Source organism: Bradyrhizobium sp. Ai1a-2, from assembly GCF_000426245.1.
Lineage (GTDB): Bacteria > Pseudomonadota > Alphaproteobacteria > Rhizobiales > Xanthobacteraceae > Bradyrhizobium.
The window spans coordinates 1-50,232 of sequence record NZ_AUEZ01000063.1 but is presented as its reverse complement, the minus strand read 5'-3'; the positions used below and the strand labels follow the sequence as shown (position 1 = coordinate 50,232).

Annotated in this window: 41 protein-coding genes and 4 pseudogenes; 18 read left to right on the top strand and 27 right to left on the bottom strand. The window is 62.9% G+C overall.

Features of this window, described 5'->3' with window-relative positions; all coding sequences use genetic code 11:
• Positions 1 to 163, bottom strand: a pseudogene (locus K288_RS54975) (IS5/IS1182 family transposase); the annotation flags it as partial.
• A 170-nt stretch (positions 164 to 333) separates the two neighbouring features.
• Here K288_RS54975 and K288_RS54970 point away from each other — a divergent pair.
• The 4 genes and pseudogenes from K288_RS54970 to K288_RS0131290 all read left to right on the top strand — a co-directional run.
• Positions 334 to 492: pseudogene (locus K288_RS54970) on the top strand (DNA helicase); the annotation flags it as partial.
• 678 nt (positions 493 to 1,170) lie between these two features.
• On the top strand, positions 1,171 to 1,407 hold the full coding sequence (locus K288_RS0131315; protein WP_152535760.1) for a hypothetical protein: 237 nt from the start codon (positions 1,171 to 1,173) through the stop codon (positions 1,405 to 1,407).
• 325 nt (positions 1,408 to 1,732) lie between these two features.
• Positions 1,733 to 1,936, top strand: a complete 204-nt coding sequence (locus K288_RS0131305; RefSeq protein ID WP_027583097.1) for a CsbD family protein — start codon at positions 1,733 to 1,735, stop codon at positions 1,934 to 1,936.
• Positions 1,937 to 3,409: 1,473 nt separating this feature from the next.
• Entirely contained in the window at positions 3,410 to 3,703 is a 294-nt protein-coding gene (locus tag K288_RS0131290; RefSeq protein ID WP_027583094.1) for a hypothetical protein, read from the top strand.
• 66 nt (positions 3,704 to 3,769) lie between these two features.
• Here the strand turns inward: K288_RS0131290 and K288_RS47110 are convergent, their stop codons facing one another.
• A complete protein-coding gene (locus tag K288_RS47110) occupies positions 3,770 to 4,729 on the bottom strand; it encodes a LysR family transcriptional regulator (RefSeq protein ID WP_051334842.1) in 960 nt (319 codons plus the stop codon).
• 18 nt (positions 4,730 to 4,747) lie between these two features.
• Complete coding sequence (locus tag K288_RS0131280) at positions 4,748 to 5,212, bottom strand: MarR family transcriptional regulator (RefSeq protein WP_160169028.1); 465 nt, start codon at positions 5,210 to 5,212, stop codon at positions 4,748 to 4,750.
• A 277-nt stretch (positions 5,213 to 5,489) separates the two neighbouring features.
• On the opposite strand from K288_RS0131280, the gene K288_RS0131275 reads away from it, so the two are divergent.
• Together K288_RS0131275 and K288_RS47105 are read left to right on the top strand one after the other, a co-directional pair.
• Entirely contained in the window at positions 5,490 to 7,073 is a 1,584-nt protein-coding gene (locus tag K288_RS0131275; protein WP_027583092.1) for a porin, read from the top strand.
• Between the two features lie 446 nt (positions 7,074 to 7,519).
• Positions 7,520 to 8,032, top strand: a complete 513-nt coding sequence (locus K288_RS47105; RefSeq protein ID WP_084799839.1) for a MarR family transcriptional regulator — start codon at positions 7,520 to 7,522, stop codon at positions 8,030 to 8,032.
• A gap of 35 nt (positions 8,033 to 8,067) precedes the next feature.
• Here K288_RS47105 and K288_RS0131265 read toward each other — a convergent pair whose 3' ends face one another.
• The 4 genes from K288_RS0131265 to K288_RS0131250 form a co-directional block, all read right to left on the bottom strand.
• Positions 8,068 to 9,159, bottom strand: a complete 1,092-nt coding sequence (locus K288_RS0131265) for an amidohydrolase family protein (protein ID WP_027583091.1) — start codon at positions 9,157 to 9,159, stop codon at positions 8,068 to 8,070.
• A gap of 108 nt (positions 9,160 to 9,267) precedes the next feature.
• On the bottom strand, positions 9,268 to 10,143 hold the full coding sequence (locus K288_RS0131260) for a helix-turn-helix domain-containing GNAT family N-acetyltransferase (RefSeq protein ID WP_027583090.1): 876 nt from the start codon (positions 10,141 to 10,143) through the stop codon (positions 9,268 to 9,270).
• Positions 10,144 to 10,251: 108 nt separating this feature from the next.
• Complete coding sequence (locus K288_RS0131255; RefSeq protein ID WP_027583089.1) at positions 10,252 to 11,262, bottom strand: tripartite tricarboxylate transporter substrate binding protein; 1,011 nt, start codon at positions 11,260 to 11,262, stop codon at positions 10,252 to 10,254.
• Between the two features lie 51 nt (positions 11,263 to 11,313).
• The gene (locus tag K288_RS0131250) at positions 11,314 to 12,000 is read right to left on the bottom strand and encodes a cyclase family protein (RefSeq protein WP_043161216.1); all 687 of its coding nucleotides are present in this window, start codon (positions 11,998 to 12,000) and stop codon (positions 11,314 to 11,316) included.
• Between the two features lie 259 nt (positions 12,001 to 12,259).
• Between K288_RS0131250 and K288_RS53755 the strand changes: the two genes are divergently transcribed.
• Positions 12,260 to 12,427 (top strand): hypothetical protein, encoded by a 168-nt coding sequence (locus K288_RS53755; RefSeq protein ID WP_160169027.1) that lies wholly within the window; start codon positions 12,260 to 12,262, stop codon positions 12,425 to 12,427.
• 209 nt (positions 12,428 to 12,636) lie between these two features.
• Positions 12,637 to 13,029, top strand: coding sequence for a c-type cytochrome (locus K288_RS0131240; RefSeq protein WP_244443323.1), 393 nt, complete (start codon positions 12,637 to 12,639; stop codon positions 13,027 to 13,029).
• A gap of 6 nt (positions 13,030 to 13,035) precedes the next feature.
• On the opposite strand, the gene K288_RS0131235 is transcribed toward K288_RS0131240, so the two are convergent.
• The 3 genes from K288_RS0131235 to K288_RS0131225 form a co-directional block, all read right to left on the bottom strand.
• Positions 13,036 to 14,217, bottom strand: a complete 1,182-nt coding sequence (locus K288_RS0131235; RefSeq protein WP_244443322.1) for a LysM peptidoglycan-binding domain-containing protein — start codon at positions 14,215 to 14,217, stop codon at positions 13,036 to 13,038.
• Between the two features lie 159 nt (positions 14,218 to 14,376).
• Positions 14,377 to 14,970 (bottom strand): hypothetical protein, encoded by a 594-nt coding sequence (locus tag K288_RS0131230; protein WP_244443324.1) that lies wholly within the window; start codon positions 14,968 to 14,970, stop codon positions 14,377 to 14,379.
• Positions 14,971 to 15,047: 77 nt separating this feature from the next.
• Positions 15,048 to 16,454: a selenium-binding protein SBP56-related protein gene (locus K288_RS0131225; protein WP_027583084.1), complete on the bottom strand. Its 1,407-nt coding sequence runs from the start codon at positions 16,452 to 16,454 to the stop codon at positions 15,048 to 15,050.
• Between the two features lie 517 nt (positions 16,455 to 16,971).
• Here K288_RS0131225 and K288_RS55545 point away from each other — a divergent pair.
• Together K288_RS55545 and K288_RS47100 are read left to right on the top strand one after the other, a co-directional pair.
• Positions 16,972 to 17,106 (top strand): hypothetical protein, encoded by a 135-nt coding sequence (locus K288_RS55545; RefSeq protein WP_256378858.1) that lies wholly within the window; start codon positions 16,972 to 16,974, stop codon positions 17,104 to 17,106.
• 50 nt (positions 17,107 to 17,156) lie between these two features.
• Positions 17,157 to 18,707, top strand: a complete 1,551-nt coding sequence (locus K288_RS47100; protein ID WP_152535759.1) for a serine hydrolase — start codon at positions 17,157 to 17,159, stop codon at positions 18,705 to 18,707.
• A 194-nt stretch (positions 18,708 to 18,901) separates the two neighbouring features.
• On the opposite strand, the gene K288_RS47095 is transcribed toward K288_RS47100, so the two are convergent.
• The 5 genes from K288_RS47095 to K288_RS0131190 all read right to left on the bottom strand — a co-directional run bounded on the left by K288_RS47095 (position 18,902) and on the right by K288_RS0131190 (position 24,083).
• Positions 18,902 to 19,135 carry a hypothetical protein gene (locus K288_RS47095; RefSeq protein ID WP_043161208.1) on the bottom strand — a complete coding sequence of 78 codons (234 nt, stop codon included), beginning with the start codon at positions 19,133 to 19,135 and terminating at the stop codon, positions 18,902 to 18,904.
• Positions 19,136 to 19,328: 193 nt separating this feature from the next.
• A complete protein-coding gene (locus tag K288_RS0131205) occupies positions 19,329 to 20,123 on the bottom strand; it encodes a thioredoxin family protein (protein ID WP_043161205.1) in 795 nt (264 codons plus the stop codon).
• 304 nt (positions 20,124 to 20,427) lie between these two features.
• Positions 20,428 to 22,611: a PQQ-dependent dehydrogenase, methanol/ethanol family gene (locus K288_RS0131200; RefSeq protein WP_027583082.1), complete on the bottom strand. Its 2,184-nt coding sequence runs from the start codon at positions 22,609 to 22,611 to the stop codon at positions 20,428 to 20,430.
• A 336-nt stretch (positions 22,612 to 22,947) separates the two neighbouring features.
• Entirely contained in the window at positions 22,948 to 23,508 is a 561-nt protein-coding gene (locus K288_RS0131195) for a carboxymuconolactone decarboxylase family protein (protein ID WP_027583081.1), read from the bottom strand.
• A 110-nt stretch (positions 23,509 to 23,618) separates the two neighbouring features.
• Complete coding sequence (locus K288_RS0131190; RefSeq protein WP_027583080.1) at positions 23,619 to 24,083, bottom strand: Lrp/AsnC ligand binding domain-containing protein; 465 nt, start codon at positions 24,081 to 24,083, stop codon at positions 23,619 to 23,621.
• A gap of 161 nt (positions 24,084 to 24,244) precedes the next feature.
• Here K288_RS0131190 and K288_RS0131185 point away from each other — a divergent pair, with 161 nt between their 5' ends.
• On the top strand, positions 24,245 to 25,258 hold the full coding sequence (locus K288_RS0131185) for a 1-aminocyclopropane-1-carboxylate deaminase (protein WP_027583079.1): 1,014 nt from the start codon (positions 24,245 to 24,247) through the stop codon (positions 25,256 to 25,258).
• Between the two features lie 241 nt (positions 25,259 to 25,499).
• Positions 25,500 to 26,777 (top strand): trypsin-like peptidase domain-containing protein, encoded by a 1,278-nt coding sequence (locus K288_RS0131180; protein ID WP_027583078.1) that lies wholly within the window; start codon positions 25,500 to 25,502, stop codon positions 26,775 to 26,777.
• A gap of 25 nt (positions 26,778 to 26,802) precedes the next feature.
• Here K288_RS0131180 and K288_RS0131175 read toward each other — a convergent pair whose 3' ends face one another.
• Both K288_RS0131175 and recQ read right to left on the bottom strand, forming a co-directional pair.
• A complete protein-coding gene (locus K288_RS0131175) occupies positions 26,803 to 27,744 on the bottom strand; it encodes a metallophosphoesterase (RefSeq protein ID WP_027583077.1) in 942 nt (313 codons plus the stop codon).
• A 179-nt stretch (positions 27,745 to 27,923) separates the two neighbouring features.
• Positions 27,924 to 29,786, bottom strand: coding sequence for a DNA helicase RecQ (gene recQ, locus K288_RS0131170; protein WP_027583076.1), 1,863 nt, complete (start codon positions 29,784 to 29,786; stop codon positions 27,924 to 27,926).
• A gap of 107 nt (positions 29,787 to 29,893) precedes the next feature.
• Between recQ and K288_RS0131165 the strand changes: the two genes are divergently transcribed.
• The 3 genes from K288_RS0131165 to K288_RS0131155 are packed head-to-tail and all read left to right on the top strand — an operon-like array spanning position 29,894 to position 33,956.
• On the top strand, positions 29,894 to 31,243 hold the full coding sequence (locus tag K288_RS0131165) for a cytochrome c (protein WP_027583075.1): 1,350 nt from the start codon (positions 29,894 to 29,896) through the stop codon (positions 31,241 to 31,243).
• Positions 31,240 to 31,734, top strand: a complete 495-nt coding sequence (locus tag K288_RS0131160) for a (2Fe-2S)-binding protein (protein WP_027583074.1) — start codon at positions 31,240 to 31,242, stop codon at positions 31,732 to 31,734. The genes K288_RS0131165 and K288_RS0131160 overlap by 4 nt, the downstream gene beginning before the upstream one ends.
• Positions 31,731 to 33,956, top strand: a complete 2,226-nt coding sequence (locus K288_RS0131155) for a molybdopterin cofactor-binding domain-containing protein (RefSeq protein WP_027583073.1) — start codon at positions 31,731 to 31,733, stop codon at positions 33,954 to 33,956. Before K288_RS0131160 ends, K288_RS0131155 begins: the two co-directional genes overlap by 4 nt.
• Before the next feature lie 147 nt (positions 33,957 to 34,103).
• Here K288_RS0131155 and K288_RS0131145 read toward each other — a convergent pair whose 3' ends face one another.
• The 3 genes from K288_RS0131145 to K288_RS0131135 form a co-directional block, all read right to left on the bottom strand.
• Positions 34,104 to 35,483 (bottom strand): VWA domain-containing protein, encoded by a 1,380-nt coding sequence (locus tag K288_RS0131145; RefSeq protein ID WP_027583072.1) that lies wholly within the window; start codon positions 35,481 to 35,483, stop codon positions 34,104 to 34,106.
• A gap of 5 nt (positions 35,484 to 35,488) precedes the next feature.
• Complete coding sequence (locus K288_RS0131140) at positions 35,489 to 36,436, bottom strand: MoxR family ATPase (RefSeq protein ID WP_027583071.1); 948 nt, start codon at positions 36,434 to 36,436, stop codon at positions 35,489 to 35,491.
• Positions 36,437 to 36,545: 109 nt separating this feature from the next.
• Complete coding sequence (locus K288_RS0131135; protein ID WP_027583070.1) at positions 36,546 to 37,178, bottom strand: HAD-IA family hydrolase; 633 nt, start codon at positions 37,176 to 37,178, stop codon at positions 36,546 to 36,548.
• A 115-nt stretch (positions 37,179 to 37,293) separates the two neighbouring features.
• Between K288_RS0131135 and K288_RS0131130 the strand changes: the two genes are divergently transcribed.
• The gene (locus K288_RS0131130; protein WP_027583069.1) at positions 37,294 to 38,055 is read left to right on the top strand and encodes a S1 family peptidase; all 762 of its coding nucleotides are present in this window, start codon (positions 37,294 to 37,296) and stop codon (positions 38,053 to 38,055) included.
• A 132-nt stretch (positions 38,056 to 38,187) separates the two neighbouring features.
• On the opposite strand, the gene K288_RS0131125 is transcribed toward K288_RS0131130, so the two are convergent.
• From K288_RS0131125 to K288_RS47090, 3 genes and pseudogenes are all read right to left on the bottom strand, one after another.
• Positions 38,188 to 40,410 (bottom strand): acetate--CoA ligase family protein, encoded by a 2,223-nt coding sequence (locus K288_RS0131125; RefSeq protein ID WP_027583068.1) that lies wholly within the window; start codon positions 40,408 to 40,410, stop codon positions 38,188 to 38,190.
• Positions 40,411 to 40,569: 159 nt separating this feature from the next.
• A complete protein-coding gene (locus tag K288_RS0131120) occupies positions 40,570 to 41,145 on the bottom strand; it encodes a class GN sortase (RefSeq protein WP_027583067.1) in 576 nt (191 codons plus the stop codon).
• 189 nt (positions 41,146 to 41,334) lie between these two features.
• Positions 41,335 to 43,601 (bottom strand): annotated as a pseudogene (locus K288_RS47090) (marine proteobacterial sortase target protein).
• Between the two features lie 186 nt (positions 43,602 to 43,787).
• On the opposite strand from K288_RS47090, the gene K288_RS0131110 reads away from it, so the two are divergent.
• Positions 43,788 to 44,549, top strand: coding sequence for a helix-turn-helix transcriptional regulator (locus tag K288_RS0131110; RefSeq protein WP_027583066.1), 762 nt, complete (start codon positions 43,788 to 43,790; stop codon positions 44,547 to 44,549).
• A gap of 126 nt (positions 44,550 to 44,675) precedes the next feature.
• On the opposite strand, the gene K288_RS0131105 is transcribed toward K288_RS0131110, so the two are convergent.
• The 3 genes from K288_RS0131105 to K288_RS0131095 form a co-directional block, all read right to left on the bottom strand.
• Positions 44,676 to 45,386: a DUF1614 domain-containing protein gene (locus K288_RS0131105; RefSeq protein ID WP_027583065.1), complete on the bottom strand. Its 711-nt coding sequence runs from the start codon at positions 45,384 to 45,386 to the stop codon at positions 44,676 to 44,678.
• A gap of 261 nt (positions 45,387 to 45,647) precedes the next feature.
• Positions 45,648 to 46,871: an ABC transporter substrate-binding protein gene (locus K288_RS0131100; protein WP_027583064.1), complete on the bottom strand. Its 1,224-nt coding sequence runs from the start codon at positions 46,869 to 46,871 to the stop codon at positions 45,648 to 45,650.
• Between the two features lie 97 nt (positions 46,872 to 46,968).
• Positions 46,969 to 48,516, bottom strand: coding sequence for a long-chain fatty acid--CoA ligase (locus K288_RS0131095; protein ID WP_027583063.1), 1,548 nt, complete (start codon positions 48,514 to 48,516; stop codon positions 46,969 to 46,971).
• Positions 48,517 to 48,739: 223 nt separating this feature from the next.
• Between K288_RS0131095 and K288_RS0131090 the strand changes: the two genes are divergently transcribed.
• Positions 48,740 to 49,876: an acyl-CoA dehydrogenase family protein gene (locus K288_RS0131090; protein WP_027583062.1), complete on the top strand. Its 1,137-nt coding sequence runs from the start codon at positions 48,740 to 48,742 to the stop codon at positions 49,874 to 49,876.
• Between the two features lie 32 nt (positions 49,877 to 49,908).
• Here the strand turns inward: K288_RS0131090 and K288_RS47085 are convergent.
• Positions 49,909 to 50,232: pseudogene (locus K288_RS47085) on the bottom strand (transposase); the annotation flags it as partial.

Here is a 50,232-nt window from a genome sequence, read left to right as displayed (position 1 = left end):
GGCCCGCCTTGTCCTCATACACCGCACCGAACCGCTGTTCCAGGACCGACCAGTCGATCGTCCGCGAAAGCTTCACCAGTGCATGATCCATGTCGAGGATCGCGTCCAGCCGGGAGCGCAGAAGATCGGCCTGTCCGCTGTCGCGTCGTTCCTTTGGCTTCATCGTCCCCTCCGGTCAGACCGAGGGAATCACGACGCGCGATTCGGCGGTATCCTCAAATGCAGATTTGCAAGCTTTTGCGGCGTCAAACCCCGAAAGCTTGCAATCTCAAACCCCCTCACGACCGAAAAATCGACTCCACATCAATGGCTTGGGCGATTCTTCACGGACGACTCGTCTTTATCTCCCGGATCGATCGATCATACGATCCGTTGAAGAAGAGATGTCCTGACATTCGAGACGTCCGGCTGCCTAATCCGCTGGACTTGCGGCTGTTCAACAAGACCTGCTTCCTGAACAAAGGTGAAGTCCAGTTCCAGACCGTGAGCTAGCGCGGATCTATCCGGTCTTGCTGCTGTCGTGAGCCAAATCGATCGCGCGCGACAGGGGCTGCAACGTCCTGTTCCCCCCGTTTTGGACATCGCAAATGCTGCACTTGGCGCGTGTTAGCGCCTTTGCCGAGCTCGGCGGCAACTAATCGTTAGGATTATATCGGGACTGATTCTCGCGACTTCGATTCGTTCTTTGAGAACGAAATGAAGTCAGATGCAGAACGGCTTTGGCTTGAACGGTATCGAGAACAATTTCGGAGTCGCTGCGCGCTCAGTCTTGGTCGCCATCCTTCATCACGGCGGCGTCGAAGACCTCCGGCATCTCGGGCCGTGTCGCGTCGTCGCCGGAATTGCAGACCGGGCAGGGCGTGCCGGCACCACCGCAGTTGCAGCCCAACCGGCCGAGCCACGGCTTGGCCGCGTGGTTCTCGCAGACCCAGCGGCAATTGAGGCAGCGGGCGCATCATCTCATCTCAGAGGTTCTCCGGCAGGCCCATGAAGGGGTGTCGGACCAAAGCGCCACTTGCAGAACGCCAACGCGAAGAGCTGACTCAAGCTGGCACAAACCAATTCGTTCCGCCTCGCGACCGAGCCGTGTCCTGGTCCCGGAACCTATCACCCCAACTGAGGATTGAACTGGTGGTGGCAGGGGTGTCCCCATACACCGGAGCACGCCAAATGCAGCTCGACAGCAGAGTCTCGAAGCGCTCAAGACGCCGCATGGACGAGGGAAAATCACAGCGGCCGACACTCGGGGATCGGATTGCCCGTCTGGCCGTTGAGTTAGAGGACCAGGCTAGCAGCCTGCAACCCGGGCCTGAGAGGAATCGTCTTTTGATCAGAGCTCACCAGATGAAAGTCAACAACGACATCAACGAATGGCTGACGGCGCCTGCGATTCAGCCGCCGAAATAGCAAACAACAGCAGAGCAGACGGAGCGTGCAAGTGATTTACGCCCTCTCCATAGTTTTGGTCTTAATGGGCGGGGCAGCCGGCGCTGCCGTGCTGATCGTTGCCGGCTTGGATCCGGAGATGGCGGCGCGCCGAAACGACGATTAGCGTTTCGGTCTACCCGGTTTCTTTTTCGTCTCTCTGTGCACTTTTGAACAAACTCGCGGTCGCGACAGAGCACATCTTCCTCGATGGTCCAGACAAAAGCCGCGCGCGGGCTCGCAGCCCTTGTTGGAACAAAAGCATGCAATGTCGGGTTGGCTGAATAGTTGACCAAGGAGGAGAGCAATGGATTGGAATCGCGTTGAGGGCAACTGGAAGCAAATGAAGGGCAAGGTCAAGGAGCAGTGGGGAAAGCTCACCGATGATGATCTCGACGTCATCGCGGGAAAGCAGGACCAACTCGAAGGACGTTTGCAGCAACGCTACGGTTATGCAAAGGACCAGGCCAGAAAAGAGATCGATGACTGGTACGGTCGTCAGAAGTGGTAACTTGAGAAGCCCCGCTTTTGCGGGGCTTACTTTTTGATTGAAGGGTCCAGCTTTCGACCTCCTTCACAACAGGAACAAAATGTCGCACCGGCACGTTCTTCGCCCACAATCAGAATGGAGGAATGAGATGAGGAACTACCTTTTTGCCGCGGCCTTGATCGTGTCGTTTGCTGCCCCCGCTCTGGCTGAAGACGTTGGCGTTGGAGTTCGGGCCGGACCGGTTGGCGGAGGAGTCACTGTCGGTGAGCCTCGCGATCATCGCGACCGCGATCGGACCACCGTCATCAAAGAACGCGAGCCTCGCGAGACCGATCGAACGACGGTCATCAGGAAGGAAAACGAGGATGGATCTCGCGAGAAAACCGTCATCCATCACGACAACGACTGACTGGAGAGCTGGTGAAGACGTCGGCAACAGCCGGAGAAGCTGGAAAGGCGGCCGCGCCGTCGAGCGGGCATTCTATTGATCCGCAAGATACTGCGCGGTCGCCGAAGTCCTAGGGGCCTGCGCTGCTGCCTTTCTCATATGGGCGCGTTTTGTCGGAGATCGGAAACAGGAGCGCTCGCTCGTATTTCGCGGGCATGACCTGCGCGCAATGCTCCAAGCCAATGACCTTGAATGCCGAAGGCGTTCGTCTGCGCGTCGAGGGATCATCCTCGTCTTCAAGGGCTGCTTCGCGAGGCTCGGCCGAAACCAATCGTTAGGATTCTGTCGGAGCTGATTCTTGCGATTTCGATTCGTTCTTTGAGAACGAAATGAAGTCAGATGCAGAACGGCCCGCTCTAGTCGCCTCTCTTGCTACTCGCGGGAGGCTCTTGCCTGGGTGGTGGCGGGCTGCCCACGCTGCCGGGTGTACCACCGCTCCGTGCTCCAGGTTTGAGTGGCGGCGCGCTTCCGCCGACGGCGCCTGTGGCAGCCGCCGGGTCTCCGGGCCTGGGCGGCGGTGGGCTGCCAACGCCTTGCGCAAAAACCTGAACTGGTGCGAGCGCGAGAACCGCGGCGATCAGCATGGAGAGCTTGCTTTTTGACATTCGTTTCTCCCACTGGTGTCTTACGATAACCTTCGGGCCCGGCGCGAAGTTCCTTATCGAGCCCGGTTAGCGAAGCAGGGATGGCGCGTCTTGGCCGCCAGGCCCAAGAGCGTCGGCAACAGCCGCAGATCAAGACGTCCGGTCGATCCAGGTCGCTGCGAGTTCGATATGCAGATCGATCTCCGCCATCGGCGCCGTTGCCCGGTGACGACGGTAACGCGGGCCGTTCTGCAAGGGGCAGACTTGTGCGATTTGCGCACAAGTCTTTCAAGCGCGGCGCGCTTTTTCCGAATCGGTGTTCCGCGATAGCTCTGCCGTCAGATCAGTTGCAGCCATTGCGAGTCCAAAGGGCATGTCTCCCAAACGAATACCAGAACCACGCTGTTGCGTGGGCAATGATTGCTGCCGTGATCCTCACCAAGGCATTTACGGAGAAACAAGATGACCAGCCTCAAGACATTTGTCGCCTCGGCCATGCTGCTCTCGGCGCTGGCGGCGCCGCCGGTGTTGGCGCAGCAGGCGATTCAGGAGCCGGGCCTGCAGGCATTCTATCACCCCAACTCGGATGTGCTGAATTCGGGTGCGAGCGGCGGAAACAGGCTTGTGAACGATGCCAGCGCCTACGCGGCAATGGAAGGCGGCCGCGCGTCGCAATGCGCACAGCGGGTGCGGTCGCAGAAATCCGGATCGCGTGCCGTTGCTGCTGCGGACAATCGGCAGATTCGCTGCGACTGACGCATCGTCTATCCTGAAGCACATTCGGTTCTGATTGAATCAGAACCGAAGCTTCAGATCCGCGCTTCAGACGCTGAGAGCCGGCGCGCTTCGGTCGTTTCCCTTGTCGCGGACCTCGCCTGGATCCGCTGAAAGCAAGGCTCGAATTTCTCGCAGTCCTTCGAGGATGAAGTTCAGCACCACGCGTGTGCGTGGCGCAAGATGCCGGCGTGAGGAGTACACCACGCTGAGCGGAATGTTCGGAGACGGAAAGTTGTTCAAGACCCGCACGAGCTGGCCGCTGTGCAGGTCATCGAACACATCGACCAGCGCGAGATAGGCGATCCCGTATCCGCTTCGGGCGGCCAGATGCACCGCGCTCGCATCATTGGCGAGGAATCCGCCCGATACGCGAAATTGCTGGGTGCCTTCGTTGGTCACGAAGGTCCACATATCCGAATGCGGGCTGGTGGCATGGACGATGCAAGTATGTTCGGCGAGTTCGGCGGGCAATGAAGGTTCGCCGTGCTTTTCGATATAGCCCGGCGCCGCCACGGCGACGCGCGAAATCGTGCCGGCTTGACGAACGACCAGCGATGCATCTGATATCTCGCCGGCGCGCATCGCAAGATCGAGACGATCCTCGATCATGTCACCGATCCGATCGCTCACCACCAGCTCGACCTTCAGCCCCGGGTGATCCGCCAGCAACTCCGGCAGACGCCGTGCGAGGAAGCGACCTGCGGTACCCGTCACGCCGACGCGGACCAGCCCGATGGGAGAGGCGCTCTGTCGTCCCACGGCCGTCAGCATGCCCTCGACGCCGTCCAATATCGGTCGGGCGAGGAGGACAAGCATCTGCCCGTCATCGGTCAGACTGATCTTTCGCGTGGTGCGATGGAATAAGCGAACGCCGAAGTGCTCTTCGAGCTGCGCAATCTGGCGGGCGACCGCGGCCTGGCTGACGTCGCGCTCGCGTGCGACGGCGGAAAACGAGCGAACTTCCGCTACACGTACGAGAATGCCGAGGCTGCCGAGAAGGTCCATCGCCGGTGCCCCTGTTCCCTAAGGCCCCGCCACCTGCAGGCGCGCTTTCTCCAGCCTTTCCTTGAGAGAGAATAATTTCCCACTGAGCTCATCGAGTTCGCCGGGCGCGAACTCCGCGAAGATAAATTCGTTCAAGGAATCTCGTCGCGGCGCCAACACTTCCAGGTGCGCCAGCGCCCGGTGCGTCAGCGACATGTTGACGATTCTTCCGTCTCGACGCGATGTTCTTCTGTGAATCAAACCCTGTTTTTCGAGGATTTTTGACTGCGTTGTGACAAACGATGCTTCGACGTTCAAAATTTTCGAGACGTTGCCGACCGACAACTCGTTGTCGTCGCCGGCGTCGGCAAGAACCAGCATGATCTTCCATTGCGGGCCGGTGATTCCGAGCGTTTTCGCCCAAGAATGATAGAGTTCATCAAGCGATGCGTGGAGCGACGCTATTTCCCGACCAAACTGCCGAATAGAGTCTCGCTTCCTCATTGCGAATACATCCGCTCCGCTCTTTGGTACCATGTCGACGAGTGTATCTTGGCTGCAACAAGATCGATTTTGTTGTCATTTGATAAGGGTGTTATCTAGATCGCGACACATAAGTTCGATACTTATGGTCGGGCAAGGGGGCTGGTCGGCTCGGCGCGATAAATTTTCCGTCAGCTTGAGACACTTGTAATTGGGCATTACGCGAGGGCGATGGGTCTCAGGCCGTTCGTTCCGCTTCGACTGACACCAGCCCGTCAGATCAGGAGGTTGCTATAAAATGACTGTCGTTAGGACATTCGTACTTGGTGGGGCGGCGAGCCTCATCACTCTGGCGGGCGCGCAAGCGGCCGATCTTCCGGTGAAGGCGAAAGCCGTCGAATACGTGAAGGTCTGCTCGCTCTATGGCGCCGGCTTCTGGTACATCCCGGGCACCGACACCTGCATGAAGATCGGTGGCTATCTGCGCGTGGACGCGACCTTCAACGGCGGCATCCACGGTACGCCGGCGTGGAACGGCGATATCGGTCAGGGGAATCGTTACCGCGACTACTTCGCCGCTCGTTCCCGTATGGCGCTGACGGTCGATACCCGCACGGCGACCGAATATGGCGTGGTCCGCACCTTCGGCCAGGCCGACTTCCAGTTCTCGACGCTCGGCGGCAGCACCTTCAGCCCGAACTCGATCAACGGTTCGCTGCCGGTCGCAGGTTCTCAGCTGCTCGACACTCCCGGCGGCGGCTATGTCGCTGTCGAATACGTCTTCATTCAGTTTGCCGGTTTTACGTTTGGTAAGTCAGCCTCCGCTTATGCCACGCCGTGGCAGGGCTTCCCCGGCAACATCAACTCCAACCTGCTGGGCGGCCAGAACACCGACACCGGCGTGAACAACATCCAGTACACCGCCCAATTCGGCAACGGCGTGTCGGCCAGCATCGGCCTGGACGATCCGACGGTCTGGGACCGCACCGCGGTCTACAACCTGTCGCTGCCGCTGAACGCGACGCTGAACTCGGGTAACGCTTACGCAGGCGTTCACGCGCCAGACGTGGTCGGCAACATCCGCATCGACCAGGCCTGGGGTCTGTTCCAGATTTCGGCTGCGGCGCATGAAGTGAGCGGCTCCTTCAACACGCTCAACGCGCTCGGTGCACCGGCCGGCGGCGTGGCTCTGCCGGGTGCGGCACCGACCGGGGCGTCCGAGCTTTCCGGTCACCCCGACACCAAGTGGGGTGGTGCGGCGATGATCGGCGTAAACATCAAGAACATCCCGACCGGCCCCGGCGACGACATCAAGTTCGACGCCAGCTACGCCAAGGGTGCGACCAAGTACGTGATCTCCACCTCGTCGGCTTCGCCGAGCTTTGCGATGTTCGGCAGCAGCGGCGCCTTCGGCGCCTATCAGAGCGTCGGCTTCGGCGCCACCACCGACGGCGTCTACCTGCCGGTCGCGGCTGGCGGCGATGGCTCGCTGCATCTGACGGAAGCCTTCGGCATCCGCGGTGCCTTCAACCACAACTGGGATCCATACTGGTCGAGCAGCTTCTTCGGCAGCTATTCGGCAGTCCGGTATGACGGTGCGGCGAAGGCCTTCATGTGCCTCAACTACACCACGCCGGCCAAGGCGGTCAGCGCGGACTTCGTCTGCAACCCGAACTTCAACGTCTCGCAGCTCGGTGCGGTCACCCGCTGGACCCCGGTCAAGAACCTGACCTTCTCGGCCGAATTCCAGTGGTTCCACCTCGACCAGAGCTTCCAGGGCACCGCGCTCCTGGGTCCGTCGGCGCCCAAGCCGGCAGCCCGCTACGAGTTCAAGGATCAGGATACCTACCTGCTCCAGCTCCGTGCGCAGCGTAACTTCTGACGACAAGGCGCCGCAGCACACGTCTGCGGCTCCAGATCATGATCCGATTAGATCAATCGGATCATGATCTCTTTGTTTGAGCATGATCTCCGCGCAAACGCTTCGCGTTTTTCGCGAGGAAAAGCCGGTTTCTACTTTTCCGGATCATGCTCTAGCCAACGTCAACAGAGACCTGCCGCAAACAGATCTTCATGTTGACCTCCAGGGACCTCCGGCGATGCCCCGCCGGAGGTCTTTACTTTTCACATGACATATTGTTCACGTGACATGGTGTCCGCGCGAAATATTGTTGTTGCGCGCGGTTCCGCAATTGCTCATATCTTGTGCAGAACCAGCCGGTGAATTTCGATCTTCGCCCTAGCGTTTCCTGTGGCAGCCGATACAGCATCCTGCGCCTTGTCGGTGCCCTAGGGCCGCTTCCTTAAGAGCAGTCGGGAGCGCCGTCGATGATACCCCATCAGTCCCGCGAGCATATTGAACCAGCAGAAATGTCTTACCTTGACGGTTCCCTTGGCTATGCCCTCCACCGGGCACAATTGGCGGTATTTGAGGGAATCCTTCAGTGTTTTGCTGAATCCGAGGTAACGGCTGCCGAATTCCTGGTGCTGGTGGTGGTGGCGGAGAACCCCGGCATCAACCAGGCCGATCTCGCCAAGAGCCTCGAAGTGGAGCGACCGAGGATCGTTCCGACCCTCAACAGCCTGGAAAAGCGCGGATTAGCCAAGCGGACCCAGGTCGCGGAAGACGGACGCGTCAGACAGATCCATCTCACCAAGAGCGGCCATCAGCTTGTGAAGGTCCTGCAACGACGCGCCCGGGACCATCAGAAAAGGGTCATGGCGCGGCTCGACGAAACCGAGGCGAAAGTGATTCTCTCCTGCCTCTGGAAACTGGCAGGACGAGACTGTCCGGCCGAAGAGCGCATCCGTCGAAACGGAGCGCACGTCCGCGGCGTCTGAGCCGTCGCCGCGAACGTGCAGTGAGCTGCTGAAGATCACGCCTGGACGTTGATCAGCTTTGCCGCAGTCAGGCCGAGGACGTCGGCCTTCTCCTCATCGCTCAGCGACGTGCATGCGAAGATGTGGTCGACCGGCTGCAACTGCCACGGATAAGGATAGTCGCTGCCCAGCACGAGCTGGGACGCGCCGACCTGTGCCGCCAGATGCCGGATGGCCTCCGGCGTGAACACCAGCGAATCGAAATAGATCTGCTTGAGATACTCGGTCGGCTTCTTCTTCAGCTTGATGTCGGGGCTGCAATTGGCCGGGCCGACCAGGCAGGCATGATCCGCGCGATCCGCGTAAGAGGGCAGATAGCCGCCGCCATGCGCGGCGATGATCTTCAGGCCGGGGAAGCGGTCGAACGTGCCTTCGAAGATCAGGTGCGCCAGCGCAATGCTGGTCTCGGTTGGGTAGGCAACGAGGTTGGGGAGCCAGCCGTTGCCGGCAAGATGTTTGTTCAATTCCGCGATCCCCTGCGGATGGATGAACAGGGGGACGCCAAGCTCTTCGGCCTTGGCCCAGACCGGGTGAAATTTGGGATCGGAAAACGGCATGCCGTCGACCATGCCGCCGATGGCAGCGCCTTTCAGCCCCTGCTTCTTGACGGCCGTCTCCAGTTCTTTCACCGCGAGATCGGGCGCCTGCAGCGTCAGCGACGCGAAGGCCGCAAAGCGGTCCGGCTTGGATGCACAAAGCTCGGCCAGCTTTTCGTTCTGGATCTGCACGATCCCGCCTGCGAGCTCACGATCGCGGTTGTACCAGAACGGATTGATCGACAGCACTTCCATGTCGACCGCTTGCGCGTCCATTGCCGCCAGCCGCTGATCGAGATTGATGAAGGCTTCCTCGGCGCCGCGTACTGGAGGCACCTGCATCTTGGTTGCTTCGTTGCCGAGCAGCGCACCGGCCTCCCGGATCTGGCAATGCGCGTGAACGTCGATGGTCTTCACACGCTTGCCGTTGACGCTGACCGGCAATTTCTGGCGCGCCGGTTGCTGTGCGTGGGCGCTCCGCAGCAGACCGCAACTGCAGAACAAGATGCTGGCGGCAGCGCCGCCCTTCAAGAAGTTTCGACGGGTGGTCACGAAAGTTCCTCCCAGTTTTGTTTCTTAGTGCCGGCAAGGTAAGGTAGAAAAGGCGCCCTCAGCAAGGCAGCCAGTGCGCGCCGCACAAAATGTGACCGCGGCAATTTTTCAGAGGTGCTTTTCGAAGAACGTGTCTGGATATGGATCGTCGTTGAAACGCGCGATCTCGGTCCAGCCGCTGTTGCGGTAAAGCTGCTGCGCCTCGGGCAGCGCGCTGTTCGTATCGAGGCGCAGGACCTTGATGGACAACTCGCGGGCGATGTCCTCGGCGGCCTCCATCAGACGACGTGCAAGCCCAAGGCCGCGTGCCGACGGCGCGACCCACAACCGCTTGATTTCCGCGACCTCGCCGCCACCGCCCTTCAGTCCGACACAACCGATCGGCAGGCCGTCCGACATCGCGACAAGGAAGGCGCCGCGTGGGCGGACCATGTCCACGGCCTCCGGATCGCGGGACAGCGAGACGTCGAAGCCGTTCTCGAAGCGGCGCGCGAGTTCGGCATAATATTCGCCGAGGCAGTATTTGGCGTCGTCGTCTCTCGGGTCCATCTCCTCGAGCACGATGCGGCCGCGCCCGAGCGCGGAAGCGACCAGGTCCATCGCGCGCAGAAGTTCTTCCTGCCGCGAATGACGAGCCAGGAAGTCCTTGGCCTGGGCATTGGAGAGCGCTTCATAAGCGCGGAATTCGGAACGCCCGGCCTTGGTCAACCGGGCGACACGGCGGCGTGCGTCCTCCGGATGCGGCACGGTCTCGATCAGGCCTTCATCCTCCAGGCCGCGTAGCAGGCGGCTCATCAGGCCGGAGTCGAGCCCCAGATAGTCGCGGATCGCCGCGACATCCGACTGCCCATGTCCGATCGCGTTGAGCACACGAGCGGTGCCAAGCGGACGCCCGCGCCCGAGAAACGACATGTCGAGGGCGCCGACCTCGGTGGTGACGGCACGATTGAAGCGGCGGACGCGCGCGATGGGGTCGAGCGGCATGATATCTGACTTTAGTCAGATAAATCGTCGTGTCAACCGGACCGGAATTTGGGTGACGTCCTGCGCGTTGCCTATCAGTTCCGAAATCACCGTCTCACGTCGGCGCGGTTACACCGGCTTTATGCCGGCCTTTGCAATCACGTCACGCCATTTCGGGATTTCATTCTCGATGCGCGTTCTCATGCCGTCGGGTCCGTTGGCGATGACCTCGAAGCCATCATTACGCAACTGCTCAGCGATTTTCGGCGTCTTCAGGATCGCGATCGACTTGGTTGAAAGCAATTCGATGATGTCCGGTGGCGTTTTCGCAGGGGCAAGAAATCCCTGAAACGTGTCCGAGATGAAATCCTTGTAGCCAAGCTCGACCATGGTCGGAACGTCAGGCAGATCGAACCAGCGATGCGCGCCGGTCACGGCCAGCGCCTTCAGCGCGCCTGATTTGATATGCGGATGCGCCGGCGGCAGCGCCGCAAAAGCCACCTGCGTGGTTCCGGCGAGGATCGCCTGGATCGCAGGCCCCGCACCCGAGAACGGCACATGAGTCATATTGGCCTCGCAGACGATCTTGAAGAGTTCGCCTGACAGATGTGGTGTCGTTCCGATCCCGGGACTCGCGTAGTTCAGTTCGTTCGGATTGGCCTTGGCGCGCGAGACGAGATCGGCGACCGAATTCACGCCGAGATCGGGGGACACCAGAATCACGTTCGGCGAGGTGCCGAGTTCGGCGATTGGCGCAAAATCCTTGTACGGATCATATGGGATTTTGGCGTAGAGCCCGGGATTGACGACGTAGGCGCTCGAGGTGACCAGCAGCGTGTAGCCGTCAGCCTCTGCATGGGCGGCGGTCCCGATGCCGATATTGCCGCCCGCGCCGGGACGGTTCTCGACCACCGCAGTGCCGCCGATCGCCTGGCCGAGATGGGTTGCAAGGACGCGCGCGATGATGTCGGTCGGCCCGGCCGGCGCGAATGGCACGATGATCTTGATCGGGCGATCGGGATAACTCCCTGCGCTGGCCGGCCTTGGCCTGAGGCTTGCACCTGTTACCAGACCGATCAACGCTCCGCCGGCGCGCAGGATCTCCCGGCGCGACCGGTGTTTGTGTTTCCTCTCGTGCATTTTTCTTTTTCCTGTTCTGTCCCTAAGGCGGGATGACTTTTCGTCAACGCTCTACATGTCGAACACCGCGACCGCGCGGATTGGCGAGGCCGTGCCTTCGCGCCACTTCATCGGCAGACCGATGAAGGTGAACTGTCCCTTGCCGAGCAGCGCTTCGAGATTGCAAAGGCTTTCGATGTGGGTGATGTCCAGATCGAGGCATGCCTTGTGCACCAGCAGATTGACGTCGCTGTCAGGCCCTGGCCGCATCGAATCGATGCCGAAATGCACGATGCCTTGGCTGGCCAGCCACTCCGTGGCGGCGACGTTTACGCCGGGATTGTCGGTCGAATAGGCTTTGCGCGGAAAGGTACGTTCGTGATGACCCGTGCATAGCAGCACCGTGCCGCCTTTCGGTACGCCGACGCCGGATTGCTTTACGGCGGTTTGAAGATCGGCGGGCGAGATTTCGGCGCGCGGCACGATGTGCCGCAGGTCGAGGCAGATGCCCGGCACAATGCATTTTTCCAAAGGGTACTGATCGATCGATATACCTCGCGGCCCGAAATGCCGCGGTGCATCAATATGGGTTCCGCCATGATCTGCCATCGAGATGAACATCGACGACAGTCCGTGCACATTTCCGGATTCTGCCAAGGCTTCTTCATGGTTCTTCCACATGCTGTGGATGATCGGCGGATGGCCAGGATAGCTCGGCGTACGATGATAGAGCTCACGGCTGAGGTCGACGATCTTCATGAGGTGCACCTTCCTGGGTGGGGAACTGCGGACGAACGGCGTCTGTGCATCGCCGGCCGAATGAGCTTGTTCGTTGGCGTTGCACGCCATTGATGCGCATTCGGGGGCGTGCTTGGTCCCGCCATCCTACGTTTGGTGAAGGCTTCCCTCAACGCGTCATTACAATGCGAACGAATCGGCGAGCCTGCGACGCGTTAACCTCATCTATTTACAATCCGTAAATACCTCCAGGCGCAGCTTTCGCATCGGAGGTGCTGCGATGCTCATCTACCCCGTACCCGTCGAAGTGACGAAGGCGAGGGTTCAGCTTCTTGCCTATCAGTTGGAAAAGGCCCCGCCTCGTATTGTCAACGAAGCCGTCCTTGACGTCTTCGCAGCCAAAAACAAGGTCGAGCGCGACGCCGTTGCCGTCGACATCAAGGCGTAGAGCGCACTGACGTCTTCTCGTCAGCGCGCTGCCTTTCACTTGCGCAAGAGTTCTGCGCAAATACTCAGCCCTCGCAGAATCCACCCCTCACGTTGCGCCGACGCGACCTCCGTTGAGCACAGCGGTGCGGACCTATCGGAGCGTTCGGGCGTTGATGGCAGACCATCCCGGTGATGGTGGCGTCATTGTCTCACCGCGAGGTCGCGCGAATGAAGCGGCAGTTCATCATGGCCCTCGGCGGGATAACGTACCTGCTGGCGTCGTCGGCTTCCGGGCAACCGGCGGCGCAGGGCGCGGACGCGTCGGGACAGCAGCTCTTCAACAATGCCTGCCGCACCTGTCACACCACGAAAGAGGGTGACAATCGCTTCGGCCCTCATCTGCACAACATCATCGGCCGGAAGGCCGGCTCGTTGTCGAATTATCGCTATTCCGAGGCGATGCAATCTGCTGACATCGTATGGGACGAAGACAAGCTCGGACGCTTCATCGAAAATCCGGAGGCGCTGGTGCCGGGCAACGGTATGACGCCCTATACCGGAGTGCGGTCCGCCGAGGACAAGGCGAAGATCATCGCTTTCCTGAAGTCGTCCGGCCAATGAGGGCCTTCAGTGCGCCGGCACGACGAAGATCTGGCCGGGATAGATCCGGTTGGGGTTGCGGATCTGCTCCTTGTTCGCCCGGTAGATCACAGCATAGCGCTGCCCGGCGCCGAACGCGCGCTGGCTGATGCGCCAGAGGCTGTCACCGCGGGAGACGGTGGCAGTCGTGATCTTCGGCACCACCACGGCGGAAGGCGCGCCCTTGTCAGGCGGAGCGGTCGTCTCGGCAGCGGCCAGTTGCGGCTTGGTCGTGGCAGCTTCCGCGGGCTTGGCCTGCGCCTGCACGGAGGCGGTCGTCAGCGCGCTCGGAACGTTGAACGGCACCTCGGCGCGCGCGCGGACCGAGCCGGAAGATGGCTCCACCTCGTCCAGCCTGATCCGGTAGTTGCCCGCCGCCACGCCCGCGTTGATCGTGACGGAGAGACGTCCGCTGTCGTCCGACGTCACGGCGGCGACAAAGCTGTCGTTGAGATAAAGCCTGACCGCAGCGCCCGGTCGCGCGCGACCACTGACACGGAGCTTTCCGCCCGGCTCGGTCTCGACCGCTTCCACCACGATCATGCGCTCTGCCGCCGCGCCCGGCACCGGGACGGGATCTTGCGAGAGCACTTTCACAGGTTTGTCGGGCGCTATCAGCGCCACGATCGGCTGCTCCTTTGCGGAGGGCTCGAGCGCCACCGCGACGCTCTGCCTGGACGCGGTCTCCTTGCCGTCGGGCTGCTTGACGCGCAGGGTCAGATCGTAATTCCCCGGCGGCAGCGGACGCGGGATCATGGCGAATTGTCCGGATTGATCGGCGACGATGCGATCGTGCACTTCGCCGTTGCGCAACAGCTCCACCGTCGCACCCGGCGTCGCCCGGCCCGCGACGACGGCATCGCCTGTCGGTTCGATGCGGACAATGTCAAACTCCGGCGTGCCGTCGCTGACAGCCGGCGCCGAAGGCAGTCCCGTGAGCGCGGTTGCGAGGTTCGCTGCCTCTGATTGCAAGGCCGACAGAGTGGATGATGCCGGATCGCGCTTTTCCGTTGCCGGATCGGTGGCTGCCGGTGCAGTGGCGGTTGCGGAATTCATGTCGACCGGCCGCATCAGCTGCGCGGGAGGGACGAGGAAAAAGAGCGCGACGACGCCGGCGACGGCAAGTGCCAGGATCGGCACGACCATTCGGCTTATCGACGTGGCGCTCATCATGTTCATCCGTTTGGCCGAATCGCTCGCTGGCGCGAAGCGCGGTATGCCCGGAACAGTGCTCCGATCTATTCCGTCCATCAAGTAGCCTTCAAGTCGTAGGAGAATCTGCGGATTGGTCAGTCTGACTGACCTAATTGGAGGTGCTGCTCCGGTTCCTCAACGCCAGTGCACGAGATTGATCGCGAGCGCTATTGCCCCCACCAGGACCAGGCTCACCGCCCAGACCGTCTCCAGATTGAACCAGCTTCTCGCCACGTATCTCACGCCGAGATAGCGATACACCAGCCACGCCAGGCATCCGCCCGCGGTGATCATCGCTGCAGTGTGGACCAGGGCAACGAGCAGCGCCATCGCGAGGTTCTGGTTGACGACGCCTGCTGCCGCCTCATGGCCATCATGGATGCCGGAAGGCTGGCAGAGCCCGAGATAGAGCGGCAGGATCATCAACCCGGCGCCATGGGCGATTGCAACCGCGAACGACCACAGGCCGAGTTGCGTCGGCGGTATGCGTGCCAACGCGCGGGGATGCCGAGGCCTGAGCAGTCGCGTGAGGCCGAAAGCGATGATGAGCAGGCTGGCGCCGGCCTGGATCTGGCGCTGCCATTCGACCAGCGCGATCAGGAGCGCGAACGGCAGCAGCACCAGCAGCATCGCCAACAGGTGGCCGACCGACAGCGGCAACAGCGCGCTGACGAGTGCGCGCGGGGATTTCTCCATCAGCCCCGCGGCGACCGCGAGCGGCCAGCCCATGCCGGGATTGATCCCGTGATAGAGGCCGCTCGCGACAATGCCAAGCCAGAGCCAGAGGGCTGCCGAGCTTGCTTCGCTCAATTCCAGACCGACGGATAGCAGAAGGAATCCGTCGAGCAGTCGCCGCCTTCAAGACGGATCTGATGCGCGCGGTAGCCATCAGGGAAGCCCACGAAGTAGTCGCGCGCGAGCTCCAGTCCGCCATTTGGACCGACATTGGCCATCACCTTGGCGCCCGGCACGCCGTCGGGATAGAACTGGTCGTCCCAGCTCGAATAGAGCGAGTTGGTCCAATACACGCGTTTGCCGTCGCGGCTGATCTCGACCATCTGCGGACCGCCGGCGAACGCCTTTCCGTTGGGATGAGGCGTGCGGCGCGCGATGCCGCCGATATGCACGGAGCCGGCCAGCTTCGGCTTCCTGGGATCGCTGACGTCGTATTGGCGCATTTCGCCGGTGCCCCAGCACGCGACGTAAAGGAAGCGATCGTCCATCGACAGGTCGATGTCGGTCACCAATGGCGGCACCGCACCGAAACCCTGCAGCAACGGCGGCAGCTTTTCCTTCGGCGCGGGCTCGGCCGGAATCGTCGCCGTCTTCTCGATGTGGAACTTGCCGCCCTCACGCCACCAGGTCCAGATCGAGCCTTCGAGATTGGTGGTGTCGACGACGACGCCGGCGAAACCATATTCCTTGACCGGATCATGCGCAGGACGCACTTCGAGCGCCATCTGATGGTTGGCACCGAGATCGATGGTCTGCACATTGCGGCGCGCGCGCAGATCCCAGAAATGGAGCCGGTGGCCGTATTTGTTCGACAGTAGGTCTTCCGGGACGATGCCGTTCTCGAATTGCGGCGGCAGCCCCCACTCGCTGCTCACCATGTAGTCGCGCGGCAGATTCCACCAGAAGTCATAATGCAGCGTCTGCGGGCCGCGATCGATCTCCCAGCGCCCCAGCACGTCGAAGCTCTCGCAGTCCATGATGAAGATGCCGGGAGGCCCGTTGGTGCCGTCCTTGCCGCCGCCGCCGAGTGTCGAGACATAAATGCCGTCCGGCCCGCAATGGATCGTATGCGGCCGCGAGTAGCCGGTCTTGTCGAACACTTCCTCCGGTTCGATGATCTTGTGCAGCTTCGCCTGGGTCGGATCGGGCTTGGTATCGATGATATAGATCCGCGAGGACCGCAGCCCGGGGATGATGAGATAGCGGCGCTCGACAAAGGCGTGTCCCGTGAGCGGCGACAGTGCGGAGGAGCAGGCGTTCCAGCCGAAATGGTGGAATTCATCGCCCTTGTTCGGCATCGTCACTGTATGGACGATCTGGCTGTAGGTCTTTGAGCCCGGCTTGACGTCGATCACCGCGAGGGCGTCGGGCTTCGAGAAATCGGGACTAAGCAACAGCGTGTAGGCAAAATTCTCCGGCGGTGCTTCCATGGCGAGCTTTGGCGACGCATGGAACGTGGGGTCCGGTCTCATCGTCATGACTTCCTCCGGGTTATGTCGGCTTGTGTGCCAACGGCTCGGACGCTCGGAGCCTGAAAACGGCTTGCTTTGGGGACTTGCGATCAGGACTCCGGGGACGAGGGTTGACGCCACCAGCTTACGGCATCGCGCGCCCGCGCGGAATATGCTTGCGGCCGATCCGTAGTGCGGCGAGGGCTCTGCCGCGGAGTTCTTCGCCATCTGCGGTGCGTAGCACCGCGCTCGCGGTGGCGCCGGATGCGCAGCTATCTCCATGATTCCGGTATTCTTCCGTCAACCAAGTTCATTCAGCTTTCGTCTACAAATCCCTGCCAGCCTGTCATCATTGCAAATGGTCGCGATTGGGGCGCGATGACGTTTCCTCGAATCGTGATCCCGCTCTAGCTCTTTGTTTGAGCGCGATTTTTCGAGAACCGGTAGCCACTCTGCCGGATCGTGCCTTGGCGACAGCGAATTCCGGAATGATTTGAAACCCGGACCAGCCCGGTTGGCGGTCTCTTCCACAAAGGAGGCCCGTATGCTCAAGGGCTTCGCAATTGCGGTTCTGGTGCTGCTTGGCGCATTGCAGCTCGATCAGTATTACTACGCAGGCCAATACACGGATGCTACACTGTCGATGCTACGACAGATCAGGCATTCGTTTCGGATCTGACGCTCGGCGCTGCCTGTCGCTTGGCGACAGGCGCGAACCGCGAGGGTCCAATGCGTTTCAAAATGTTGACGCTTGTTGGGTTAGTCGCGAGCTTCCACTCGCTTGGCGCATTCAACCGGCCTGCTGCCGCAACTGACGATCAAGGTCCCCAGGAAATCCTTTGGCCGACAAAATCCTGGCAGACGTCGAGCCCCGAAGAACAGGGGATGGACTCAGCGAGTCTTGCCCGGCTGATAGAGAATGTCGGCGCTTATAAACAGGACAGCCTGACGATCATTCGCCACGGCAAGATCGTAGCTGATGTCTCCTACGCTCCGTACATCGCCGGGATCAGCCACGATGTGAGATCCGTGACCAAGAGCGTCGTCGGCACGCTGACCGCCATTGAACTGCAGAAGGGCGACCTTGATAGCGTTGATCACCCGGTCATCGACCTGTTTTCAGACAAGCAGATCCAAGACGTCGATGACCGGAAGAAGGCGATGACGGTGCAAAGCCTCCTCGACATGACATCGGGCATCGAATGGCTGCAGAAGGCATATCGTCCCGGCGAGAAAATCATGACGATGTACGAGAGCCCGGATCGGACAGCCTTCGTGCTAAACCAGCCGATGGCTGGCGCGCCCGGCGCCAGTTTCAACTACAATGGTGGCAACCCGTATCTGCTGTCCGCGCTCATCAACAGGAAGTCCGGGCAGAGCGCCCTCGATTTTGCAAAGAAGGAGCTGTTCGAACCGCTTGGCATCCACAGCGCCCGATGGGGAAATGTGGATGCGCAGGGTGTGACGGACGGCGAAGCGGGCCTGTATCTCGCGCCACACGATATGGCCAGGATCGGATACCTGTATCTTCACAACGGGCAGTGGGAAGGAAAACAGCTTATCCCGCCTTCATGGGTCGAAAGGGCAAAGTCCGGGCCCGTGGCCGCGACGTCCGGATTCCACTACGGAAACCTGTGGTGGTCGTATCCCGAAAAGGGTGCCTATATGGCGCGCGGCCGGCATTCGCAATTGATTCTTATCATACCGAGGCTGGATGTTATCGTCGTTATGACCGGAGCCCTGCGGGATACTGAATCCTATTCGACCTCCGATCTGATAGACGACATCTCCCACGCGGTCAAAGCCGACAAGCCGCTGCCCGAGGATCCCATCGCCAAGGCGTTATTGACTGAAGCGACACGCCGAGCTGCGACGGAAAAGCCGTACGCCGTCGGCGGCACGCCAGAGCTGGCCAAGGCGGTTTCGGGAAAGGTCTATCATTTCTTCGACAACAGGCTGCGACTGAAAAGTTTCACGCTGAATTTTTACGACTCGGATTCCTCGTGGGTCATCACGACCTATACCGACGAGGGGGACGGGCGGTTCACAGGATTGGTTGGACTGCACGGAGCCTATCGCAAGAGCCCTCCGGCGCTGTATGGGATCAATGCCGCAAGGGGACGCTGGACCAGCGAACATACGTTTGTGATGGAGCGCCGGATTCTGGGGCATAGCGAAATCCAGACCTGGGCGTTGACCTTCGACGGCGACAAAGTGAAGGTGAATTTCGAAAATACCGACGGCTTCACGGCGGAGCTACGAGGCGAGACCACCGAGTAAGTGCGGGCGGACGGATGTTCGCCTCGCGGCCGACATTGAATGTCGGCACTCGTACCGATCCTCAAGGAATGGTCGCCGCCGTTCGCCGCCGTTCGCCGGCTATCACCGGCTGGTGCAGCGCGCGCTACGGGCGTTCATCGATGTCGTAAAGGATGTCGGTCGGCATGCAATGAGCTGCGGCGGCAGCCAATCCTTCACGACCGCTCGCTTGGAATGAGCGGCGCTGAGTGCCCGATGCGGGGCCTGCGGCCAAGCCGGGATACGTCGACCGGAGTGATTTCTCCGTCGAGCCAGTCCTGCTCTCGCGCCAGAGCTCTCCAAGCTTCTTCCATGCGCTTGAAGTGAGTTTTCATCTGTCGGTCAGTTGTACGCTTGGCAAGCTTTGAACAGGTAACGGCGTTATCCAAGAGATGCTGCGATTGCTTCATGGAAGATCCTCCCGTTTCAGTGAAACGTAGGCGATCGACAAGGCCATTCAACGAAACTTCCATGACGATTTGGTCACGCTCATGAACACCTGTTCATCGTGAGCTCGCAGCCGCGAGTAAGTCTCCAACATGGAGTTGCGGCCCGCCCCTGCGCCGTCCGCACGGCGCAGGGCTCAGTGACTGGAAGCGCGGCTCAAGGCCTGGTGTCGGCGTCCTTGTTCCGGAATGCTTTCTCTCCGGCATCAGACACTTCGACCCACGTCTTGTCGGGTGCGGCTTCTGCAACGTAGTTGTCGTGCCAGTTCCACCACTTGTAGGTCGGGGTCTGGGGATAGCCTTCGGGCGAGTCCTCCCAGACCTCCTGCCGGCCCAGCGGCGTGATGTCGAGGTAATTCCAGGTGCCTCCCATCTGCTCGTCGCCGCGGTTGTTGATGAAGTAGGTGCGGAACACGCGGTCGCCGTCGCGGTAGAACACGTTGGTGCCGTGCCATTCGTTCACACCGAAGTCGGTGTCGAAGCCGTCGGTGATGGTGAACCACGGTATCTTCCAGCCCATCCGCGCCTTCAGCCGCGCGATGTCCGCCTGCGGCGCACGAGAGACGAAAACCAGCGTGGTGTCGCGGGCGTTCAGGTGCGCGACATGGGCAACCTGGTCGGCCACCATCGAGCAGCCCCGGCAGGCATGGTCGGGCCAGCCGAACACGCCCGGTTCGAAGAAAGCGCGATAGAGGATGAGCTGACGCCGGCCGTCGAACAGATCGAGCAGGCTGGCCTTGCCTGCGAGCCCCTCGAACGCATACGCCTTCTCCACCGCCATCCAGGGCATGCGACGGCGCTCGGCGGCGAGCGCGTCACGGGCGCGGGTCTGCGCCTTCTCCTTCACGAGCATCTGCTTGCGGGCCGCTTCCCATTCGAGCGGCGACACGACCGATGGTGTGTGCATCGCGGGCTGTCCGCCCTTTTGTCCGTTTTGGGCCGATGTGTTCATGGCTCTTGAAACCTCCTGGTTTGGGCGAATTCCCGCGCCTCGTAGCGTGAGGCACAATTCCACTCGCCGCTCATGGCTCGTCGTTGGTCATGAGACAGCGTGACACCGGAGATCGAACGGTGGGAGTAACAAGTGTGGCGCTATTTGGTTCGAGCCGGCAGCGGACATAGCGATGGCTTGACCGATTTTCAGCTCGGACGCGTGTGCGGACGATGATATCGCGAACAGCAGCTTAGGGGATCGCGCACGATCTGCGGAGCGTAGACCGTGCGCGGTTCGAAAGGCCCAACTGGCCTAAGGTCAGCTACTTGCGCGCCGGCCTGACAGCGTCGGCAGTGCCCTGGATGAAGGCCTGGATTTTCACAACGTCCGCTTCTGTCAGCTTGCCAGTGAAATCAGGCATGCCTTTGTCGCGGAACGGACCGTCGAAGACAATATCCTTTAGATTGGTGATCTCTTCGGCGCGAACGTAGCCGAGATTTCTGATGTTGCCGCCGCGATTGACACCGGGCACACCATGGCAGCCTGCACAGGCCGCGACATAGATGCCGGCGCCGTCCTGAACATCCTTCGGATCGTACTTCACACCCTGCAGGAGACCTTCGGTCTGGTACTTCACGAACTCCGGCAGCTTCGCCTTGCCGCCCAGCGCAAATGTATAGACCGTTCCCGGGTTCTGGTACTCGGTCACTCGCTGAGCAAGGCCGAAAGCGCCGCCCCAGCCGACCGCAATCGAGACATACTGTATGTTATCGATCATGTAAGTTGCGGCAGCCGCGACCACGCCGGTACCGGTCGGGCTTTCCCACAGCTTGGTTCCCGTTGCTGCGTTATAGGCGACGAAGCGGCCATCCGCTGTCCCCTGGAAAACCAGGTTGCCCGCGGTGGTCAGCGTACCGCCGTTCCACGGCGACACGTGCTCGACTCGCCAGACTTCCCTTTGATGCACCGGGTCCCAAGCGAGCAGTCGTCCAAATGCAGACGACTTCGGAGGCGTGCTGTTGAAAACGACGCCGATATTCCCACCCAATATGGAGCCAGCCTTGCCCGGCGTAGCGGCATTCTGCACAAATGACTTTTCCGGCGTCAGACTAACCGGTAGGTGCTGCGCCGGAATGTAGACGAGGCCGGTCTGGGGATTGAACGACATTGGGTGCCAATTGTGAGCTCCGTCCGGCCCGGGAATGGAGTCGTATGGATCGTCGCCACGCGCAGCCGGCAGCTCGATAGGCCGCCCGTTGGCGTCGTATCCCGTCGCCCAATTGACATCGACGAAGTTCTTGGCCGAGATAAACTTGCCATTGGTACGATCGATGACGAAGAAGAAACCATTCTTCGGCGCGTGCAAGATCACCTTACGCAGCGCACCGTCGATCGTAATGTCCGCGAGGATCATCGGCTGGGTCGACGTGTAGTCCCAATTGTCGCCGGGCGTCTCCTGGTAATGCCAGATATATTGCCCTGTGTCGGCGTTGAGCGCGACGAGCGAGGCGAGGTAGAGATTATCGCCGCCCGACGGACTACGGATTTTGCGATTCCAAGGACCGCCGTTTCCAGTGCCGACATAGACCATGTTCAGGTCGGGATCGAACGTGATCGTGTCCCACGGAGTGCCGCCGCCACCATTGAGCCAGTATTTGCCTGCCGGATCCCAGGTCTTGGCCGCGGCTTCCATCGAAGCGTCCTCAAACGGCTTCGATGGATCCCCTGGTACAGTGAACCAGCGCCAGAGTTGATTACCTGTCTCGGTGTCGTACGCCGTGACATACCCGCGCGCACCGTACTCGGCGCCGCCCTGGCCGATCACGACCTTGCCGTTGAACGCACGAGGCGCGCCGGTGATCGTATAGGAATGCTCGTGGTCGATCAGCGTATCCTTTTCCCAGACCTTCGCGCCGGTCGCGGCATCGAGCGCGATCAGGCGCCCGTCATAGGCGCCCACGAATACCTTGCCCTTGTAGATGGCGACGCCACGGTTGACCACGTCGCAGCAGCCCCTATAGGCCTTTGACCGGTCGACACCTGGATCGAACGACCAGAGTTTTTTTCCGGTCCGCGCGTCGATGGCATGGACCACGCTCCAGGACGCCGATTGATACATGATGCCGTCAACGACGACGGGTGTCGCCTCGACACCGCGCGATGATTCAAGATTGTAGCTCCAGACCAGCCCAAGATCCTTCACGTTGTCGGTGTTGATCTGATTGAGCTTGCTGAACCGCGTTTCGGCGTAGTCGAGGCCGATGGTTGGCCAATCCTTGGATGTTCTCGCGTTTGCCTTGATGAAGTTGCTGTCGACCGCCGAGGTATTCGCCCTGATGCGGTCGAGCGTCGCATTGCTGACGCTCTGCGCCGACGCATTGAAAGGCAGGAAAAGACCAAGGAGAGCTGCAAGAACGACTTTTATGTCAGTGGAGGAAATCTGAATCCTGAGCCGACGTCCCGGCGTCGTCTTCAGCCGTTCACCCTCTGCGTTTGATCGCGGCATGTGTCGTCCCCGGTTTACGAGTGCTTGCGCGCTCACCGAGAAGCGATGCTTGCCTATGCCCACGCCCACGGCTTGCGCTGGTTGATAGGGCGCATTCAAACTGTCTCCTGCTACTGCAGTGTTTCAGTCCGCCAAAAGGAGGTTGCGGTTGTAGGCGAGCGTTCTACGCAGGCTGAGAGGACTTGGACCGCGCGGTCCGAAGCGGGCGAATGCGCGCCTCATTGCCGGGGCGTTGGCTGAGTGCCAAAATCGCTCTCCCGGGTCGTGGTGCGGCGCTGACGTCCCGGGTTTCGCGTTCGCTCCACCCGGGCTACGCAGAGTAGAGCTACGCTCTGGTCAATCCGGCACCGGCACGTCGAACGTGTTCAGCGTGACCGAGACCATGCAGTAGACGCCGACGAGATAGGACAGTTCGGCTGCGCCGTGCTCGCCGAACTCCAGCACCGCCGCGCGATAGGTCAATTCCGGCAGCACGCCGCCGTTCACGAGCGCCGAGGCCATGTCGTAGGCGACCGCCTCCTGCCGCGTCAGGTCGAGCGGGCGCTGGCCGGCGACGATGGTGGCGAGCTTCTCGTCGGAGAGGCCGCGCGCCTCGGCGACCAGCACATGGGCGTAGAGCTCATAGCCCGAGCGGAAATGCGATCCGGTGACGAGGATCGCGACCTCGCGCACCGGTGCCGGCAGCAGCGGATTCGAGGCGACGGCCTTCACCAGATCCCAGACCGGCTTGCCGAATCGCGGCTCGCGCAGCCAGGGATTCCAGGGGCCGAGCAGCGCGCCGTCGGCGCGCATGTTCACGAACCCTTTGAAGTGGTCCTGGATACCCTTTCGCATGTCGTCGTAAAGCGGCTTCTGCTCGGTGGTCAGTTCGGTCGGATCGAGGATGGGAAGGCGCACGGCAAAGCTCCTCTCTCTGATGAAAACCAAAAGACGGTTCGAGCGTCGCGTGCATGGCGGCACGAAGCAAGTGAAGTTGCCGTGACAACCGTTCGGGCAGGATCGTCAGCTCAAAACTCCAGCGGCGCATTGTCCACCACCTCCTTCATCACGAAGAAGGTTCGCGTCTGCCGGACACCCGGCAGCGCGATCAATTGCTCGCCATGGATGCGGTTGAAATCTTCCATGTCGCCGACACGAATTTTCAGGAAATAGTCGAAGTCGCCAGCGACGAGGTGACAGTCGAGGATGAATTTGAGTTTCGCGATCGCCTGCTCGAAGGAAGCAAAGCTTTCGGGCGTGGAGCGGTCGAGCACGACGCCGACCATCACGAGCGCGCCCTTGCCGACCTTGCGCGGCGTGACGATCGCGCGGACCTCTTTGACAAAACCGTCCTCGAACAAGCGTTGGGTGCGGCGGTGGCAGGTAGCGGGGCTGACGCCGGCCTTGTCAGCCAGTTCGGCGTTGCTCAACCGGCCGTTCTTCTGCAGCAATCGCAGGATCTTGAGGTCGATGCGATCGATTCCAGTAGTCATGGAAGATTCTTTCACGATAGGGAGGCTTTATGAGAGAACTGGCGGCGCAAGGGTACATTTGGCGTAATAGATCACAAAGTCGCCAATCGAAATAGAGAGCACCTTTCGCACGGCCGGTGCTAGGGATTCGCATCGAGACGACGCCATCAACGGGAATGACGATGCTGGAAAAATTCGCGCGCTATCCGCTCACTTTCGGCCCGACGCATATCGAGAAACTGGCGCGGCTCTCAAAGCATCTCGGCGGCAGGGTGGAGATCTTTGCCAAGCGCGAGGACTGCAATTCGGGGCTCGCCTTCGGCGGCAACAAGTTGCGCAAGCTCGAATACATTATCCCTGATGCGATCGCGTCCAACGCCGATACGCTGGTCTCGATCGGCGGCGTGCAGTCGAACCACACGCGGATGGTCGCGGCCGTGGCCGCCAAGATCGGCATGAAGTGCCGCCTGGTGCAGGAAAGCTGGGTGCCGCATGAGGACGCGGTCTATGACCGCGTCGGCAACATCCTGCTCAGCCGCGTGATGGGCGCCGACGTGCGGCTGGTCGACGAAGGCTTTGACATCGGCATCCGCAAGAGTTGGGAGCAGGCGATCGAGGAGGTGAAGGCGCAGGGCGGCAAGCCCTATGCGATCCCGGCCGGTGCGTCCGTGCACAAATATGGCGGGCTCGGCTATGTCGGCTTCGCCGAGGAGGTGCGGGCACAGGAGAAGGAGCTCGGCTTCAGCTTCGACTACATCGTCGTCTGCACCGTGACCGGCTCCACCCATGCCGGCATGCTGGTCGGCTTCGCCGCCGACGGCCGCGCGCGAAACGTGATCGGCATCGATGCCTCCTTCACCCCGGCGCAGACCAAGGCGCAGGTGCTTTCGATTGCGCAGAACACCGCTGATCTCGTCGAGCTCGATCGCAAGATCGTCGAAGACGATGTGGTGCTGCTCGAGGAATACGCCTATCCCGCCTATGGCGTGCCGTCCGACGCGACCAAGGAGGCGATCCGGCTTTGTGCGCGGCTGGAGGGAATGATCACCGATCCCGTCTACGAGGGTAAATCCATGCAGGGCATGATCGACCTCGTGCAGAAGGGCTTCTTCCCGGCGGGCTCGAAAGTGCTGTACGCCCATCTCGGCGGCGCGCCGGCGATCAACGGCTATGCGTACACGTTCCGAAATGGGTGACGCTACGTAGCCGGGTGGAGCGCAGCGCAACCCGGGGCATCGCATCCGCGATGGTCTGTCCCGGATTGCGCTTCGCTTCATCCGGGCTACGGCTCCTCACTTTCTGGTTGACGAGATTTCACACTAAGAACAAAATAAGAACATTAGGCATGGCGTCCGGCGCCTGACAGCGCCGTTCGCACGCAGCTTGCGGACGAGTTCCGAAGCCTCCTATGATGGGCCGTGGCTGGGGTAGTGAAGTATGAGACTTGCAATCAGCGCGGTTGTCGCGGCCGCGTGCGTTCTTCTGTCCGTGCCATCTTCGCATGCGCGCGGGCCTTACGGCTCGATCACGATAGGCAACTGGCAGGGCGGCGCCTATACCGACGACAGCAGCGGCAACTTCACTCATTGCGCCGCCGGTGCCTCCTACCAGAGCGGCATCTACTTCCTGGTCCTGATCGACGCCCGCGGCAATTGGCGCCTGGGATTTTCCCATCAGGGCTGGCGGTTGACGGCCGGCGAATCCTTTCCGATGACGCTGACCTTTGACGGCCAGCAGCCCTTCAACGTGTATGGGCGGCCGCTTGGGGCGCAGCTCGTGGCGGTCGACATGCCGCTCAATTCGTCGCTGATCAATCAATTCCGCAAGGCGCGGACGATGAGCGCGTTTGCCGAGGGCCAGCTCTTCCAGTTCAACCTGAACCAGACCGCGCAGCTGTTGCCCGCGCTGGTCACTTGCGTCGAAAGCGTCAGGAAGAACGGGCTCGCCAATGCCGGTGAGTTTGCGGTCGCACCGCCGAAGCAGGCCGCCGCACCGTCGACGGCTGAGCCGGCCCAGCCCAGTGCCGCGCCGCCGAAGCAGGCCAAGCCCGTCAACAAGACCGGTACCGGCTTTGTGATCAGCGGCAACGGACACATCGTCACCAACAACCACGTCATCAGTGGCTGCGACGAGATCAGCGGCAATCTCGGCGGCGAAGCGCCGATCAAGCTGCGGCTGGTCTCGAGTGACCAAACCAACGATCTGGCGCTGCTGCAGGCACCCAGCCTGTTCAAGGAAGTGGCGACCATCCGGGAGTATTCGGTGCAAACCGGAGACGGCGTGATCGCGATAGGTTATCCGTATCACGGGCTGCTGACATCGGATTTCACCGTCACCACCGGCATTGTCAGTTCGATGAGCGGCATGTTCAACGACACCCGCTTTCTGCAGATCAGCGCTGCGGTGCAACCGGGAAACAGCGGCGGTCCGCTGCTCGACTTCACCGGCGCCGTGGTCGGCGTAGTCTCGGGCAAGCTCGATGCGATCAAGGTGGCGCAGGCCACCGGCAACATTCCCGAGAACATCAACTTCGCCATCAAGACCGGTGCCCTCAAGGATTTCCTCGACAACAGCGCGGTGGCGTATCGTGCCACCACGCAACGCGACCCGAACAAGGAAACCGCAGAGATCGCGAAAGCCGCCCGCGGTTACACGCTGCTGATCTCGTGCACCGCGAAAGAGCAGAGTGCGAGGGCGAAGAAGCCGGCTCGTTGACGCAGGCACGCCCGCGCATGGCGCGTTACGCCGCCCGTCGCAGCGTGTGCAGCGTGATCTCCGCCGGGCAATTGAGGCGGACCGGCAGCAGGCTGGTGCCGGCGCCCACCGAGGTGTAGCCGGCCATCTTGTCGTAGCGCCAGGCGCCGGCGCCGAACGCGCGCGGCAGCCATGCTTCCAGCTTGATCGCGATGCCGCCGGGCAGGCAGAGCTGGCCGCCATGGGTGTGCCCGCTCAGCATCAGGTCGAAGCTCGCGGCAGCCGCCGCCCGGTACACTTCCGGCGTATGCGAAAGCAGGATCGAGAAGGCGCCGCCTGGAATCGACGCGGCAGCCTTGCCGATGTCGTCGGCGCGATAGAAATGCGCATCGTCGACGCCGGCGAGATAGATCGCCTCATCGCCGCGCCGGATCACCTCGCACTCGTTGAACAGCATCCGGATGCCCATAGCCTCCAATCCCGGCGTCATCCGGATCGTGTCGTGATTGCCGAGGATGCCGTAAACCGGTGGCTTCAGCGCCGCGATCACCGGTGCAAGATATTCAAGGCTCTTGTCGAACGGACCAAAGGTCTGGCCGCGATAGTCGCCGGTCAGGACGCAGATATCATAGGCGAGGTCCGCGACCATGCCGGGCAGCCTCCGCATGGCACCGGCGCTCATGTCGGCGTGCAGGTCGCTGATATGCAGCATGGTGAAACCGTCAAAGCTCTTGGGCAATACGGTCGAGGCGAGCTCGTTCCGCCTGAGGCACACGCGGTCCGCGTTCTGCCGCGCGCGGCCGTACAGCCCGGTAAGCTTGAGCGCCGTTGCAATGACGCCCGGCGCAAGCAGCGAGTTCTCCAGGTTGAAGAATAGCGTCCCCTGGCCGAACAGCTGCGCCTCGTGTTCGGTTTCGTCGTTCAACCGCCGCCTGACATGCTCGGCGCCGATCCGCTTGATCAAGTCCTGAAGGCCCAATTCGTGCATCGCCGCCACCCTAGATCATGATCCGATTGGATGAAATCGGATCATGATCTCATCTCGCTATTTGAGCATGATCTCCGCGCAAACGCTCCGCGTTTGTCGCGAAGGAAAACCGGTTTCCACTTTTCCGGATCATGCTCCAGCAACCGGAAATGCCGTCGCCAAACGCCCAGATCGGGCGCTCAGCCTTCGGTCGACCGCACCACCGCGATCAGCTCGTCGCCGTAGTGCTCGAGCTTCTTATCGCCGATTCCGGCGATGCCGCGAAGCTGGTCGAGCGTCGTCGGGCGCACGGCGGCGATGCCGTCGATGGTGGAATCGTGCAGCACGACATAGGCCGGAACGCTGCGCTGCCGCGCCACCTCGGAGCGCCAGGCGCGCAGCGCGGCGTGAAGCGCAGGATTGGCGGCCTTGCCCTGGCCGGCCGCGACAGGCGCAAGCTCGCCGCGCCGCGACTTGGAACGGATGGCGCGGTTGCGCGCGCCTTCCGCCTGCTCGCGCAGCAGCACCTCGGTCTCGCCTTTCAGGACGCCGCGCGCGCTCTCGGTCAGTTTCAGCGCGCCGAAAGCCTCGCCGTCGGCCCAAAGATGCCCCATGGCGACGAGCTGGCGCAGCACCGCGCGCCACTGCTTCTCATTGAGCTCGCGGCCGACGCCGAACACCGAAAGCTTGTCGTGTCCAAACTGGGTCACGCGCTCGGTGAGGCGGCCGACCAGTACGTCGATCAGGTGCATGGCGCCGAAGCGCTGGCCGGTGCGGTAGACGCAGGACAGCATCTTCTGCGCCAAAATCTTGCCGTCGCGCACGCGGGGCGGCGACAGGCAATTGTCGCAATTGCCGCAATTCTCTTCCGTCAGCGCCTCGCCGAAATAGGCCAGCAGGCGCCGCCGGCGGCAGCCCACGGTTTCCGCCAGCGCCACCAGCGAATCGAGCTTGCCGATCGAGACGCGCTTATAGGCATCGGAGCCAGTGGATTCGTCAATCATGCGGCGCTGCTGCACGATGTCGGAGAGGCCATAAGCCATCCACGCGCTTGACGCCTTGCCGTCGCGTCCCGCGCGGCCGGTCTCCTGGTAATAGGCTTCGATGCTCTTGGGCAGATCGAGATGGGCGACGAAGCGCACGTCCGGCTTGTCGATGCCCATGCCGAAGGCAACGGTGGCGACGACGACGATGCCGTCCTCGTTGATGAAGCGATCCTGATTGCGTGCGCGCACGCTGGGTTCCAGCCCGGCGTGATAAGGCAGCGCAGGGATGCCGGCCGCGCTGAGCGAGGCTGCGACGTCTTCCACCTTGGCGCGCGACAGGCAATAGACCACGCCGGCCTCCCCGGCATGGCGCTCGGCGATGAACGCCTTCAATTGCGTCAGCGAATTCACCTTGTCGATGATTTCGTAGCGGATGTTCGGCCGGTCGAAGCTCGAGACGAAGCGCGGGGCGTCGGCAAGCGAAAGCCGTTCGGCGATCTCCTGGCGTGTCAAGTCGTCGGCGGTCGCGGTCAGCGCCATGCGCGGCACGTCGGGAAAGCGCTCGGCGATCACGGAAAGGCCGATATATTCGGGCCGGAAATCATGGCCCCATTGCGAGACGCAATGCGCCTCGTCGATCGCAAACAGTGCGATCTTCGCCTGTGCGAGCAGGCTGAGGCAGCGCGGCGTCACCAGCCGTTCTGGTGCGACATACAGCAGATCGAGATCGCCTGCGATCAGCCGCCGCTCGACCTCATTGGCTTCTTGCGGCGACAGCGTCGAGTTCAGCACGGCCGCGTTGACGCCGGCCTCGGTGAGGCCCGCAACCTGGTCGCGCATCAGCGCGATCAGCGGCGAGACCACGATGCCGCAGCCCTCGCGCAGCAGCGACGGCAGCTGGTAGCAGAGCGATTTGCCCCCGCCGGTCGGCATCAGCACCAGGCAATTACCGCCATCGGTCACATGGCGGACGATCTCTTCCTGCGCGCCCCGGAACGTTGTGAGGCCGAACACGGAATTGAGCACGGAGAGCGCATCCCTGACATCGCCGGACGCGCGGTTGAGGACAGAATCCATGTCGGTTTCAGATGTAGTCAAGAAGCGGTGATCGGGAGCCCTGTCGGCGAACGATGCCGGGATATCCGTGTTAAAACACGGTCCAACCACAAACTCAAATGGCCGGCATGGCGAGATTGCCACGGATCATCGCAGGCATTGTCGCTGTCGCGCTGGCCGTGGGCGCGGCGGCCGCCTTTGCGATCGTGTGGCGGCCGGCCATCGCTGCGATCGAGCCGCCGTCACCTGAAACGTTCGATCCGGCCGTGGTCAAGCGCGGCCGCGAACTCGCTGCACTCGGCAATTGCAACAGCTGCCACACCCGGCGGAACGGCCAGGATTTTGCCGGCGGCCTGCCGGTGCCGACCCCGTTCGGCGTGGTCTTTTCCTCCAACATCACGCCGGATCCGGAGACCGGCATCGGCGAGTGGTCGGAAGCGGCGTTCGGGCGTGCCATGAGGACCGGCGTCAACCGGGAGGGCCAGCATCTCTACCCGACCTTTCCTTATGACCACTTCACCAATGTCACCGATAAGGACGACCGGGCGCTCTATGCGTTCCTGATGACTCGGCCGCCGGTGCATGCCGTGGCCCGGCCGAACGAGCTCGTCTTTCCGCTGGACCAGCGGCCGATCATCGCCGGATGGAAATTGCTGTTTTTGCGCCGCGACACGTTCCAGCCGGATCCCGCAAAGAGTGCCGAATGGAACCGGGGCGCTTACCTCGTCGACGGCCTCGCCCATTGCGGCGCCTGCCACACGCCGCGCAATGCGCTCGGCGCTGAGCGTGTCAGTGCGCAATTTGCCGGGGGCGAGGCTGACAATTGGCACGCTTATGCGCTTAACGACCGTGCGCATGCGCCGGTGCCGTGGAATGCGGAGTCGCTTTACGCCTATTTGCGCCATGGCTGGCATCCCGATCACGGCACTGCTCGCGGGCCGATGGCGGAGGTGGTGAGCAACCTCTCCACAGTGCCCGACAGCGACGTACGTGCCATCGCCACCTATATGGCCGACGTCTCCGGCGCGGCGAAGCCGGAACGCGATCGGGGCTCTGTGCTTGCGCAAGCCGAACCGGCACCTGCGCAAGGAGACCCGACCGGTGCGGCGATTTACGCTGCCGCCTGCGCCTCCTGCCATGAATCAGGCCGGCCGCTGCCCTATGGCGGCGTCAACCTTGCGCTGAGCACCGCGGTCGCGAGCCCTGATCCCCGCAACCTCGCCAATCTCATCCTGGCCGGCGTTCCAGCGGTGGCGGGCGAGCGCAGTCCGATCATGCCGGGCTTCGCCGCCAGCATGAGCGATGCGCAGGTCGCCTCGCTCCTCAATTACCTGCGTGCGCGTTTCAGCAAGGAACAGCCGTGGGCCGACGTTGAAAAGACCGTTGCGGATGCGCGCCGCACCCAGACCGCGCTTCTCCAGACTTCCACCGGTCCGCGCAATGCGCCGGCCGACCCTTCGCAGCGAGACCAGCCATGATGACATTGAAGGTCAACGGCCAGGAAAATCACATCGACGCCGATCCGGATACGCCGCTGCTCTACGTGCTGCGCGACGATCTGAAACTCAACGCCGCCAAGTTCGGCTGCGGGCTCGGCCAATGCGGCTCGTGCACCGTCATCGTGGATGGCAAGGCCGTGCTGTCCTGCGTGACTCCGCTGGTGCTGCTCGAAGGCAAGCAGGTGACGACGCTGGAAGGCCTCGGCACCGTGTCCGCGCCGGCGCCGATCCAGCGTGCCTTCATGGAAGAGCAGGCGGCGCAATGCGGCTACTGCATCGCCGGCATGATGATGCGCGCGCAGGCGCTGCTGCTCAGAAATCCAAAACCGACCGATGCGCAGATCCGCGCCGAGCTCCAGCCGAACCTCTGCCGTTGCGGCACCCATATGCGGATCCTGCGCGCGGTGCATCGCGCGGCGCGATTGATGGATACCGCCGATGCATCTGTGAACGAGAGGAGCGGCCAATGAACGCGCCTGTTATCCTCGACCGCCGCCGCGTGCTGCAGGGCGGCGGCGCCCTCATCGTCAGCTTCTCGCTAGGCCGTGCATTCGCGGAAGAAGGGGCGCCGGCGGCTGCGGGACCAAAGCGGCCCGGCAGCCTCGCGACCGCGCCCTATCTTGATTCGTGGCTCCGCATCGATTCCGATGGCCGCATCACCGCCTTCACCGGCAAGGCCGAGTTGGGGCAGGGCTTCAAGACGGCGTTCCAGCAGATCGCCGAACAGCTCGACGTGCCCTTCAAGGCGATCCACGTCGTCACCGCGGACACACAACTCACGGCCAACGAAGGCTATACCGCAGGCAGCCACTCGATGCAGGATTCCGGCGCCGCGATCCTGAATGCCGCCGCGCAGGTGCGCGAGCTCCTGATCGCAGAGGCGGCGAAGCGGCTCGATCTCGCTGGAGAAAGCCTGAAGACCGACAACGGCGCGGTGGCCGCGCCGGACGGCAGGCGGCTGACGTACGGCGAACTCGTCGCTGCCGACATGCTTCACGTACAGGCGCAGCCGCAATCGAAATTGAAGGATCCGGCGACTTTCAAGATCATCGGCCATCCAGTGCCGCGCGTGGACATCCCGGCCAAGGTGACCGGCGGTGAAGCCTATGTGCAGGACATGCGACTGCCTGACATGGCGCATGCGCGCGTGGTGCGGCCGCCGAGCTACGGCGCGCAGCTCGTCGAATGCGATAGCTCGGCTGTCGAAAAACTGCCCGGTGTCGTCAAGATCGTGCGCGATGGCAATTTTCTTGCTGTCGTCGCGGACAAGGAATTTCAGGCGGTCAAGGCGATGAACACACTCGCCGCTGCGGCGAAATGGAAAGAAAGCCCGAATCTGCCGAAGCAGAATGATTTGCTCAATGTGCTCACCAGCCTGCCTTCCCAGGATTCCACCATCCTCAATCGCAGCGATCCTTCCGTATCCGGCCAAAAGACGGTTGAGGCCACTTACACGCGCTCCTATCAGTCGCATGGCTCGATCGGCCCATCCTGCGCCGTGGCGCATTTCGTCGAAGGCGCGATGACGGTCTGGACGCACACGCAGGGCGTCTACCCCGACCGCCAGGCGATCGCGGAGATGCTGCGGATGCAGCCCGCAAGCGTCCGCCTGATCCATGTCGAGGGCTCCGGCTGCTACGGCCACAACGGCGCCGACGATGTCGCGGCCGACGCCGCCTTGATCGCGCGTGCGCTGCCGGGCCGGCCCGTGCGCGTGCAATGGATGCGCGAACAGGAGCACGCCTGGGAGCCGTTTGGGCCGGCGATGGTGACGAAGCTGAAGGCCTCGCTCGATGCCGATGGCCGGATCGCCGACTGGAATTTTGCGGTGTGGAGCAACACACATTCGATGCGGCCGGGCAATGCGGGCACGCTGCTTGCCGCGCAGCACATGGCGCAGGCGTTTGCGGTTCCGCAGCCAAAGCCGTTGCCGTTGCCGGAAGGCGGCGGCGACCGCAACGCGATCCCGCTCTACACTTTTGCCAACGCGCGCGTGGTGCATCACTTCATTCCGGCGATGCCGTTGCGGATTTCGGCGATGCGCGGGCTCGGCGCCTATCACAACGTGTTCTCGATCGAGAGTTTCATGGACGAGCTCGCCGGACTCGCCGATGCCGACCCGATCGAGTTTCGCCTGCGGCATCTGGAGGATCAGCGCGGGCGCGACGTCATCGAGAAGGCGGCGCAGGAATTTGGCTGGAAGCGGTATCAGAAACCGCAAGCCGGCCGCGGTTACGGCTTTGCCTTCGCCCGCTACAAGAACCTTGCGGCCTATTGTGCCATCGCGTCCGAAGTGGAGGTGAATCGCGAGACCGGACGCGCGCAGCTCCTGCGCGCGGTCGCTGCTGTCGATTCCGGGCAGGTGGTCAATCCGGACGGGCTGACCAACCAGATCGAGGGCGCGATCATGCAGTCGATGAGCTGGACGCTATATGAAAGTGTCAGCTTCGACGACACGAGGATCACCAGCATCGACTGGCAGACCTATCCGATCCTGCGCTTCGACGCGGTGCCTGATCGCATCAACGTCCACATCATCAACCGTCCCGGCCAACCGTTTCTCGGCAGCGGCGAGACCGGCCAAGGCCCCGCCGCAGCCTCGATCGCCAACGCTATCGCCCACGCCACCGGCAAACGCCTGCGCGATCTGCCGCTGACCCGCAAGCGCATCAAGGACGCGATCGATGCGTGAGAGGCGGGAGCTTGCGGCGCCAACGTCGCGCGATTTTTGACACCGGCCCGTAGCCCGGATGGAGCGGAGCGCAATCCGGGACCGCTCGTGCCGGCCGGCAAAGACCCCGGATTACGCTTCGCTCCATCCGGGCTACAAGGCCGCGATCTACTGATACGTCGCCACGATATCAGACACTGCGCGTTCGAGCTGCCGCGCGGTGGCGCATTGGCGCACCACACTGCAGAAGGTGGCGTAACGGGGCATCTCGGAATCGCCGAAGCCCCAGGTCATGCGGCCTTCCGGGTTGAGCCAGACCAGGCGCTTCGAGCGCTCCGCGATACGGCGCAGGATGTCGGCGCGCGGGTCGAGGTTGTTGCTGCGGGCATCGCCGAGCACGATCACGGTGGTCTGCGGCGTGATCGTGTCCATCCAGCCCTTCTCGAAATCGGCAAGTGAGTTGCCGTAGTCGGAGGAGCCGAAGCCGACCTTGGACATGATCTCCGCCATCGCCGCCTCAGGCGATTTCTCCTCCAATATGTCGCTCACCTCGATCAAATGGCTGGAGAACGCAAAGGAGCGGACATCGTCGACCACCTCGTGCAGCGAGTGGATCAACAGCAGGAAGAAATCGGACACGCGCGCAACCGAGCCGGAGACGTCGCAGAGCGCGACGATCTTCGGCCGGTCGCGGTGCTTGCGCTTCCAGGCAGTGAGGAAAGGTACGCCGCCCCAGGCCGCGTTCCGCCGCAGCGTGCGGCACACGTCGAGATGGCCGCGGCGCTGGCGCTTGCGCGGCTTGGAGTAGCGCTCGCGCAGGCGGCGGGCGATCTGGCGGATCAGCGCGCGCATCTGCTCGACCTGGCGCGGCTCGATCCGGGCAAGCGGCGCATTGCGCAGGATCTCGTTGCGCAAATTCTCGGACTCTTCGCGGCCGTAGAGCAGAAGCGCCTGTGAGACGGTGTCGCGGACGGTGCCGCGCAATCCGTCGAGCGCGGCCTGCAGCCGTTCGGCCAGCGCCGGCTTGGTCGCCGTCAGGTTGTCGAGATCGTCGCGCAGGCGCTGGACGCCCATCGCGTCCAGGATACGGCCCGAGAAGATGCCTCGCTGGGTGAAGTATCTGATGTTGGAAAGCGAGGCCGCGCCGGAGGCGTTGGCGATCGCGGCCGATATCGCGGTGCGGTCCTGCGACAGCAGCATCTCCGCGAGGGGACCTAGATTCTCAGCCTGATCACCGCCGCCGGTTTCGCTCGAGGAGTCGGAGCCAGCGCTGGAATCCGCCTGCTCCGCATCGTCGGAGTTGCTCTCGTCCTGCTTTGTGTCCTGGGCCGGCTCGGGCTGGCTGAAGAACAGATCAAAACATTCGCCGAGCGCGCGCTTCTCGTCCTGCGACTTCGCGAGCGTCAGCAGGAACGTGTCGCGCAGGATGCCGCGGTCGGCAAAGCCGATCCGCGAGACCGCGCGCATCGCATCGATGCTTTCAGCGGGCGAGACCCGAACCCCGGCTCCGCGCGCGGCACGAAGGAACCGATGCAGGTTCTCGCGCATGGCGTCTACCCGGACACGCCCTGCCGCGACGCCTTGGCGATGAAGGTGGTGAGCTGCGGCTGCGCGGCCTCGATGTCGGCCTCGTATTTGAGCAGGACGTTCAGCGTATCCCTGACGATCTCATGGCCGAGCTCGGTCGCCTGCAGCAGCACCAGCACGCGCGCCCAGTCGATGGTCTCGCTCACCGATGGCAGCTTCTTCAGGTCGAGGGTGCGGATCTCGTGGATGAAGCCTACCATCTGCCGGCGCAGCGTCTGCGAGATGCCAGGCACGCGGCTCTCGACGATGCGCTCTTCCAGCTTCTGCTCGGGGAAGCCGATATGCAGGTGCAGGCAGCGCCGCTTCAGGGCGTCGCCGAGATCACGTTCGCTGTTGGAGGTCAGGATCACGGTCGGCGGCGCGATCGCCGAAACCGTGCCGAGCTCCGGAATGGTGACCTGGAAATCGCTGAGGATTTCCAGCAGCAGTGACTCGAACTCGGCGTCCGACTTGTCGATCTCGTCGATCAGGAGCACGCAGCCCGCCGGCTGCTCCAGTGCCTGCAACAGCGGCCGCGGCTCGACGAACTCCTTGGAGAAGAACACGTCGCCGAAGGTGTGGAGCTGGTCGAGCGCCGCGTGCAGCGTCTGCGCGCCGCCCAGCACCTCGCCGAGCTTGTCCTTCAAGATCTGCGTGTAGAGCAGCTGCTTGGCGTATTTCCACTCATACAGCGCCTTGGCCTCGTCGAGGCCCTCATAGCATTGCAGGCGGATCATCTTCATGCCGCGCCAGGCGGCGATTGCCTTCGCCAGCTCGGTCTTGCCGACGCCCGCGGGGCCTTCGACCAGGATCGGTTTCTCGATTTCCTGCGACAGATAAACCGCGGTCGCGATCTGCCGGCTCGCGATGTAGCCTTGCGCGGCGAGGCCGCTTTCGACGGCCTCGATCGAGGCCGTAGGCCGATTGTCAGCCACCGATGTGAGCTCCGGATTTGCCTTGGTGCATCAGATTGTTCTGCCTCCCTTGACGGCAAAGCACAAGGCTCGTTTGCGTGAGGACAGGCCCGGTTCCAGCATTTTCCGCCTAGCGCAATACCAGCCCGGTTGCCGCCTCCAGCTCGGAAATCGCCTGGTCCGCGCTGACGACCTTGATCGTGGTCATGCCCATCTCGCGTGCCGGCTTCAGGTTGACGCCGAGATCGTCGAGATAGACGCAATTGTTCGGATCGACCTTCAGCGTTTCCACCATCAGTTCGTAGATGCGCGGATCGGGCTTGCGCAGGCCGATCTTGGCGGATTCGATGACGTGATCGAACAGCGCCATCACCTCCGCGACATAGAGCGTGCGGCCGCTTTTGCTGCCGATCGCGTTCGCCGGCAAATTGTTGGTGATGCAGCCGGTCTTGAATTTCGCATTGATACGCTTCAGCGCTTCCACCATGTCCGGGCGCAGGTCGCCCTGCAGCAGCGGCAGCACGTCCCTGCCGCGCACCTCGGCGCCGAGCGCGAGCGATTCAGCGGCGAACAGCGCATCGAAGGTCTCGATATCGACCTCGGCGCGCTCGAACTTGGCCCAGGCGTTTTCCAGGTGATTGGCGGCGTTGGTGCGGCGGATGATGTCGGCGGGCAGGCCGCGCTCGGTCTCGAACCGCATGAACGCCTCGAACGGCGAGGTGGTCAAGACGCCGCCGAAATCCCAGATCACCGCCTCGATCATTTCCTGCTGCCTGCCGTTATGCGCGTTGACGGAGCGGCTAACACGGATCGATCGGGGGAGCCAGCCTGAATCCGGCGGCTTGGCGATGCGCGCGACGCAAGCTATTGCTGTGCTCATGAAAGCCTTGCTCGCGATATCGGCAGCGCTTGCGCTGCTCGCCTCCACGCCGGCCTCCGCCATTGTCGGCGGCGGCGTGCCGTCCGCCGAAGGCGTCGGCCGCTCCATCGTCACCATCGTCGGTTCGCGCAGCAATTTCTGCACCGGCGCGCTGATCGCGCCGAAGGTGGTGCTCACGGCGGCGCACTGCGTGCAGCCCGGTGCGGACTACAAGATCGTCGAATATGGCCCGGACCGGCAGCCGCAATTGAAGGATGTGAAGAGCATCGCGATCCATCCCGCTTTCAGGATGGATGCCATGACCTCCCATCGCGCCACCGCCGACGTGGCGCTGCTGCAGCTTGCGGCGCCCGCCGCCGGCAAGGCGCCCGCGGCGCTCAGTGCGCCGAACATTCCGGTGACGGTGGGGAGCCGCTTCACCATCGCGGGCATCGGCGTCACCGTGCGCGGCGACGGCAAAAGCGGTGGCACCGTCCGCGTCGCAGGCCTGATCGCGACCGGCCAGCCGGGCACGCTGCAGATCCGCCTGGTCGATCCGCTCAGTCAGGGCGCGCGCGACGGATTAGGGGCCTGCACCGGCGATTCCGGCGGGCCCGTGTTCGAGGACAAGCAGACGGGGCCTGCGATCGTCGGCGTCATCAGCTGGTCCACGGGGCCGAACAATTCCGCCGGCTGCGGCGGCATCACCGGCGTCACGCCGCTGACGCTCTATCGCGACTGGATATTGCAGACAGCGCGGCAGTGGGGCGCGAGCTTTTGATGTGATGTCGTAGGATGGGTAGAGCGAAGCGAAACCCATCGCGATGACGCGGGCGGCTTGAATGATGGGTTTCGCTTCGCTCTACCCATCCTACTGTCTTCCCGGGTCAAGTCCGCGCACGACAAGAAGAGATCAATGTCCCGCCGCCTTGTTCGAAGCGGCATTATTCAGCACGATCAGCGCGTCCACGGCGATGCCGAGCTTGGGGTTGATCAGGAACGGATTGATGTCGATCGAGGCGATGCGGTTGCCGGCGTCGGCGATCAGGTTGGATAGCCCGACCAGCGCCTTCACGGCGGAGGCCTCGTGCAGCGCCGGCTTGCCGCGGTAGCCCTTCAGCTTGATGCCGGCTTTTGTCTTCGCGATGAGTTGCTTTGCTTCGTCCGCATCGAGCGGCGCGCCGGCGAGCGCGACGTCCTTCAATAATTCGATATCGACGCCGCCGGTGCCGAACAGCACCACGGGGCCCATCTCGGCGTCGAGCGAGGCGCCGACCACGAGCTCCAGATCGGCCTTGACCTGCTGCGCGATCAGGATGCCCTCGAGCTTCGGGTTGCCCTTGAGCTTTTTGACCCGCGCCGTGATGTCGTTGAACGCCTTCTTCACTTCCGCGACGCTGTTGAGGTTCAGCACCACGCCGCCGATATCCGACTTGTGCAGGATATCCGGGCTGACCACCTTCGCGACCACGGGGAAGCCGATCTTTTTGGCAATGGTCGCCGCCTCAGTCGCCGTCTGCGCGATCTCCTCCTTCGAGATCGGAATGCCATACGCCTTGAGCAGCTTCTTGGAGGCGACTTCGTCGAGCGCGGCGGCGCCGTTGGCGCTGTTCAGCATCTTTTCCAGCATCGCGCGTGCGGACGCGGTCGAGCTCGAGGCGATATCGGGCACTTCCTTGCGAAGCTGCGCGTATTCGATCAGCGACTTGATCGCGCTGACCGCGCGGTCGAGTCCCTGCAGCACGGCGACATCAGGCAACGTCTTGCGCAGCGCCTTGGTATGCTCGGTGAAGCCGATCGACATTGCGCTGATATAGATCACGGGTTTGCGGGCCTGGCCGGCCATCTCGTTGACGATGCGAAGATTGCGCTCGCGCAATTCATGCGGCGCCTTCGGCAGTTCGGCATCGATGATGACGATGTCGGTGTCGGGATCGTCGATCATGATCTTGATCGACTTCATGTAGACGGAAGGATCGACCACGGCGGCAAAGCCGGCGTCCAGCGGATTGCCGACAATGCTGCCGGGGCCGAGCATCTTGGCGAGCTGCTCAGTCGCGTTCAAGCTGAGCGGTGCGAAATTCAGTCCGGCCGAATAGAACGCGTCGATCAGAAGCCCCCGCTTGCCGCCTGACAGCGAGACAGCGGCGAGCCGGTTGCCCTTCGGCAGATCGGCATGCACGAAGCATTCGGTGGTCTCGATCAATTCATCCAGGCCGCGGACGCGGATCACGCCTTCGCGGGTCGAGATCGCGTCGAAGGTCTCGATCGAGCCGGCAAGCGCGCCGGTATGCGCCATCGCCGCGGCGCGGCCGCCCTCGGAGGCGCCGAGCTTCAGCGCGATCACCGGCTTGCCGGCGGCGCGCGCGGCCTTGCAGGCATCGCGGAACGCTTTCGTGTCCCGCACGCCTTCGAGGTAGACCACGATGACGTGGATGCTCGGATCGGCGGCGAAATAGGTCATCAGGTCGGGCGTGGTCAGCCCGCTCTCGTTTCCGGTCGTCACCATGTAGCCGACACCGACCCCGCGATCCTCCAGCGTCTGGCGGATGGCCATCACGATCGCGCCGGACTGGCCGGCGATCGCCACCGGCCCCGCTTCCATGGTGACGATGCGGTCGTCGATATTGGTGAAGAGGTTTTCGCCGGCGCTCAGATTGCCGAGGCAGTTGGGTCCGGTCACCGCCAGCCCGGTCTCCTGCACTGCCTGTTTCAATTCCACCGCGAGCCGCTGGCTTTCTTCATCCTGCAACTCGCTGAAGCCCGAGGTGACGATGGTGGCGGAGCGGGCGCCGGCGGCGGCCGCATCGCGGATCACCTGCACCGCAAACCGCGCCGGCACCAGCACCAGCACGTGGTCGGGCTTGTCGGGGAGGCTCGCGAAGTCCTTGTAGCAGGCGACGCCCCAGATCGTCTCCCGCTTGGCGTTAACGGGATAGAGCCCGCCGCGATATCCGTATTTGATCAGGTTGTTCCAGATCCGCTCGGCGTAATTGCCGGGCTTGTCGGTGGCGCCGACCAGCACGATGTTGCGCGGGTGCAGCATCGCATGGATCTGCTTGACGATCTTGCTCGCGTCAGGCGAAGGCGACCATTTCTCTGCTGGAGCGGATGCGGGGCTGAATTGAGCTTCCATGGACCTCGCCTTGCGGTTTCCTGCGGCGCTGCAGCGAACGCCGTGCGCCATATTTTTGTTATTTCTATTGAGCCTTGCGCAGCGTGGCAACTCACACTGGCTGCATGCCGCTACGCGTTGATGCAATATCCCACCACGCGGACAATATTCACGGCGTTGTCATCCGTGAGGGGCAGCTTCGATCATTGTCGCGTGCAGGAGATAGCGCTCTGGCCCCGATGTCAGCGCGTCGAACGGCCAACAGGTCGAGAGCACCAGCTCGTATCGGCTCGACAATGGATCGATGCCGGAAGCATCGAAGCGCACCACGGAGCTGGCGTCGGCGCGATAGCGGAAGGTCTTGCCGTCGCTGCGGGTGACGTCGATCTCATCGCCGATCACGACATCCTTCAGGAAGCGGAAATGGGTGTCGCGATGCGCGGAATAGACGGCAACGCCGCGTTCGCCGGCGTCGGGTGTGAGCTCGACATGGCCCGGCCCGAAGGCGAGCGCCTGACCGCTGGAGCCCGCGAGCACGACGGCGCTGGCATTGAGCCGTTTCACCTCGATGCGCGCGACCGGCCAGGTGTCGGCCCATGACCACGGTTTTGTCGGATGTCCGGTGGCGATGGTCTCGGCGAAGGCACGTTCGAGCAGGACCTGCGCGAGCAGGGCTTTGGCGTGGATATAGGCGCCCTGGCCGAACAGGATCAGGCCGAGAAGGGCGAGGAGGAGAGGGGCAAGGAAACGCGGCATTTGACCGATACTCCGCCGTCATTGCGAGGAGCGCAGCGACGAAGCAATCCACCTCTCCGCAAGCGGTGACATGGATTGCTTCGCTGTGCTCGCAATGACGAGTGTGGAAAGAGTCGCGCGCGCGGCCGGGGGGACGGGAGGCCGCGCGCGCCAAGAGGAGGTGGGGGCGCCTCCTCTTTTCATTCGGCGTCAGTGGGCGAAGTTCTGACGCCGGATGAATGCGAACACGAGCAGGCTGAGGGCGAGCAGGATCGCGCCCGCGATCATCTTCAATTCGGCATCGGTCGCGGTCTTCGGCAGCTTGATCGTGTCGGGCGCCTGCGCCACCGCCGGGCGCTTCAGGGCCGCAAGCTGCATCCGTCCGTCGCCTTCTGCGCGCCGCTCGGTCGGCGCCATCGGCAATTGCGGACGCTCGCCGAACACTTTCGCGAAGTCCCAGCCGGCCGGCAGGTTAAGCGGCAATTCGCTCACTTTCAGCGGCTCGCCGTCGGGCCGGCTCGGGGTCTTGTCGACCGCCACCAGGCTGGTCAGCCGGGTCACGAGCTGATGCTCGAGCGCCAGCGCCAGGATGGTCTTGTCGGCTTCTTCAGGACTCGCCTGCCGCGTGGTGCGCGCAACCTCGGCATCGTCGATCTTGCGCCGCGCCCACAGCTTCGACAGGCCTTTGCCTTCGGCGGCGTTTGCCAGCGGCAGCGTCACGAGCCACGGGCGGTCGCCGATCCGGCCCTTGATCTCGACTGAGCCCGCGAGCTTGTCGAGCCTGGCTGCCAGCACCAGCGGCTCGTCGCGATAGAGGTCGGGAAGGATCGCCGGCGTCGCGTCGGCATGTGCATCGGAGAACTTGGCGGAAAGATTGGTTACCGCGGGATTCTCGAGCTTGGCGAACAGCGAGCGCATGCGCTCCTCGACCTGGTCGGTGGAGCCGATATGGGTGAAGGCACCGCGGCCGAGCTCGGCAGCGCGCGTCATCAGATAGGTGTTGGGCGCCGAGCCGATGCCGACCATGAAGATGCGCGAGCGGCCGCGCATCGCGGTGATCGTCTCGAACAATTGCTGCTCATTGCCGATGGCGCCGTCGGTCAGAAACACGACCTGGCGGACATAATCCGTGTCGCCATCGGAACGATCCGTCAGCGCCGCCCGCATCGCCGGCACCATCTCGGTGCCGCCACTGGCCTGCAGCGCGCCCACGAAGGTGTTGGCGCGGCCGAGATGCTCGCTGTCAGCCGGCACCGCTGATGGAAACAGCACGTCCATGGTGTGGTCGAAACGGATCACGTTGAAGCGATCGTTCGGCTGCAGCCGGCCTAGCGCATAAGTCAGGCTCGCCTTCGCCTGCACGATCGAAGTGCCGCCCATCGAGCCGGAATTGTCGATCACGAAGATCACTTCGCGCGGCCGCGGCTTTTGCTCGGCCTGCTCGACGGCAGGCGGGGTGACGAAGGCGAGCAGATAATCGGCGTCGCCGACATGCTCGCGGAACAACCCGACCGAGGGCGCCTTCTCAGCCGCAGGCTTCCAAGTCAGCTCGAAATCGCGGTCCGCAGGCATGGACCCTCGGCGAGCTTGATGATCCGCGTCGCGTCATCGACGCTTTCGCTACTGATGGCGTGATGATGGCTCGTCACCTCGCCGAGCGGAAAGCCGGCCTGCAGGCGCACGGTGACCTTGGTCGGATTGACGGGCGCATGCTCGGCCGGGTCGAGCACCGGCGGCGTGATGCGGTCGCGATCCGGAACGGGATCGGACTTCGTTGCGCCCCAGCCGCCGCCATCGGGACGGAGGTCGACGCTCTGCACGATCGGCGCGGGATTGTAGCGCGGTGCGACCACCATCGGCACGCGCAGCGAGAATTCGTTGCCGGACCGCTGCACCGGCTCCTGGTATTCGATCTGCACCAGCACGGTCTCGCCCGGGCCGATATTGGCGACCGAGTTGGTGAAGATGTTCGGCCGCTCCTGCTCGGTCAGCGCGGCCTTCTGGCCGCTCTGCTTGGCCTGCTCATAGATGATGCGCGCCTGCTGGCGCTCCTTGATGTCGCCGACCACGATGCGGTCGCCGACTACCATCTTCAGCGTGTCGACCGCGCCGCCGGTTGGCAGCGGATAGACGTAGACAGCTTCGACCCAGTCCTTGGTCGGGTTGCGGAAGACTTGCGTGACGCGGGCGCGGACGGTCGGGCCTGACACCGTGAGGTCGACATCGGTGCCGAGCCTGACGGCGTCGTCATAGCCCTCGTCGGTCTTCAGAAGCAGCGAGCCGGAACGGGCGTCGCCCGGCTTGATGAACGCTGCCGGCGGCTTGATCTCTACCGACCATGCCGGCGCGAAGTTCACAAACAATGCCGCGAAGGCGATGATGAGCGCGGCAACGCCTTCCGCCAGAAAGAACAGCACTATTCGCATCCTGCGCGACAGGCGCGGGCGGCTGGTCGCGATACAATCGTACGTCGTCATTTCCTTCTCCCGAGGAACGTCTTGGACGTGCAAAGTCTTCGGGAAAGTGCTTCGAGGCGCGAGCAGAATGATCGGCATTGTTCGGCCGCGGGCAGGCGCCGCACGCCGCGCCGTCGGCGGCTTTGTGCGGTTTTGTGCTGAAATGTGCGGTCTGTTAGAGTTGGCAAGAATCAGCGTGGGGTAACGATGCCGACGCCGGACAAGCAGCTTTCCGAAGAACAAAGCCGGCAGATTGCGGAAGTCATCCGCGAGGAACTGGCGCGCCGGCGCATCTCGCGGCAGGCGCTGGCCGAGCAGGCCAAGCTCAGCCTCTCGACGCTGGAGAAGGTCTTGGGCGGACGCCGCCCGTTCACGCTCCAGACCACGGTGCGGCTGGAACAGGCGCTCGGCGTCTCCTTGCGCAAGGCCCAGCCGGCATCGCCGGCGCCGGTCGCTAATGGCGAAGTCGCGCCCGATGGGCTAGGCGCCTATTCGCGGCGCGCAGTGCAGTGGATCGAGGGCACGTATATCGCAGTCAGGCCCTCCTTCGGGGACAAGGACGCGGTCTATGCCTATCGCACCGAGATCGCCTGGGACGATGCCGTCTCGTCGCTGATTTTTCGCGAGGGCGAACGGCTCGATGCCGCCTACACCCAGTTCGGCGAAGTCGCCGTCCCCAACCAGTCCGGCTTCATCTATCTCGTCACCAACCGGCACGGCCAGCATCGCCTGATCACGGTGTCCAGGCCGCGCAACACCGGCGAGATGTACGGCATCATCACGACATTGCTCGCCGGCCGCGGCTCGCTGCTGACGCCGATCGCTGCACCCATCGCATTCGTGCCGATCAAGAATATCGCCAATCCCTCGGTCGGGCGGGTGTCGCCCGAGGATGAAAACTACGCGCTCTACCGCGAACATCTGCGCCGCACCGTCGACGAGCCGTTCGCGATCTTCCTGCCGGGTTAGCTCCCTCTCCCGCTTGCGGGGGAGGGCTGGGGTGGGGGTCTCTCCGCGATTCACAATCTTCGTGTGGAGAGAGCCCTCACCCGGCGCTGACGCTCCACCTCTCCCGCAAGCGGGAGAGGTGGAGCGTTACGCCCGCCGCAGCGGCGATGGCGAAACGACGGAGGCGAGCAGCACTGCGAGGATGCCGGTGAGGAAAACGCCGTCAAACGTGCCGGCGCCGCCGATCGAGGCGATGGGCGCACCCAAACTGCCGATCTTGTCCAGGTTGAGAAGATCGGCGCCGATCAGCGTTCCGACTGAGCCTGCGATATAGGCGAGCGGCGCGGCATATGCACGCGAGAGCAGGAGCGCGATGATCGCGACGCTGACGACCGGCACGAACACGGGTACCGCGATGCCTATACCCGGCACCGGCGTCGCCAGCGAATGGACGATGAACGCGATGATGGCGGTGGCGATCGCGGCCCTGACCCAGAGCTCGTATCTGACGACCAGATAGATCGACATGAATGTCGGAATCACCGCGCCGCCGACATTGACGGCCAGGATCGTGCTGGGCGCGGTCACCAGCGGCACCACATAGCGCATGCCGAAGAAGTCGACGACCTCGCCGGATCGGACCGGCGGTCCGGACAATTCCGTGATCGGAATATTGAGATAGCTGCCGACCAGCGAACCGAACAACAGCAGGAACGCCGCTCCCGGTCCGACGCCCAGGCTCAGATAGGCGTATCGGAGAATGCGGAGCTGGATCAGGATCACCAGCACCAATGCCACGAATACCAGGATCGAAAACGATCCCGGCGTCATCGGCAGATAGTGCATCTGGCTATCCACGATCGGCAGCTCGCGTTGTTGGCCCAGTCGTTGAAGTGGGGAGCCGTCGGTACGATCTCAAGGATGACGGGCCGAGCCACGCGCGCCGGCCCACCTCGCCCCGCTTGCGGGGAGAGGTCGAAATTCAAGCGCAGCTTGAATTTCGGGTGAGGGAAGCCTCCGCGAACCCATCTGTCACCGAGTTTGCGGAGAGAGCCCCTCACCCCAACCCTCTCCCCGCGAAGAGCGGGGAGAGGGAGGATTGACGTCGTCGATCCGCCACTAACCGCCTGTCTCGGCGCTGATGATGTCGCCGAACAATTCCCATTGCCCCTTGGTGAACCGCATCATCTTGAGCTGCTCGATCGGGGCGAAGTCATTGGCGCCGGTGTTGACCTTGATGCCGGGGATCAGCGTATCAGGCGCGAAATCCCTCAGGCCGGCGGCCTGCTTCATCACGTTTTCGCGGGTGAGATTGTCGCCGCACTGTTTCAGCGCCTGCACCAGGGTCTGCGCCGCGGCGTAGCCGTAGACGGTGTTGGCGTCGGAGACGTTGGCGCCCGGCATGTACTTGTCGATGAAGGCCATGAATTTCTTCATCCCCTCATCGTCCTTCCACTGCGGGTCGGACGCATCCTTCAGATAGCCGGCTGACAGCACGCCCTCGGACGCATCGAGGCCGGCCGGCTTCATGACGGCGCCGATCGAGATCGAGACATCTGTCATCAGGTGCATCGGCTTCCAGTCCAGTTCGGCGATCTTCTTGATCGCCTGCGCGGCGAATTTCGGCGTCGCGATGTTGACGAAGACGTCGGCGCCAGTGCCCTTCAGCTTGACGATGTGGGAATCGATCGACGGCTCGGTGGTCTCGTAGCTCTCCTCTGCGACGATCAGGTTTGAGGCCTTGTCGCCGAAGATCTCCTTGATGCCGGCGAGATAGTCTTTGCCGAAATCGTCATTGGCATAGAAGATCGCGACCTTGGCATTGGGCTTGTTCTTGAGAATGTATTTCGCGAAGATTCTCGCTTCGACGCGGTAGCTCGGCTGGAATCCCATGGTCCAGGGAAAATCCTTCGGATCGTTCCACTTGCTGGCGCCGGTGGCGAGGAAGAGCTGCGGCACCTTCTTGGCGTTGTGATATTTCTGCACCGCGGTCTGGGTCGGCGTGCCCAGCGCGTTGAACACCAGGAACACCTCGTCGCCTTCGATCAGTTTGCGGATCTGCTCCACCGTCTTCGGCGGCGAGTAGCCGTCGTCATAGGAGATCCAGTTGATCTTGCGGCCGTTGATGCCGCCCTGGTCGTTGATCATCTTGAAATAGGCTTCCTCGGTCTTGCCGATGATGCCGTAGGCCGAAGCCGGCCCGCTATAGGCCTCGACATTGCCTATTCTGATCTCGGTGTCGGAGGCGCCGGTGTCGTATTTCTTCTGCGCAAACGCGCCTTGCGTGGAGAAGAGGGAGAAGGCCGCGACGGCGGCAAGCAAAGCGATTTTCTTGTTCTTCATAGAGCAATTTCCTTGGGGTTTTTTGTGGTTGGGGACGAACGCACGAAAATCGCCGCCGGTCCCGGCAGGCGGCGGCGAAACCTGTTGATGCGCTATGTCACGAAGCTTGCGCCAGATCGGTCGGCTTCAATTCGGCGAATTGCTTGTGCAGCGTCGGCTTGTGGATCTTGCCGGTCGCGTTGCGCGGCAGCGCGTCGACGAATTCGATTGTGCGCGGACATTTGAAGCGCGCCAGGTTGGCCGCGCAATGGGCGTGGATCTGTTCTGGCGTCAGCCTCTCGCCCGGCCTCACCGCGACGACCGCCATGCCGACCTCGCCCCATTGCTCATCGGGGATACCGATCACGGCGGCTTCGGCGACGGCCGGAATCTGGTGCAGCACGTTCTCGACCTCGGCTGGATAGACGTTCTCGCCGCCGGAGATGTACATGTCCTTCCAGCGGTCGACGATGTAGTAGAAGCCTTCGTCGTCGACGCGCGTCGCATCACCCGTATGCAGCCAGCCGTCGGTGAAGGAGGAGGCATTGGCGTCGGGCCGGTTCCAGTAGCCCGGCGTGATGTTCGGTCCCCGGACCCAGAGCTCGCCGAGTTCGCCCACGGCGGCGTCGGTGCCGTCGGGCCGCACGATCCGCACTTCCGTGTGCAGCACTGGCTTGCCGGCGGAGCCGGCTTTGCGTGCGGCGTCCTCGCGGTCGAGCGCCATCACCGCGGGCGATGTCTCGGTCATGCCATAGCCCTGCTGCAGCGCCACGCCGCGCGCTTCCCATACCTTGAGCAGCGGCACGGGCATCGGCGCGCCGCCGACGCCGCAGATGACCAGCCGGCTGAAATCGGCGCTCGCAAACGACGGGTGCTGCGCCATGAACTGGTAGATCGCTGGCACGCCGAAGAAGACGTTGATGCGCTCAGCGGGATCGCTGATCAGTCGCAACGCCTCGCCGGGATCGAAGTTGCGCATGATTAAGGCGGTGCCGCCGGCATGCAGCACCGGGTTGGTGTAGCAATTGAGCCCGCCGGTGTGGAACAGCGGCAGCACGCAGAGGAACACTGAGGATGGCGAGATGTAGGCCAGGCCCCCGAGATTGACGCAATTGAAGAACGTCATGCCGTGGGTGATGATCGCGCCCTTCGGCTGGCCTGTTGTCCCCGATGTGTACATGATGGTCGAGATGTCATCGAGCGTGACAGGCTCGAATGTCTCGATCGGCTGGGCCGATGCGATGCCGGCCTCATAGGAGCCATCCGGGCCGAGCTGCAATGTCGACGACACGCAGCAGAGCCCGGCGACGCTGAGCGCGGTCTCGGCGAGGTCGCCATCATGGATCATGACTTTCGGCGAGGCATCGCCGACGATGAACTGCAGCTCCGGCACCGTGAGGCGGGTGTTGAGCGGCAGGAACACCGCGCCCAGCCGCCCGCAGGCGAATTGCACTTCCAGTGTGTCTGACGTGTTCAGCGCCAGCACCGCGACCCGGTCGCCGCGCGCGACCTTGAGCTGATCGCGCAGATGCGCAGCCAGCCTCGAGATCCGGGCGTCGGATTGCGCATAGGTAAAGCGGCGGCCGCTGCCGAGGTCGACCATCGCGACCTTGTCAGGCGTCCTCCGGCCATGATGGGCGATCCAGTCGTAATAACGAACCGGCAAATGTCCCTCCCACGGTGGGCGGTCTGGCGCCGCCTGATTGTGATCCCGCAAGCGCTCCAGTGGACGGGCCGGGGCCGGAATCTGTCTTGCGTTTAGTGGCTGGACCGGGGGTAGGATCGGCGCCCATTCGCCGCCGGCAGCCACTCGACGCAAGTTGGCGCGGCGATTTCCGGACATCGTTCCGGCCAGGAGAAACGGCCAGGCGAATCGACGGAGCAAAGGGATGGCGAGCCCATTCTACACCACCGAGCACGAGGCCTTTCGCGAGGCGGTGCGCCGTTTCGTGCAAAAGGAGATCGAACCCCACGCCCATGAGTGGGACGAAGCGGGCGAGTTTCCGCGCGAGCTCTATCGCAAGGCCTCCGAGATCGGGCTATTGGGGCTGGGCTTCCCCGAGGAATATGGCGGCGTTCCCGCCGACCAGTTCATGAAGATCGTGGCCTCGCAGGAACTGGCGCGGGCCGGCGCCGGTGGCATCTCGGCGAGCCTGATGAGCCACACCATCGGCTCGCCGCCGATCGCACGGGCCGCCCGGCCGGAGATCAAGGCCCGCGTGCTGCCGGAAGTGCTGCGGGGTGAGAAGATTTCCGCGCTCGCGATCACCGAGCCGAGCGGCGGCTCGGATGTCGCCAACCTCCGCACCAAGGCGCGCCGTGACGGAAATCATTACATCGTCAGCGGCGAGAAGACGTTCATCACCTCGGGCGTGCGCGCCGACTATCTGACGGTCGCCGTGCGCACCGGCGGCGAGGGCCCCGGCGGCGTCAGCCTGCTGCTGATCGAAGGCGATACGCCCGGCCTGTCGCGGACCAAATTGAAGAAGATGGGCTGGTGGGCCTCCGATACGGCGACGCTGCATTTCGACGAGTGCCGGGTGCCGGCCGAGAACCTGATCGGCGAGGAGGGCCGGGGCTTCAAGATCATCATGCAGAATTTCAACAGCGAGCGCATGGGCATGGCGGCGAGCTGCACGGCCTATGCCCGCGTCTGCCTCGAAGAGGCGATCGCCTATGCCAAGGAGCGCAAGACCTTCGGCAAGCCGATCGCCCAGCACCAGGTGATCCGCCACAAGGTCGTCGACATGGCGCAGAAGGTCGCTGCGTCCCAGGCGATGCTGGAAATGCTGGCCTGGCGGCTGGGGCAGGGCGAAAGCCCGGTCGCCGAGATCTGCATGATGAAGAACCAGGCGACCCAGACCATGGCGTTCTGCGCCTCGGAGGCGGTGCAGATCTTCGGCGGCGCCGGCTTCACGCGCGGCATCAAGGTCGAGCGCATCTACCGCGAGGTCAAGGTCAACGCCATCGGCGGCGGCACTGAGGAAATCATGAAGGACCTCGCCAGCCGCCAGATGGGATTGTGACTTGCGCCCTCCCCCTGAAAGGGCTATCCGATTCACACATTTTCGAGCCTCAAAGTGGTGCCGTATTTGATGCGGCGGAAGGCTTCGAGGCCTAGGCGCATCACCTTTGGGCCAGGCTTTCCGTAATAGGCGGTCCATCCTCCGAGCCGAGCAATGACCCACGCAGCGAAGGCGAGCGTGCCTTTTGGATGTGGGTTCTTTTGCTTCGCGGTAGTCCCCTCGAGTTGAGAAGACACGGCTTCCAGCACCGGTTGGTCATCCGGCTCGAAAGCCTCGGTCAGTTCTTCCTCGGTCGTTCCGTCACGGGCGCGGACCAGCTGCATGATCGTGACCGTCGCCACGGCGGCGGCGGCGAC

What these genes read in the sequence shown, in the direction of transcription:
- K288_RS0131100 (WP_027583064.1), bottom strand. Translation starts at nt 46,871, where the DNA reads ATGAAGAACAAGAAAATCGCTTTGCTTGCCGCCGTCGCGGCCTTCTCC.
- K288_RS0131155 (WP_027583073.1), top strand. Translation starts at nt 31,731, where the DNA reads ATGAACGCGCCTGTTATCCTCGACCGCCGCCGCGTGCTGCAGGGCGGC.
- K288_RS0131130 (WP_027583069.1), top strand. Translation starts at nt 37,294, where the DNA reads ATGAAAGCCTTGCTCGCGATATCGGCAGCGCTTGCGCTGCTCGCCTCC.
- K288_RS0131185 (WP_027583079.1), top strand. Translation starts at nt 24,245, where the DNA reads ATGCTGGAAAAATTCGCGCGCTATCCGCTCACTTTCGGCCCGACGCAT.
- K288_RS0131165 (WP_027583075.1), top strand. Translation starts at nt 29,894, where the DNA reads ATGGCGAGATTGCCACGGATCATCGCAGGCATTGTCGCTGTCGCGCTG.
- K288_RS0131190 (WP_027583080.1), bottom strand. Translation starts at nt 24,083, where the DNA reads ATGACTACTGGAATCGATCGCATCGACCTCAAGATCCTGCGATTGCTG.
- K288_RS0131315 (WP_152535760.1), top strand. Translation starts at nt 1,171, where the DNA reads ATGCAGCTCGACAGCAGAGTCTCGAAGCGCTCAAGACGCCGCATGGAC.
- K288_RS0131175 (WP_027583077.1), bottom strand. Translation starts at nt 27,744, where the DNA reads ATGCACGAATTGGGCCTTCAGGACTTGATCAAGCGGATCGGCGCCGAG.
- K288_RS0131120 (WP_027583067.1), bottom strand. Translation starts at nt 41,145, where the DNA reads ATGCCGCGTTTCCTTGCCCCTCTCCTCCTCGCCCTTCTCGGCCTGATC.
- recQ (WP_027583076.1), bottom strand. Translation starts at nt 29,786, where the DNA reads ATGGATTCTGTCCTCAACCGCGCGTCCGGCGATGTCAGGGATGCGCTC.
- K288_RS0131180 (WP_027583078.1), top strand. Translation starts at nt 25,500, where the DNA reads ATGAGACTTGCAATCAGCGCGGTTGTCGCGGCCGCGTGCGTTCTTCTG.
- K288_RS0131250 (WP_043161216.1), bottom strand. Translation starts at nt 12,000, where the DNA reads ATGAAGATCGTCGACCTCAGCCGTGAGCTCTATCATCGTACGCCGAGC.
- K288_RS55545 (WP_256378858.1), top strand. Translation starts at nt 16,972, where the DNA reads ATGCTCAAGGGCTTCGCAATTGCGGTTCTGGTGCTGCTTGGCGCATTG.
- K288_RS0131205 (WP_043161205.1), bottom strand. Translation starts at nt 20,123, where the DNA reads ATGAACACATCGGCCCAAAACGGACAAAAGGGCGGACAGCCCGCGATG.
- K288_RS0131230 (WP_244443324.1), bottom strand. Translation starts at nt 14,970, where the DNA reads ATGGGCTGGCCGCTCGCGGTCGCCGCGGGGCTGATGGAGAAATCCCCG.
- K288_RS0131090 (WP_027583062.1), top strand. Translation starts at nt 48,740, where the DNA reads ATGGCGAGCCCATTCTACACCACCGAGCACGAGGCCTTTCGCGAGGCG.
- K288_RS0131305 (WP_027583097.1), top strand. Translation starts at nt 1,733, where the DNA reads ATGGATTGGAATCGCGTTGAGGGCAACTGGAAGCAAATGAAGGGCAAG.
- K288_RS0131260 (WP_027583090.1), bottom strand. Translation starts at nt 10,143, where the DNA reads ATGCCGCTCGACCCCATCGCGCGCGTCCGCCGCTTCAATCGTGCCGTC.
- K288_RS0131240 (WP_244443323.1), top strand. Translation starts at nt 12,637, where the DNA reads ATGAAGCGGCAGTTCATCATGGCCCTCGGCGGGATAACGTACCTGCTG.
- K288_RS0131275 (WP_027583092.1), top strand. Translation starts at nt 5,490, where the DNA reads ATGACTGTCGTTAGGACATTCGTACTTGGTGGGGCGGCGAGCCTCATC.
- K288_RS0131280 (WP_160169028.1), bottom strand. Translation starts at nt 5,212, where the DNA reads ATGAGGAAGCGAGACTCTATTCGGCAGTTTGGTCGGGAAATAGCGTCG.
- K288_RS0131290 (WP_027583094.1), top strand. Translation starts at nt 3,410, where the DNA reads ATGACCAGCCTCAAGACATTTGTCGCCTCGGCCATGCTGCTCTCGGCG.
- K288_RS0131225 (WP_027583084.1), bottom strand. Translation starts at nt 16,454, where the DNA reads ATGACGATGAGACCGGACCCCACGTTCCATGCGTCGCCAAAGCTCGCC.
- K288_RS0131160 (WP_027583074.1), top strand. Translation starts at nt 31,240, where the DNA reads ATGATGACATTGAAGGTCAACGGCCAGGAAAATCACATCGACGCCGAT.
- K288_RS0131145 (WP_027583072.1), bottom strand. Translation starts at nt 35,483, where the DNA reads ATGCGCGAGAACCTGCATCGGTTCCTTCGTGCCGCGCGCGGAGCCGGG.
- K288_RS0131200 (WP_027583082.1), bottom strand. Translation starts at nt 22,611, where the DNA reads ATGCCGCGATCAAACGCAGAGGGTGAACGGCTGAAGACGACGCCGGGA.
- K288_RS0131125 (WP_027583068.1), bottom strand. Translation starts at nt 40,410, where the DNA reads ATGGAAGCTCAATTCAGCCCCGCATCCGCTCCAGCAGAGAAATGGTCG.
- K288_RS53755 (WP_160169027.1), top strand. Translation starts at nt 12,260, where the DNA reads ATGCTCATCTACCCCGTACCCGTCGAAGTGACGAAGGCGAGGGTTCAG.
- K288_RS0131110 (WP_027583066.1), top strand. Translation starts at nt 43,788, where the DNA reads ATGCCGACGCCGGACAAGCAGCTTTCCGAAGAACAAAGCCGGCAGATT.
- K288_RS47100 (WP_152535759.1), top strand. Translation starts at nt 17,157, where the DNA reads ATGCGTTTCAAAATGTTGACGCTTGTTGGGTTAGTCGCGAGCTTCCAC.
- K288_RS47095 (WP_043161208.1), bottom strand. Translation starts at nt 19,135, where the DNA reads ATGAAGCAATCGCAGCATCTCTTGGATAACGCCGTTACCTGTTCAAAG.
- K288_RS47110 (WP_051334842.1), bottom strand. Translation starts at nt 4,729, where the DNA reads ATGGACCTTCTCGGCAGCCTCGGCATTCTCGTACGTGTAGCGGAAGTT.
- K288_RS0131135 (WP_027583070.1), bottom strand. Translation starts at nt 37,178, where the DNA reads ATGATCGAGGCGGTGATCTGGGATTTCGGCGGCGTCTTGACCACCTCG.
- K288_RS0131255 (WP_027583089.1), bottom strand. Translation starts at nt 11,262, where the DNA reads ATGCACGAGAGGAAACACAAACACCGGTCGCGCCGGGAGATCCTGCGC.
- K288_RS0131235 (WP_244443322.1), bottom strand. Translation starts at nt 14,217, where the DNA reads ATGAGCGCCACGTCGATAAGCCGAATGGTCGTGCCGATCCTGGCACTT.
- K288_RS47105 (WP_084799839.1), top strand. Translation starts at nt 7,520, where the DNA reads ATGATACCCCATCAGTCCCGCGAGCATATTGAACCAGCAGAAATGTCT.